General features: G+C 65.1%; 48 protein-coding genes, 2 tRNA genes and 1 riboswitch (1 of these 51 running past the window's edge). Of the genes, 17 read left to right on the top strand and 33 right to left on the bottom strand.

The features are described from left to right. Positions 1-131: 131 nt before the first annotated feature. From CLI93_RS14885 to CLI93_RS09005, 5 genes are all read right to left on the bottom strand, one after another. On the bottom strand, positions 132-917 hold the full coding sequence (locus CLI93_RS14885) for a hypothetical protein (protein WP_143326997.1): 786 nt from the start codon (positions 915-917) through the stop codon (positions 132-134). Positions 918-1,062: 145 nt separating this feature from the next. After that, positions 1,063-1,995: an electron transfer flavoprotein subunit alpha/FixB family protein gene (locus CLI93_RS09020; protein WP_095995866.1), complete on the bottom strand. Its 933-nt coding sequence runs from the start codon at positions 1,993-1,995 to the stop codon at positions 1,063-1,065. Between the two features lie 20 nt (positions 1,996-2,015). Then, positions 2,016-2,768, bottom strand: a complete 753-nt coding sequence (locus tag CLI93_RS09015; protein ID WP_095995865.1) for an electron transfer flavoprotein subunit beta/FixA family protein — start codon at positions 2,766-2,768, stop codon at positions 2,016-2,018. Between the two features lie 151 nt (positions 2,769-2,919). After that, positions 2,920-3,705: an enoyl-CoA hydratase gene (locus CLI93_RS09010; RefSeq protein WP_172425539.1), complete on the bottom strand. Its 786-nt coding sequence runs from the start codon at positions 3,703-3,705 to the stop codon at positions 2,920-2,922. A gap of 34 nt (positions 3,706-3,739) precedes the next feature. Beyond that, positions 3,740-4,690 carry a histone deacetylase family protein gene (locus tag CLI93_RS09005; RefSeq protein WP_095995863.1) on the bottom strand — a complete coding sequence of 317 codons (951 nt, stop codon included), beginning with the start codon at positions 4,688-4,690 and terminating at the stop codon, positions 3,740-3,742. 135 nt (positions 4,691-4,825) lie between these two features. On the opposite strand from CLI93_RS09005, the gene CLI93_RS09000 reads away from it, so the two are divergent. The 6 genes from CLI93_RS09000 to gyrB all read left to right on the top strand — a co-directional run bounded on the left by CLI93_RS09000 (position 4,826) and on the right by gyrB (position 14,307). Beyond that, positions 4,826-5,746, top strand: coding sequence for an AAA family ATPase (locus CLI93_RS09000; RefSeq protein ID WP_095542230.1), 921 nt, complete (start codon positions 4,826-4,828; stop codon positions 5,744-5,746). Between the two features lie 8 nt (positions 5,747-5,754). Continuing rightward, the gene (locus tag CLI93_RS08995; RefSeq protein ID WP_095542231.1) at positions 5,755-6,741 is read left to right on the top strand and encodes a DUF58 domain-containing protein; all 987 of its coding nucleotides are present in this window, start codon (positions 5,755-5,757) and stop codon (positions 6,739-6,741) included. Between the two features lie 49 nt (positions 6,742-6,790). Next, a complete protein-coding gene (locus CLI93_RS08990) occupies positions 6,791-8,860 on the top strand; it encodes a transglutaminase TgpA family protein (protein WP_095542232.1) in 2,070 nt (689 codons plus the stop codon). Between the two features lie 14 nt (positions 8,861-8,874). Further along, entirely contained in the window at positions 8,875-10,020 is a 1,146-nt protein-coding gene (gene mltB / locus CLI93_RS08985) for a lytic murein transglycosylase B (RefSeq protein WP_238945793.1), read from the top strand. A gap of 445 nt (positions 10,021-10,465) precedes the next feature. Continuing rightward, a complete protein-coding gene (gene dnaN / locus CLI93_RS08980) occupies positions 10,466-11,617 on the top strand; it encodes a DNA polymerase III subunit beta (protein WP_095542234.1) in 1,152 nt (383 codons plus the stop codon). Positions 11,618-11,721: 104 nt separating this feature from the next. Then, positions 11,722-14,307, top strand: a complete 2,586-nt coding sequence (gene gyrB / locus CLI93_RS08975) for a DNA topoisomerase (ATP-hydrolyzing) subunit B (RefSeq protein ID WP_095542235.1) — start codon at positions 11,722-11,724, stop codon at positions 14,305-14,307. Positions 14,308-14,312: 5 nt separating this feature from the next. On the opposite strand, the gene CLI93_RS08970 is transcribed toward gyrB, so the two are convergent. The 6 genes from CLI93_RS08970 to CLI93_RS08945 form a co-directional block, all read right to left on the bottom strand. Beyond that, entirely contained in the window at positions 14,313-15,164 is an 852-nt protein-coding gene (locus tag CLI93_RS08970; protein ID WP_095542305.1) for a (2Fe-2S) ferredoxin domain-containing protein, read from the bottom strand. Beyond that, positions 15,151-15,972, bottom strand: coding sequence for an ABC transporter ATP-binding protein (locus CLI93_RS08965; protein ID WP_095542236.1), 822 nt, complete (start codon positions 15,970-15,972; stop codon positions 15,151-15,153). Before CLI93_RS08965 ends, CLI93_RS08970 begins: the two co-directional genes overlap by 14 nt. Beyond that, complete coding sequence (locus CLI93_RS08960; protein WP_238946627.1) at positions 15,963-17,039, bottom strand: FecCD family ABC transporter permease; 1,077 nt, start codon at positions 17,037-17,039, stop codon at positions 15,963-15,965. Before CLI93_RS08960 ends, CLI93_RS08965 begins: the two co-directional genes overlap by 10 nt. Before the next feature lie 5 nt (positions 17,040-17,044). Further along, complete coding sequence (locus tag CLI93_RS08955; RefSeq protein ID WP_095995861.1) at positions 17,045-18,142, bottom strand: ABC transporter substrate-binding protein; 1,098 nt, start codon at positions 18,140-18,142, stop codon at positions 17,045-17,047. Further along, positions 18,142-20,316 carry a TonB-dependent receptor gene (locus CLI93_RS08950; RefSeq protein ID WP_095995860.1) on the bottom strand — a complete coding sequence of 725 codons (2,175 nt, stop codon included), beginning with the start codon at positions 20,314-20,316 and terminating at the stop codon, positions 18,142-18,144. Before CLI93_RS08950 ends, CLI93_RS08955 begins: the two co-directional genes overlap by 1 nt. 437 nt (positions 20,317-20,753) lie before the next feature. Then, positions 20,754-20,959, bottom strand: a riboswitch (cobalamin riboswitch). Positions 20,960-21,082: 123 nt separating this feature from the next. Continuing rightward, the gene (locus CLI93_RS08945) at positions 21,083-22,051 is read right to left on the bottom strand and encodes a M23 family metallopeptidase (protein ID WP_095995859.1); all 969 of its coding nucleotides are present in this window, start codon (positions 22,049-22,051) and stop codon (positions 21,083-21,085) included. Between the two features lie 98 nt (positions 22,052-22,149). On the opposite strand from CLI93_RS08945, the gene CLI93_RS08940 reads away from it, so the two are divergent. Further along, positions 22,150-22,557, top strand: a complete 408-nt coding sequence (locus tag CLI93_RS08940) for a DciA family protein (RefSeq protein WP_143326996.1) — start codon at positions 22,150-22,152, stop codon at positions 22,555-22,557. Between the two features lie 211 nt (positions 22,558-22,768). Here CLI93_RS08940 and CLI93_RS08935 read toward each other — a convergent pair whose 3' ends face one another. From CLI93_RS08935 to recC, 16 genes are all read right to left on the bottom strand, one after another. Beyond that, positions 22,769-23,752: a PDR/VanB family oxidoreductase gene (locus CLI93_RS08935; protein WP_095995857.1), complete on the bottom strand. Its 984-nt coding sequence runs from the start codon at positions 23,750-23,752 to the stop codon at positions 22,769-22,771. Positions 23,753-23,776: 24 nt separating this feature from the next. Next, on the bottom strand, positions 23,777-24,826 hold the full coding sequence (locus CLI93_RS08930) for an aromatic ring-hydroxylating oxygenase subunit alpha (protein ID WP_095549225.1): 1,050 nt from the start codon (positions 24,824-24,826) through the stop codon (positions 23,777-23,779). 38 nt (positions 24,827-24,864) lie between these two features. Next, entirely contained in the window at positions 24,865-25,089 is a 225-nt protein-coding gene (locus CLI93_RS08925; RefSeq protein ID WP_095995856.1) for a recombinase-like helix-turn-helix domain-containing protein, read from the bottom strand. A gap of 69 nt (positions 25,090-25,158) precedes the next feature. Continuing rightward, a complete protein-coding gene (locus CLI93_RS08920) occupies positions 25,159-26,130 on the bottom strand; it encodes a VOC family protein (RefSeq protein ID WP_095995855.1) in 972 nt (323 codons plus the stop codon). After that, positions 26,127-27,614, bottom strand: a complete 1,488-nt coding sequence (locus tag CLI93_RS08915; protein WP_095549222.1) for an aldehyde dehydrogenase — start codon at positions 27,612-27,614, stop codon at positions 26,127-26,129. Before CLI93_RS08915 ends, CLI93_RS08920 begins: the two co-directional genes overlap by 4 nt. A 20-nt stretch (positions 27,615-27,634) precedes the next feature. Then, positions 27,635-28,447 carry an aspartate dehydrogenase gene (locus tag CLI93_RS08910; protein ID WP_095995854.1) on the bottom strand — a complete coding sequence of 271 codons (813 nt, stop codon included), beginning with the start codon at positions 28,445-28,447 and terminating at the stop codon, positions 27,635-27,637. Positions 28,448-28,460: 13 nt separating this feature from the next. Then, positions 28,461-30,173, bottom strand: coding sequence for a thiamine pyrophosphate-binding protein (locus CLI93_RS08905; RefSeq protein WP_095995853.1), 1,713 nt, complete (start codon positions 30,171-30,173; stop codon positions 28,461-28,463). Beyond that, complete coding sequence (locus CLI93_RS08900; RefSeq protein WP_095995852.1) at positions 30,166-30,990, bottom strand: SDR family oxidoreductase; 825 nt, start codon at positions 30,988-30,990, stop codon at positions 30,166-30,168. The genes CLI93_RS08905 and CLI93_RS08900 overlap by 8 nt, the downstream gene beginning before the upstream one ends. Next, positions 30,987-31,838 (bottom strand): IclR family transcriptional regulator, encoded by an 852-nt coding sequence (locus CLI93_RS08895; RefSeq protein WP_095995851.1) that lies wholly within the window; start codon positions 31,836-31,838, stop codon positions 30,987-30,989. Before CLI93_RS08895 ends, CLI93_RS08900 begins: the two co-directional genes overlap by 4 nt. A gap of 2 nt (positions 31,839-31,840) precedes the next feature. Continuing rightward, positions 31,841-32,788: an alpha/beta fold hydrolase gene (locus tag CLI93_RS08890; RefSeq protein WP_095995850.1), complete on the bottom strand. Its 948-nt coding sequence runs from the start codon at positions 32,786-32,788 to the stop codon at positions 31,841-31,843. A gap of 41 nt (positions 32,789-32,829) precedes the next feature. Next, entirely contained in the window at positions 32,830-33,381 is a 552-nt protein-coding gene (locus CLI93_RS08885; protein ID WP_095549216.1) for a cupin domain-containing protein, read from the bottom strand. A gap of 55 nt (positions 33,382-33,436) precedes the next feature. Beyond that, on the bottom strand, positions 33,437-34,270 hold the full coding sequence (locus tag CLI93_RS08880) for an SDR family oxidoreductase (RefSeq protein ID WP_095549572.1): 834 nt from the start codon (positions 34,268-34,270) through the stop codon (positions 33,437-33,439). Between the two features lie 14 nt (positions 34,271-34,284). Further along, positions 34,285-35,061 carry an ABC transporter permease gene (locus CLI93_RS08875; RefSeq protein WP_095549215.1) on the bottom strand — a complete coding sequence of 259 codons (777 nt, stop codon included), beginning with the start codon at positions 35,059-35,061 and terminating at the stop codon, positions 34,285-34,287. Positions 35,062-35,088: 27 nt separating this feature from the next. Then, positions 35,089-36,093 (bottom strand): ABC transporter substrate-binding protein, encoded by a 1,005-nt coding sequence (locus CLI93_RS08870; protein WP_238946004.1) that lies wholly within the window; start codon positions 36,091-36,093, stop codon positions 35,089-35,091. A gap of 44 nt (positions 36,094-36,137) precedes the next feature. Next, entirely contained in the window at positions 36,138-36,941 is an 804-nt protein-coding gene (locus tag CLI93_RS08865) for an ABC transporter ATP-binding protein (RefSeq protein ID WP_095549213.1), read from the bottom strand. 534 nt (positions 36,942-37,475) lie between these two features. Next, complete coding sequence (gene recC / locus CLI93_RS08860; RefSeq protein WP_172425538.1) at positions 37,476-41,342, bottom strand: exodeoxyribonuclease V subunit gamma; 3,867 nt, start codon at positions 41,340-41,342, stop codon at positions 37,476-37,478. Between the two features lie 188 nt (positions 41,343-41,530). On the opposite strand from recC, the gene CLI93_RS08855 reads away from it, so the two are divergent. From CLI93_RS08855 to CLI93_RS08835, 5 genes are all read left to right on the top strand, one after another. Beyond that, on the top strand, positions 41,531-43,573 hold the full coding sequence (locus tag CLI93_RS08855) for an ATP-dependent helicase (protein ID WP_095995848.1): 2,043 nt from the start codon (positions 41,531-41,533) through the stop codon (positions 43,571-43,573). Between the two features lie 67 nt (positions 43,574-43,640). Then, a complete protein-coding gene (gene ispD, locus CLI93_RS08850) occupies positions 43,641-44,498 on the top strand; it encodes a 2-C-methyl-D-erythritol 4-phosphate cytidylyltransferase (RefSeq protein WP_095995847.1) in 858 nt (285 codons plus the stop codon). Between the two features lie 37 nt (positions 44,499-44,535). After that, positions 44,536-45,099, top strand: a complete 564-nt coding sequence (gene ispF / locus CLI93_RS08845; protein WP_095995846.1) for a 2-C-methyl-D-erythritol 2,4-cyclodiphosphate synthase — start codon at positions 44,536-44,538, stop codon at positions 45,097-45,099. A 28-nt stretch (positions 45,100-45,127) separates the two neighbouring features. Continuing rightward, positions 45,128-46,042, top strand: coding sequence for an AEC family transporter (locus CLI93_RS08840; protein WP_095995845.1), 915 nt, complete (start codon positions 45,128-45,130; stop codon positions 46,040-46,042). Positions 46,043-46,146: 104 nt separating this feature from the next. Beyond that, on the top strand, positions 46,147-46,473 hold the full coding sequence (locus CLI93_RS08835) for a DUF1840 family protein (protein WP_172425537.1): 327 nt from the start codon (positions 46,147-46,149) through the stop codon (positions 46,471-46,473). A gap of 46 nt (positions 46,474-46,519) precedes the next feature. Here CLI93_RS08835 and CLI93_RS08830 read toward each other — a convergent pair whose 3' ends face one another. The 4 genes from CLI93_RS08830 to CLI93_RS08815 form a co-directional block, all read right to left on the bottom strand. Then, positions 46,520-47,842: a 3'-5' exonuclease gene (locus CLI93_RS08830; protein WP_095995843.1), complete on the bottom strand. Its 1,323-nt coding sequence runs from the start codon at positions 47,840-47,842 to the stop codon at positions 46,520-46,522. A gap of 259 nt (positions 47,843-48,101) precedes the next feature. Then, positions 48,102-48,177 (bottom strand) — tRNA-Thr (locus CLI93_RS08825). A gap of 58 nt (positions 48,178-48,235) precedes the next feature. After that, a complete protein-coding gene (gene ylqF, locus CLI93_RS08820; RefSeq protein ID WP_095552395.1) occupies positions 48,236-49,183 on the bottom strand; it encodes a ribosome biogenesis GTPase YlqF in 948 nt (315 codons plus the stop codon). A 58-nt stretch (positions 49,184-49,241) separates the two neighbouring features. Continuing rightward, positions 49,242-50,159 carry an SDR family NAD(P)-dependent oxidoreductase gene (locus tag CLI93_RS08815; RefSeq protein ID WP_095995842.1) on the bottom strand — a complete coding sequence of 306 codons (918 nt, stop codon included), beginning with the start codon at positions 50,157-50,159 and terminating at the stop codon, positions 49,242-49,244. Between the two features lie 99 nt (positions 50,160-50,258). On the opposite strand from CLI93_RS08815, the gene CLI93_RS08810 reads away from it, so the two are divergent. Continuing rightward, positions 50,259-51,155 (top strand): NUDIX hydrolase, encoded by an 897-nt coding sequence (locus tag CLI93_RS08810; RefSeq protein WP_095542251.1) that lies wholly within the window; start codon positions 50,259-50,261, stop codon positions 51,153-51,155. Between the two features lie 63 nt (positions 51,156-51,218). Here CLI93_RS08810 and CLI93_RS08805 read toward each other — a convergent pair whose 3' ends face one another. Together CLI93_RS08805 and CLI93_RS08800 are read right to left on the bottom strand one after the other, a co-directional pair. Next, positions 51,219-51,674, bottom strand: a complete 456-nt coding sequence (locus CLI93_RS08805; RefSeq protein WP_143326380.1) for a DUF4298 domain-containing protein — start codon at positions 51,672-51,674, stop codon at positions 51,219-51,221. Positions 51,675-51,843: 169 nt separating this feature from the next. After that, positions 51,844-51,919, bottom strand: a tRNA-Arg gene (locus CLI93_RS08800). A gap of 284 nt (positions 51,920-52,203) precedes the next feature. Here CLI93_RS08800 and CLI93_RS08795 point away from each other — a divergent pair. The 4 genes from CLI93_RS08795 to argS form a co-directional block, all read left to right on the top strand. Next, on the top strand, positions 52,204-53,193 hold the full coding sequence (locus tag CLI93_RS08795; RefSeq protein WP_095995874.1) for a ZIP family metal transporter: 990 nt from the start codon (positions 52,204-52,206) through the stop codon (positions 53,191-53,193). Positions 53,194-53,340: 147 nt separating this feature from the next. After that, entirely contained in the window at positions 53,341-54,330 is a 990-nt protein-coding gene (gene nrdF / locus CLI93_RS08790) for a class 1b ribonucleoside-diphosphate reductase subunit beta (RefSeq protein WP_238945016.1), read from the top strand. A gap of 36 nt (positions 54,331-54,366) precedes the next feature. Then, complete coding sequence (locus tag CLI93_RS08785; protein ID WP_095995841.1) at positions 54,367-55,650, top strand: glutamate-5-semialdehyde dehydrogenase; 1,284 nt, start codon at positions 54,367-54,369, stop codon at positions 55,648-55,650. An 84-nt stretch (positions 55,651-55,734) separates the two neighbouring features. Beyond that, positions 55,735-57,122, top strand: partial view of an arginine--tRNA ligase gene (argS, locus tag CLI93_RS08780; protein ID WP_095542254.1) — the 5' portion only. 295 nt of this gene lie beyond the right edge of the window; only the first 1,388 of its 1,683 coding nucleotides appear in the window; its start codon is at positions 55,735-55,737; the stop codon falls past the right edge of the window.

Here is a 57,122-nt window from a genome sequence, read left to right as displayed (position 1 = left end):
TTCTCTGCTACTCAGTACAGCACAACACATTACCTTCCGCTCAAAAAAACCAGCAGGAGGGAGATAAAGTCAAATATTTCTATTCAGAAAAACCTAACCCCACTCCACACCGTTACAGTTTCAAAAGACAACTACTTAGCAGACCAAGTAGGCTTCTTCAGAAACTCTTTCAAAACGCCATTCTTATAAACAAAGTCAAGACGTCCACGCCCCCCTTTAAAACCCGAACCATTTTCAAACTGAATTGCATGCAACACTACCGCACCATCTTTACGCTGATAATATCTAACGTAATCCGAACAACTACCGAACTCCTCAGTAACCCTTCGAACCCCTTTAGCATTAATTTCAATCAGCCTAAACAATGCAGGGCAGGCCGTACCCCCGACAACCTCAACCAGCGCTAAATCCAAATCACCGTCTTCAAAAACATGCCTGAGCTCCAAGCTATAGTTTCCCTCAACTTCTGGATGAACGAGCACTCCGTTGAACGTCAAACGATTCTCATCGTCCACACCGAGAACACCGTAGCGAGTTTCAAGCTTATCAGAGACATTATCGTAATCAATAGCAGATATTTCTACATTGACAACTTGTTGCACAACAAAGGCTGCAGAAAAATCAAATTCATCACTAATTTCACTAGGGACTTCCTCAGCGTCTTTAGCTTTCAATCTTACAGCACAATAGAGCTCAGGAACACATTTCGACAAAATACTTCGCCCCACCTTAGATTTATTCTTAAAGAAATAGATTATGAGATCACCGGATTCATCAGAGAATTTAGAGATGCTTGAATAAACCGAATTATTAACAAGCAGGCCAGAAACCTCCTCAACATCCGACTGCGCACGAGCCGACGCCCCCAACATCAAAAAACCAAAGAAAACCCAAGCAAAAAAACGGAAAGTCCTCATAGCTCACCTTGCTTCAAAATTGCTCAAGCAAGAACAGATTTATAGAAATCAGCTCATGCAACAAAGAGCACAAACAAACTCATAAAAAAGGCGCCTAAAGGACGCCTTTTTCCTCAACACCCTCTAAATGGACTTATCCATAAATTCACAGGGCTTTGATCAGGGCAGGCACAATCTCAAACAAATCGCCCACCAGACCATAATCGGCCACGGAGAAGATCGGCGCTTCCTCGTCCTTGTTCACAGCGACGATGACCTTGGAGTCCTTCATGCCGGCCAAGTGCTGGATGGCGCCGCTGATGCCCAGCGCGATGTACACCTCGGGCGCGACGATCTTGCCAGTCTGGCCGACCTGCAAATCGTTGGGCGCATAGCCCGCATCGACTGCGGCACGGCTGGCGCCGATGGCTGCGCCCAGCTTGTCGGCCAGCGGGGTGATGACTTCCTTGAACTTTTCCTCGCTGCCCAGCGCGCGACCACCGGAGACGATGATCTTGGCTGCCGTCAGGTCGGGGCGGTCGCTCTTGCTCACTTCGCGGCTGACGAAGCTGCTCTTGCCCGAGTCGGCCACGGCGGCCACGCTGTCCACTGCGGCAGAGCCGCCGCTGGCGGCAGCGGCGTCAAAGCCGGTGGCGCGCACGGTGATGACCTTCTTGGCATCGCCGCTTTGCACGGTGGCAATGGCGTTGCCGGCGTAGATCGGGCGCTCGAAGGTATCGGCGCTGACGACCTTGGTGATGTCGGAGATCTGCGCCACGTCCAGCTTGGCGGCCACGCGCGGCGCGGTGTTCTTGCCGCTGGAGGTGGCGGGGAACAGGATGTGGCTGTAAGCGTCGGCCACGGCCAGCACCTGCGCGGCCAGGTTCTCGGCCAGACCATTTTCCAGCGCTGCGCCATCGGCGTGCAGCACCTTGCTCACGCCAGCGATCTGCGCTGCGGCCTTGGCGGCCTCGCCCGCGTTGTGGCCAGCGACCAGCACATGCACCTCGCCACCGATGGCGGCCGCAGCGGTCACGGCGTTGAGCGTTGCTGCCTTCAGGCTGGCGTTGTCGTGTTCGGCAATTACGAGTGTCGTCATGGTGTTTTGTCTCCCGTCGATCAGATGACCTTGGCTTCGTTCTTGAGCTTGTCGACCAGCGTGGCCACGTCCGGCACCTTGATGCCGGCGCTGCGCTTGGGCGGCTCACTGACCTTGAGGGTCTTCAGGCGCGGCGCCACGTCCACGCCCAGGTCGGCGGGCTTGACGGTCTCCAGCGGCTTTTTCTTGGCCTTCATGATGTTGGGCAGCGTCACATAGCGCGGCTCGTTCAGGCGCAGGTCGGTGGTGACGACGGCCGGCAGGTTCACGGCAACAGTCTCCAGACCGCTGTCGACCTCGCGGGTGACGGTGGCCTTGCCATCGGCCAGCTCAACCTTGGAGGCAAAGGTGGCCTGCGGCAAATCGGCCAGCGCGGCCAGCATCTGGCCAGTCTGGTTGGAGTCGTCGTCGATGGCCTGCTTGCCCATGATGACCAGGCCGGGCTGCTCCTTGTCCACCAACGCCTTGAGCAGCTTGGCCACGGCCAGCGGCTGCACCTCGTCGGCGGTCTCGACCAGAATGGCGCGATCAGCGCCAATGGCCAGGGCAGTGCGCAGGGTTTCCTGGGCCTGGGTCACACCGATGGAGACGGCGATGACTTCGCTGACGGCGCCTTTTTCCTTCAGGCGCACGGCCTCTTCCACGGCGATTTCATCGAAGGGATTCATGCTGTGCTTGACATTGGCAATGTCCACACCGCTGTTGTCGGACTTCACGCGCACCTTGATGTCTTTATCGACCACGCGCTTGACGGGTACCAGGACCTTGGTCATTTCGTTGTCTCTCCTAATGGGGAAGCCCTGCCTTGGCGAGAGGATTTCGGCTTCAGGTTTTGAAAAATCGCAACGCGGGGCATTCTAGGGCCTGTTCACGGCTGCGCCGGCCAAACACGCCGTAGGCCGTGCAGAGCCTTTGAACAGGCTCTTATAAGTCCTGCCAACGCGGCGGGCGCTTTTGCGCGAAGGCCTGCGCGCCCTCCTGCGCGGCAGCGTCCATCATGTTGATGGCCATGGTCTGGGCGGCAAGCTGGTAGGCCGCCTCCAGTCCCATTTCTTGCTGAGCGTAGAGCAATTGCTTGCCACGCGCGATGGAAATGCGCGGCTTGGCGACGATGGCAGCCACCAAATCCTGCACCGCCGCATCAAGCTGCTCGGCCGGCACGACGCGGTTGAGCAGCCCGGCTTGCAGGGCCTGCTGCGCCGAGAGGAATTCGCCCGTGAGCAGCATTTCCATGGCCTTTTTCAGCGGCACGTTGCGCACCAGCGGTACGCTGGGCGTGGAGCAAAACAGGCCGTACTGGATGCCGCTGACGGCAAAGCGCGCACTGTCGCTGGCCACGGCCAGATCGCACTGCGCCACCAGTTGGCAGCCAGCCGCCGTGGCGATGCCATCGACCTTGGCGATGACCGGCACCGGCAGGCGGTGGATGGCCAGCATGAAGCGGCTGCACTGCGCAAACAGCGCCTGGTACCAGGCCAGCTCCGGGTGGGCGGCCATGTCCTTGAGGTTGTGGCCGGCGCAAAAGGCCTTGCCGTTGCCGGCGATGACCACGGCGCGCAGCTGCGCATCATCGGCCAGCGCCTGAAACTGGTTGATCAGCGCCTCCAACATCTGGCCGCCCAGCGCATTGAAGCGCCTCGGATCGTTGAGCGTGAGCTGCACCACGCCATGGGGCTGGCGCTCGACCAGCAGCAAATCCTGTGAGGCCATGCGATCCTCTCCTTCCATATGCGCGCCGTCCTGACTACAGACCGGCCAGCACGCGCACGTGCGCCTCGACGCAGCGCGCCAGTGCATCGGGCACATAGCCGCCTTCCAGGCTGGAGACGATGCGCCCCTTGGCATGGCGCTGGGCCACTTCGACGAGCTTTTGCGTGATCCAGCTGTAATCGCTCTCGTTGAGCATCAGCTGGCCCATGTCGTCCTCGTGGTGGGCGTCAAAGCCGGCGCTGATGAACAGCATCTCGGGCTGGAAGGCCTCCAGCCGCGGCAGCCACAGCATGTCGATGATCTCGCGCACGTCCATGCCCTTGGTGTAGGCCGGCACGGGCACGTTGAGCATGTTCTCGCCCTTGGGCGTTTCGCCGCTGTGCGGGTAAAACGGGTGCTGGAAAAAGCCCACCATCAGGGCCTTGGGCTCCTTGGCCAGGATGTCCTCGGTGCCGTTGCCGTGGTGCACGTCAAAATCCACCACCGCCACGCGCTTGAGTTGGCAGCGATGCAGCGCATACATGGCGCCCACGGCCACATTGTTGAAAAAGCAAAAACCCATGGCCTTGTCGTGCTCGGCATGGTGGCCGGGCGGGCGCACGGCGCAGAAGGCATTGTCCAGCTTGCCTTCAACCACCAACTCGGTGGCGGCCACCACCGCGCCGGCGGCACGCAGCGCCGCGTTCCAGGTGTGGGGGCTGAGCATGGTGTCCGTGTCGATCTGCGAGTAGCCGTCCCCGCCGGCCTGCAGCTCTTCCTGCATCAGCAAGTCCAGCCCGCGCATGGCCGCCACGTGCATGCGGCTGTGCGCCAGCTCCAGGTCGTAGATGGAGGCCTTGGGCGCATCGTGGCGCTGCAGCGCATCGAGCACGCCGCTCATCAGCAGCCGGTCCTCGATGGCGTCCAGCCGGGCCGCGCATTCCGGGTGCACCGGCCCCATATCGTGCAGCCAGCAATCGCGGTGGGTGAAATATCCTGTGGCCATTGCATTGTCTCCGCTGTTTCTTTTGTTTACCATCGTGCGCTTTGATGACAAATCGCTGCCGCACCGGGATGCGGCGTCGGCACTGTCACAAGCCCCCTGCCCCAATCCCATGGCACAGTTACTTTAACGTCAAAAATGCCCTACCAAGACCAAGTCGCCGCCGTGCTGGAGCAGCTCAACACGCTCATCGTCGGCAAGCCTGCCCAGGTGCTCGATGGCGTGACCTGCCTGCTGGCCGGCGGTCACCTGCTGATCGAGGACGTGCCCGGCGTGGGCAAGACCACACTGGCACACGGCCTGGCCGGCAGCTTCGGCCTGCAATTTGCACGCGTGCAGTTCACCGCCGATCTGATGCCCAGCGACCTGACCGGCGTCTCGGTCTACGACCGTGCGCAGGAAGGCTTCGTCTTTCACCCAGGGCCGATCTTTTCGCAAATCCTGCTGGCCGATGAAATCAACCGCGCCAGCCCCAAGTCGCAAAGCGCATTGCTCGAAGCCATGGAGGAGCAGCAGGTCTCGGCCGAAGGCGCCACCCGGCCCCTGCCCCAGCCCTTCTTCGTCATCGCCACGCAAAACCCGCGCGAGCAGCTGGGCACCTATCCGCTGCCCGAGTCGCAGCTGGATCGCTTTCTGATGCGTATCTCGCTGGGCTACCCCGACCGCGAGGCCGAGCGCCAGCTGCTGCAGGCCAATGGACACCGCCAGCAGGTGCGCCAGCTGCGCCCGCTGGTGGATGCGCAAGACCTGCTGGCCATGCAACAGGCCGTGCTGCAGGTGCATGCTGCCCCGGCGCTGCTGGACTATGTGCTGGATCTGGTCGAGGCCAGCCGCTCGGGGCAATGGTTCGTGCAGGGCTTGAGCCCGCGCGCGGCCATTGCGCTGCTGCGCGTGGCCAAGGCCCGCGCCTGGATCCTGGGGCATGCGCACGTCTCGCCCGATGACGTGCAGGCCACGCTGGTGCAAACCATTGCGCACCGCCTGGTGCCTGTGTCGCAGGCTGGCCGCAGCGCCGCCGAGCAAGTGCAGGCCATGCTGCAGGCCGTGCCGCTGCGTTAAGGCCTGCGATGCCCGCGCCTCGCCTGCTGCCTGGCTCGCTGCGCCAGCGCCTTAACGCCTGGATCGAGCGCCGCCTGCCGCGCACGATGCACTGGCAGCTGTCGCAGCGCAACCTGTACGTGCTGCCCAGCGGCGCCGGCTGGATGCTGGGCCTGACGGCCGCATTGCTGCTGATTGCCGCCATCAACTACCAGATCAACCTGGGCTTTCTGTTCACCTTCATGCTCGCGGGCGTGGGTTTTGTCAGCGTGCTGGTGGCGCATGGCAATCTGCGCGGCCTGCAACTGCACTGCCAGGAGCCGCCGCCCTGGTTTGCACACCAGCCAGCGCGCCTGCCGCTGGTGCTGCAACACCCTGGCAAGGGCACGCGCTTTGCAATCGCGCTGCGCGCGCAAGGCCAGCCCGAAGACCACGCCAGCATGGTGGACGTGCCCGCCGGGCAGCCGCTGGCCGTGGCGCTGGGCCTGCCGCCGCTGCCGCGCGGCCAGCACCCCTGCCCGGCGCTGAACATCGAAACGCGCTACCCCATCGGTGCCTTTCGGGTCTGGTCGATCTGGCGCCCCGCCGCCAGCTTGCTGGTCTATCCCGCGCCCGAGCCCAACGCCCCGGCGCTGCCAGCGCAGCACAGCGCCGGGCAGGCAGGCCTGGCCTCGGCGCGCACGCCCTCGTTCGAGATGGAGGGCTTTCGCAGCTACCAACGCGGCGACCCGATCAAATCCATTCTTTGGAAGAAAACCGCCACGGCTCTGGCCACCGGCAGCGGCGACTGGGTGCGCCGCGACCAAACCGAGCAGCAGGCCAGCGAGCTGTGGCTGGACCACGCCGCCACCGGCCTGCAGCACCCCGAGGCCATCCTCAGCCGCCTATGCGCCTGGGTGCTGGCCGCCCATGCGCAAGAGCTCGTCTACGGGCTGCGCCTGCCGCAACTCCAAATCCCGCCGGGCCAAGGCCCGGAGCACATGCACCAGTGCCTCAAGGCGCTGGCGCTGAGTTGAACGCCGCCCGCGGGCCTGGCGATGCCATGCCCGCACTCGGAGCGACACGATGAAGCACCGCCTCTCCCGCTGGCTCGACGCCCAGCCCCGCCAGACGCGCGACACCCTGTTCCTGCTGGCCGTGCTCAGCCTGCTGGCCCTGCAAATGGCGCGCGCGCTGCCCACCTGGGCCGGCGTGTTCGCGCTGGGCCTGCTGGGCTGGCGCTTTGCCCTGGCGCTGCGCCAGCGCCCCCTGCCCAAACGCTGGCAGCTGGCGCTGCTGCTGGCCCTGGCGCTGCTGGGCGCGGGCTGGGAAGTGCTCACGCAGCAGTCGATCTCGGGCGCGGCGCTGACGCTGCTGCTCATGCTGCTGGCCCTGAAGACGCTGGAGATGCACACCCGGCGCGATGCCCTGGTGCTGTTCTTCCTGGGTTTTTTCTGCATCGTCACCACGTTCTTGTTCAACCAGACCCTGCCCGTGGCCCTGTTGATGGTGCTGGTGTTCTGGGGCCTGCTGACGGCGCTGGTCAACGCCCACAAGCCCGTGGGCCGGCCGCCGCTGCGCGAGGCGGCACGCAGCGCGGCGCTGCTGGTGCTCATCGGCCTGCCGCTGATTGGCACGCTGTATGTGCTGTTTCCGCGCTTTGCGCCGCTGTGGGGCATCCCCAATGCACCCGGCCAGGGCCGCACCGGGCTGTCCGAATCCATGCAGGTGGGCACCATCAGCCAGCTGGCGCAAAGCCGCGAAATCGCACTGCGGCTGCGCTTTGCGCCCGGCTCGCCCGTCCCCAGCCAGGGGCAGATGTACTTTCGCGGCCCGGTGCTCTCGCACTTGCAGGGCCGCCACTGGACGGCGCGCGGCGACCTGCCCGTGCAACCCCAGGCCGAGCCGGGCACGGCCTACAACCCCTTCGAGCCCGCCGGCCAGGCCGTGCGCTACGAGACCGTGCTCGAACCGCACGGCCAGCGCTGGCTACTGCCGCTGGAATGGCTGCCCCAAGTCCAGCCACAGGCTGGCGGGCTGCGCAGCGCCCTCAGCCACGAGCTGGTCTGGAACAGCCATCGCCCGCTCAACAGTGCCACGCGCTACCAGGCCAGCAGCCATCTGGGCGGACAGTTCGCGCGGCTGGCCAAGCCCACCCAACTGCGCCAGTACCTGCAACTGCCGCAGGATGGCAACGCACGCACGCGCGCCTGGGCCGCGCAACTGCGCGAGCAACACCCGCGCCATGCAGGCCCAGCGCAAACACTGGCGGCCGATCAGGCCCTCATCGCGCAGGTGCTGCAGCAGCTGCGACAAGAGGAGTTTCACTACACCCTGCAGCCGCCGCTGTACGGCGAGGATACGGCCGACGAGTTCTGGTTCGTGCACCGCCGCGGCTTTTGCGAACACATCGCCTCAGCCTTCGCCATCCTGATGCGCGCAGCCGACATCCCGGCGCGCATCGTCACCGGCTACCAGGGCGGCGAGCCCAACCCCATCGACGGCGTCTGGACCGTGCGCCAGTCCGACGCCCACGCCTGGGTCGAGGTCTGGCTGCCCGAGCAAGGCTGGACGCGCATCGACCCCACCGGCGCCATCGCGCCCGAGCGCATTGAGCTGTCGCAGTCGCAGGCCCTGGACAGCGCCGGCGCCGACGCGCGCGCGCGCGGCTTTGGCGCCGGCGCGCGCTGGCTGCTGCGCCTACAGGCCCTGGGCGATGCCATCGACTACCGCTGGACGCAATGGGTGCTCAACTACGACCAAGGCCGCCAGCAATCGCTGCTGCAAACCCTGGGCCTGCAACGGCTGAATTGGTCGCAACTGGCCTTGCTCATCGTCGCCCTGGTGCTGATCATCGGCCTGGGCTATCTGGGCCTGCCGCAGCTGCTGCGCAGGCGGCAAGACCCCTGGCAGCGCCTGCTGGCGCAAACCCGCCAACGCCTGGCCCAGGCCGGCCTGCAGCTGCCCGAGCACCTGCCGCCGCGCCGCATGGCCCAGGAGATGCAAGCATTTTTTGGCGTCCAGGCCGCAGCCGATGCCGCACAATGGCTGCTGCTGATGGATGCGCAGCGCTATGCTGCCCAACCCCCGGCGTCCCTGGCCGAACTGGAACGCCGCTGGCGCCAGCTGCGCTGGCCCGCCCCGCCCCCACCGTGATTGCCCCCATCCCCGTGTCTGCTCCCTTGCCTGCCCGACTTCGCGCCCCCGCATTGCCTGCCCGCGCCCGCTGGCGCCATGCGCTGGCCTGCGCCGCCCTGGCCTGCCTCACATGGCTGGGCGCAGCAGGCGCGCCAGCCCAAGCCCAGGGCGCAGCGCAAGACAGCGCCTGGGCCACGCAGCTGCACGACCTGGCCGGCAGCTTTGCCGCCGATCAGGACATCTCCGCCGAATGGGCCTGGAAGGTGCTCTCGCAGGCGCGGCACAACGGCCGCGTCAAGCGGCTCATGACGCCCTCCACCCCCAAAGCCCCCACAGTGCGCGATTGGCAGGCCTACCGCGAGCGCCTGATCACCGCTGCGCGCATCGAGGCTGGCGTGGCCTTCTGGCGCCGCCACCAACAGCAGCTGCAAGACATTGAGGCGTTCAGCGGCGTGCCCGCCAGCGTCATCGTCGGCATCATTGGCATCGAGACCACCTATGGCCAGAACATGGGCAGCATCCGCGTGCTCGACGCCCTGGCCACACTGGCCTTCGACTACCCCAGCAACCACCCCCGCGCATTCGAGCGCAGCCAGTTCTTCCGCAAGGAGCTTGAGCAGTTTCTGCGCCTGTGCCACAGCAACGATCTGGACCCTTTGACCCTACAGGGCAGCTTCGCCGGCGCCATGGGCGTGCCGCAGTTCATGCCTTCGAGCTGGCGGCTCTACGGCCGTGACGGCAACGAAGACGGCGTGGTCGATCTGATCAGCAGCCCGCAGGACGCCATCGCCTCCGTGGCCAACTACCTGCTGGCGCACGGCTGGCGCGCCCATCAACCGGCCTATCTGGGCGTGGCCTTGCAGGCCCAGCCCGAGCAGCTGCGCGCTCTGCTAGCACCCGACATCCTGCCCACCTTCGACCAGGCCGCGCTGCAGCAACTGGGCGCGCTGCCGCAGCCGGCGGGCACGCAGTACGACGGCCTGATGGCGCTGGTCGAGCTGAAGAACGGCGCGCGCCCGCCCGAATACATCCTGGGCACGGAAAACTTCTACGCCGTCACGCGCTACAACCAGTCCAGCTACTACGCCCTGGCCGTGCTGCAGCTGGGCGAGGCCGTGCAGCAGCGCATGCAACAGCTGCAACCCCAGCGCCCGCCCGCGCCCAAGGTGGAGCCCTGAGAGCCTGTTCAAAATCTTTGCACGGCGGTCAAGAGAGCGGATTTGGGCGCTCTGCTGCGCCCGCAAAGCCTCGCCATAGCCCCAGCCATGGCTGCGTTTTGCGCCTTGCAGCCCACCCCAAACCGCTTCTTGCCCACTCACGCCGAGATTTTGAACAGACTCTGAGAACGAACTTGCTCGCGCCGCACTCATCCCAGAATCGGCCACTTGCTGCGCACACAGAACTTGCAGCCCATCCCAGCCTGGAGCGCACGGCAGCACAGCGAATGTGCATACAGGCATGACGCTTTGCGGCCGCCCGCATGGCTGCGGCACACACACAGCGCCCGCCTTTACCAGATCAGGGGCGGTTTTCGGCCAAAATAGCGCATTTGCCCGTTTTTCGGGCGATTCTGGCTGTGCCCGGCCCGGGCCATGCCCGCTGCGCCCTTCATGGAGAGACCAGGTGATTGTTTTCAAAGCCCCTCAGGACAAGGTACTGTCGGTCCTGCAATCCATTGCCGGCATCGTCGAGCGCAGGCACACCCTGCCGATCCTGGCCAATGTGCTGCTGCGCAAGAATGGCAACACCCTGCAGCTGACCACCAGCGACCTGGAGGTGCAGATCCGCACCACGGCCGACCTGGGCGGTGATGCCGCCGCCGATTTCGCCACCACCATCGGCGCGCGCAAGCTCATCGAGATCCTGCGCACCTTCCAGCCCGATCAGGTCGTGACGCTGGAGGCCTCGCAGGAGCGCTTCATCCTCAAGGGCGGCAAGAGCCGCTTCACCCTGCAATCGCTGCCGGCCAGCGACTTCCCGCTGGTGCAGGAGTCGCCCAACTTCGGCCCGGCGTTTTCCATCCCACAGGCGGTGCTCAAGAACCTGCTGGGCCAGGTGTCCTTTGCCATGGCGGTGCAGGACATCCGCTACTACCTCAACGGCATCTTGTTCGTGGCCGAGGGCCGCACGCTCAGTCTGGTGGCTACTGACGGCCACCGCTTGGCTTTTGCCAGCGCCACGCTGGACACCGACGTGCCCAAGCAAGAAGTCATCCTGCCGCGCAAGACCGTGTTGGAGCTGCAGCGCCTGCTGCGCGACGTCAAGGCCCCTGCCGCCCCGGCGGGCGAGGGCAAGGACGATGCCGGCCCGATGATCCAATTCCAGTTCGCCAACAACCAGGCCAAGCTCAGCTTCAACGGGCTGGAGTTCGTCACCAAGCTGGTCGAGGGCAAGTTCCCGGATTACAACCGCGTCATCCCCGTGGGCTACGGCAATGTCGTCACGCTGGGACGTCAGGCCCTGCAGGCCAGCCTGCAGCGCATGACCATCATGACCAGCGACAAATTCAAGGGCGTGCGCCTGAACTTCGAGCCCGGCATGCTGCGCATCAGCTCGGCCAACGCCGAGCAGGAGGAGGCTCAGGACGAGCTGGAAATCGATTACGGCGGAGGCAAGGTCGAGTCCGGCTTCAACGTCAGCTACCTGCTGGACGTGCTCTCCAACATGCAGCAGGACATGGTCAGCATCGCCTTCGAGGACGGCAACAGCTCGGCGCTCATCAGTATCCCGGGCGATGCCAACTTCAAGTACGTGGTGATGCCGATGCGCATTTGAGGGCTTGTGCAAGCCACCGCCACATTGCTGCTGCACCACACCCATGGTGCAGCAGGCGTTTTGGGCCCACCGCCGCGTGCCTGCCGCCAGAGAAAGGAATTTTCATGACCGACGCCAAGCGCCCCGATCCCGCCGACACACTCGAAGGCGTGCTGCCCCCGGCCCCGCCCTCGGACTACGACGCCGGCGCGATCCAGATCCTCGAAGGGCTGGAGGCCGTGCGCAAGCGCCCGGGCATGTACATCGGCGACACCTCCGATGGCACGGGCCTGCACCACCTGGTGTTCGAGGTGGTGGACAACTCCATCGACGAGGCCCTGGCAGGCCACTGCGACGACATCCTCATCACCATCCACGGCGATGGCTCGCTGAGCGTGCAGGACAACGGCCGCGGCATCCCCACGGCCATCAAGATGGACGACAAGCACGAGCCCAAGCGCTCGGCCACCGAGATCGCGCTGACCGAGCTGCACGCCGGCGGCAAGTTCAACCAGAACAGCTACAAAGTCTCCGGCGGCCTGCACGGCGTGGGCGTGAGCTGCGTGAACGCGCTGTCCTCCTCGCTGACCGTCACCGTCTCGCGCGAGGGCTTGCAGCACGAGCTGAGCTTCTCGCGCGGCAAGCTGCTCGATCGGCAGATCGAGGTCGTGGACGGCGTGCAGGTCTCACCCATGCGCATCATCGGCCCGGCCGAGCAGCGCGGCACGCGCGTGCATTTCCTGCCCGACACGGACATCTTTCAGCAGAACAACGAATTCCAGTACGAGGTGCTGGCCAAGCGCCTGCGCGAGCTGAGCTTTCTGAACAACGGCGTGCGCATCCGCCTGCTGGACGAGCGCACCGGCCAGGAGGACGACTTCGCCGGCAGCGGCGGCGTGCAGGGCTTTGTGGAGTTCATCAGCAAAGGCAAGCAGGTGCTGCACCCCACCACTTTCTATGCCAGCGGCAGCCGCCCGGCCGACAGCTACGGCGGCATCCCCGGCACGGAAATCGGCGTGGAAGTGGCCATGCAGTGGAACAGCAGCTACAACGAAACCGTGCTGTGCTTCACCAACAACATCCCGCAGCGCGATGGCGGCACGCACCTGACGGGCCTGCGCGCGGCCATGACCCGCGTCATCAACAAATACATCGAGGAAAACGGCCTGGCCAAGAAGGACAAGGTTGAAGTCAGCGGCGAGGACATGCGCGAGGGCCTGTCTTGCGTGCTCTCGGTCAAAGTGCCCGAGCCCAAGTTCAGCAGCCAGACCAAGGACAAGCTCGTCTCCAGCGAAGTGCGCGCCCCGGTGGAAGACATCGTGGCCCGCGCGCTGACCGACTTCCTGCTGGAAAAGCCCAACGACGCCAAGCTCATCTGCGGCAAGATCGTCGAGGCCGCCAAGGCCCGCGAAGCCGCGCGCAAGGCCCGCGAGATGACGCGCCGCAAGGGCGTGCTCGACGGCATGGGCCTGCCGGGCAAGCTGGCCGACTGCCAGGAGAAAGACCCCGCCCTGTGCGAGATCTACATCGTCGAGGGCGACAGCGCCGGCGGCAGCGCCAAGCAAGGGCGCGACCGCAAGTTCCAGGCCATCCTGCCACTGCGCGGCAAGATCCTCAACGTCGAGAAAGCGCGCTACGAGAAGCTGCTCTCCAGCAATGAAATCCTCACCCTCATCACCGCCCTGGGCACCGGCATTGGCCGCACCGTGGGCGAGGACGGCAAGGGCGGCGCAGACGACTTCGACGCTGCCAAACTGCGCTACCACCGCATCATCATCATGACCGATGCCGACGTGGACGGCGCCCACATCCGCACCCTGCTGCTGACCTTCTTCTACCGCCAGATGCCCGAGTTGGTCGAGCGCGGCCACATCTACATCGCCCAGCCGCCGCTGTACAAAGTCAAGGCAGGCAAAGAGGAGCTGTACCTCAAGGACGCCCAGGCGCTGGACCAGTTCCTCACCCGCATCGCGCTGCGCGACGCGCGCATCCTGCCGCGCGAAGGCGCCCAGCCCATCGAGGGCGAGGCGCTGGAAAAGCTGGCCGCCACCTACCAGAAAGCCCAGGGCGCCATCCTGCGCCTGTCCACCTACATGGACGGCCAGGCCTTGCAGGCCTTGGCCGACGGCGTGCCGCTGCGCGCCGACACCCTTCAGGACATGCAGCACACCGCCGCCGCGCTGCAGCAGCATTTGAGCGACCGCACCCGCGTCACCGAGCAGGCGCAAGTCGAAGCCCTGATCGACCCGCGCACCGAAAAACCCGTGCTGCGCATCAGCCGCCGCCATCACGGCAACATCAAAAGCAGCCTCATCCCGCAGGACTTCGCCAAAAGCGCCGACTACCACACCCTGGCCCAGGCCGCCCAGGCCCTCAGCGGCATGCTGGGCGAAGGCGCCAAAGTGCAGCGCGGCGAGGGCGAGCGCATGAAAGAGCAGGAGGTGGCCAGCTTCCACCAGGCCATGCAATGGCTGCTGGCCGAGGCCGAGCGCACCACCAGCCGCCAGCGCTACAAGGGCCTGGGCGAAATGAACGCCGAGCAGCTCTGGGAAACCACCATGGACCCGGCCGTGCGCCGCCTGCTGCGCGTGCAAATCCAGGACGCCATCGAGGCCGACCGCATCTTCACCATGCTCATGGGCGACGAGGTGGAGCCGCGCCGCGACTTCATCGAAGCCAACGCCCTGCGCGCGGCCAATATCGACGTGTAACTGGCTCAAGCGCCGCCGGCCGGCTCCTCGCCGTTGCGGTGGATGCGGTATTGCGCCAGTGGTCTGCCGTGTTGCAGGTGCTCGTCGACGATGTGAGCGATGGCGTCCTCGTCCAGGCGGCCGTACCAGATGCCATCCGGGTAGACGATCATCAGCGGGCCGTGGTTGCAGGGGTATTGGCAGCTGGTTTGCAGCGCCATGACACCGCGCTGCAGCTTGCCGCAGGCGCGCAGTCGCTCGGTCAGCTGCGGCCACAGCGCCGCCGCGCCCAGCGCGGTGCAGCGCGGGCCCAGGCACAGCAGCGCGTGGCGCTGGTGCGGCGGGATGGTGGACCAGGCCGCCGGGTCGTGCTGCCAGCGCTCGGGCGTAGTCTGGGTGACGTCGGGCAGGGCCTGGGCCTGGTCGATCTGGCGCGCCAACAGCTCAGGCAGGGCCGCTTGCTGCCAGATGCCGGGCGCAAAGACGATGGGCGGCAACGCCGCCAGGGCCTCTGCCCCGCTGCCCTGCTGGTGGCGCCAGCGCTGGGCGACTTTTTCCAGCCAGCGCAGCAAGGCGTTCTCGCCCGGCAGAAAGAGCGGCTGCACGATGATCTGGCGACAGGGCAGGCATTGCGTCAGGGCCTCGGGCAGTGAGGGGCTGGCGCGGTCGGCAAAGGCGATGGCGATGCGGGCCTCGGGCAGCAGCGCGCGCAGTGGTTCGGCCAGGGCCTGAAGTTGCTCGCGCGCGGCCGCGCCGCTGCTGCCACGGCCGAGCACGACGACGCCCAGCGGGCGCGGATCATGACTGGCAGCGCAGGCAACGCTGGCATGGCTGGCGGCCTGGGCCTCGGCCTGCGGCTCAGCATCAATCGGGGGCATGGGCTGGCGGTTCTGTGGGCTCATCGGATGGGGCGCCTGGCAAGTCATCAGGCAGGAATTCGATCAGCGGCTTGCCGGTGCGCGGGTTGGGCCGCACCTGGGCGGGCACGCCATAGACGCGGGCGATGGTGGCGGCATCCAGCACCTCGACCGGCCGGCCCTGGGCGGCAATGGCGCCACCCTGCAGCAGGTAGATGCGGTCGCAGTAGTGCGCGGCCAGTTGCAGATCGTGCAGCGCGGCCAGGGTGCTCAGCCGCAGGCTGCGCAGCAGGTTCATGAGCTCGAACTGGTGGCGCACGTCCAGGTGGTTGGTGGGTTCGTCCAGCACCAGCAGGCGCGGCTGCTGGGCCAGCGCGCGCGCCAGCAGCACGCGCTGCTGCTCGCCGCCGGAGAGGGTGTCGAAGCGCCGCTGCGCCAGCGCCTGGGCACCCACGCGCGCCAGGGCCTGGGCCACGATTTGCAGGTCCTGGGCGCTGTCGCGCGCCAGCGGGCGCTGGTGTGGGATGCGCCCCATGAGCACCACTTCGTGCACGCTCAGCGCAAAGGGCGGGCTGCCCTGCTGTGCCAGCACGGCCATGGTCTGGGCGGCGCGGCGCGGCGTTTGCTGCCACAGGTCGCAGCCGCCCAGCAGCACCTGGCCGCTGCTGGGCGGCAAGGTGCGGTAGATCATGCGCAGCAGCGTGGATTTGCCGCTGCCGTTGGGGCCGAGCAGGCCGACCATCTCGCCGCTGTGCACCTGCAGGCTGACCTCGCGCACGATGTGGCGCGCAGCGGCCTGCCAGCTCAGGCGCTGGGCGCTCAGCTCCATGGCGCCCCCTGTGCGCGGCGGCCATCGCGCTGCAGCATCCAGACGAAGAAGGGCCCGCCCAGCAACGCGGTGATGACGCCAGCGGGCACTTCGGTGGGCGCAAAGGCCAGGCGCGCAAAGGCATCGACCCAGATGAGAAACAGCGCGCCCAGCAGCGCCGCCACGGGCAACACGCGGCGGTGCTCGGCGCCCACGAGCATGCGCGTGATGTGCGGCACGACCAGGCCGACGAAGCCGATCGGGCCGCTGACGGCCACCATCACGCCTGTCAGCAGCGAGACGGCCACGAACAGCCGGCGCCGCAGCGCCGTGGTGTCGATGCCCAGCGTGGCTGCGGTTTCGTCGCCGGTGAGCAAGGCGTTCAAGGCCTTGGCCTGCAGCGCCAGCCACAGCGTGCCCAGCAGCAGCACCAGGCTGGGCAGGCCCAGCTCGTGCCATTGCGTGCCCGCCAGGCTGCCCAGCGTCCAGGCCATGACGGCGCCGGCCAGGTCGCGCTGGTCGGAAGTCAGCACGATCAGGCTGCTCAGGCCAGCCAGGCAGTAGCCGATGGCCACGCCGCCGAGCACCAGCCGCGTGGCCGAGAGCCGCCCTTGGGCATGGGCCAGCGCGTACACGGCCACGCAGGCGGCCAGCGCGCCGCCAAAGGCGCCCAGCGGCAGTGCCAGGCCGCCGGCCGCGCCCAGCAGGCCCAGCGCCAGCACGCCGACTGCGCCCAGCGAAGCACCCGAGGACACGCCCAGCAGATAAGGGTCGGCCAGCGGGTTGCGCACCATGGCCTGCATGCTCACGCCGACCACGGCCAGACCGGCGCCGACCACGCCGGCCAGCAGCACGCGCGGCATGCGCAGCTGCCAGACGATTTGGCGCTGCGCCTCGCTCCAGGCGCCGCGCGGCAGCTGAAGGCCCAGCGCGCGGCCGATTTCGTGCGCGGCGATGGCCCAGGCATCGGGCGCGGCAATGGGCACCGGGCCGAGCGTGACGGCCAGCGTCAGCGAGACGGGCAGCAGCGCGGCCAGCAACAGCAGCCAGCGGCTCCAGGCGCGGGGGCGCAGGCGGTGCAGAGCCATGGCCATCAAGGCCCAAACCGCTGCGGGTGCAGCGCCTGGGCCAGGGTGCGCACGCGCGCGACGTTGCGCGGCCCGGGCGTGGCCTCGGCGTAGTCGAGCACGATGAAGCGTTTGTGGCGGATGGCCGTGACGTGCTGCAGCTCGGGCTTGGCCAGCAGAAAGTCGATCTTGCCCTGGGCGTCGGGCTGGTCGTAGTCGATGACGACGATCCAGTCCGGGTTGCGCTGCACCACGTCCTCCCAGTTGGCCTTGGGCCAGTTGGCCGGGATGTCGGCAAACAGGTTGCGCCCGCCGGCGGCCTCGATCATGGCGTGGGGCATGCCGTAGCGGCCGGCGGTCTGCGGCACGTCCTGGCCGCTGTCGTAGACGAACACCAGCGGGCGCTGCGCCACGCCCTGCACGGCGGCGACGGTGGCGGCCAGCTCCTCGCGCTGGGCCTGCACCAGCGCCTGGGCCTGGGCCTCGATGCGGAAGATGCGCCCTAGGTTGAGCATGTCGGCAAAGGTGTCCTCCAGCGAGACGCGCTCGCGCGCGACCTTGCGGATGCACGATTCGGTGAGCACGTAGCTGGCAATGCCCAGCTCGGCCAGCAACTGCGGCGTGACGCCGCCATCGCGAAAGCCGTAGCTCCAGCCACCGAAGACGAAGTCGGCCTCGGCGGCAACGATGCGCTCCAGGTTCATGCCGCGCGGCGAGAGGTTGGGCGCCTGCGCCAGCGCAGCCTGGAACTGGGGCGCCACGCGCTTGCTGTCGCGCAGGCCGCTGTAGCCCACCAGGCGGTCGCCCAGGCCGAGGAACAGGAACATCTCGGTGAGGTTGACGTCGTGCGTCACCGCGCGCTGCGGCACCTTGTCGTAGGTCACGCTCTGGCCGCAGACCTGCACGGTCACTGGCGCCACGGCCGTGAGCGGCGCGGCGCTGGCTTGCGCGCCAGCCGGCGCGCTGGCCTGCACCTTGCTCTGCGCTTTTCCCTGTACTGGCCCCTGCGCCGCGCCGTCTGGCTGCTGGCCGCATGCGGCCAGCGCCAGCGCGCCCAGCAGCGCCAGGGTGCGCACGGCGCGCCGGGCGCACCCTGGCCTGGTTTTTTCAGCCGAAGGCGACATCAAAACATCCATTCGGCCGTCAGGTCAAAGCGGCGCGCGCCGCCGAGGAGGGCCTGCGAGCCGGAGATGGCGCGGTTGGTGTACTGCTTGTCGGCCAGGTTGCGCGCCTGCAGGCGCACGGTCGCGCCGGGCCGCAGTTGCCAGGCCAGCGCGGCATCCCAGACGGTGTGGCCGGGCGTGCGCACGGTGTTGGTGTTGTTGGCAAAGCGCGCGCCCACGTACCGCGTCCCCAGCGAGAGTTGCCACTGCCCATGCCATTGGCCCAGCCGCAGGTGGCTCCACAGGTTGGCGTTCTGGCGCGGCACGTTGGCCGGCTGCTTGCCGCTCAGATCCTCGCCGTTGGAGGCCCGCAGCTCGTCAAAGCGCGCGTCCACCCAGGCCCAGTTGCCCTCCAGCTGCCAACGCGGGTGCGGCCGCAGCACGGCCTGCAGCTCCAGGCCCTTGGCGCTTTGCCGCCCGCCCTGCACCGACAGGCGCGGGTTGTCGGCATCGCGCGTGATGATGTCCTTCTTCTCGATGCGGTAGGCTGCCGCCGTCCACTCGCCCAGGCCCTGGCCGAATTGCTGCTTCAGGCCCACTTCCAGCTGGCGCGCCGTGCTGAGCTTGAAGTCGCGGTTGGCCAGGTTCAGCGTCAGCATGCTGGTGATGGGGTCGTGCCCTTGTGAGAACTGGCCGTACAGGCTGGTGCCGGCGCCAAGCTGGTGCGTCAGGCCCAGGCGCCAGGCCGTGCCGCCCAGGGTCTTGTCAAACGGCGTGCCGCGCACGCGCTCATGGCGCGAATAGCGCGAGACGTCGCGGCGCAGCCCGGCCAGCACCAGCCAGCGCGGCTGCACCTGCCAGGCGTCCTCCAGGTAGAAGGCGTGAGCCGTGGTGCGGGTATCGAACTTGGGCAGCGTGGGATCGGGGCTGTGCCAGAAGCCGTGCTGCGGCCAGCGCGCCGGCACCGTGGAGCTGCCGCCATAGGGCGCGTTGTTGGTGTGCGTGAAGTCGGTGCGCGAGACCTCCCAGCCGGCCACGGCGCGGTGCGCGCCCAGTTCCAGAACGGCCTCCAGGCGGTTGCCCAGCTGGCCCATGTCGTGGCCGATTTCCAGGTAACTGCTGCGCGCCACCGTGTCCGTCTGCGGCTCGTAGCGGTAGCTCTCGATGTTCTTCCAGTGGCGGTGCGCGCTGAAGCGGTACAGCTCGTTGCGCAACGTCAGCCAGTCCTGGGCCTGCCACTGCGCACGGGCGCGCAGGCGGCGGTCCTCGTAGCGCACGATGCTGTCCTCGCTGTTGTAGTTGCGCTGCTCCAGGCCAGGAACAATGCGCCCATCGTGCACCGGGCTGCCGAAGTAGCGCTCGGGTTTGTCCATACTCAGATCGGCCAGCAAATCGACCTGCCAGCGCGCATCGGGCTGCCAGCGCAGCGTGCTCATTAACTTGCCGCCGCTGCTGCGGCCCAGCTCGCGCTGGCCGGTGGCGCGGTGGCCGTACACATCCAGGCGGTAGCTGAACTGCTCGCCCAGCGCGCCGGTAGCGCCCAGGCCGGCGCGCACCGCGCCATGCTGGCCAGCGCCCAGCAACAGCTCGTGGCCGCGCGTGCGGCTGGGCTGCTTGCGCACCGCGTTGATGGTGCCGCCCACGGTGCCGCCGCCATAGACGGTGGCGGCCGGGCCGCGCAGCACCTCAATGCGCTCATAGCCCCAGCTGTCGCTGGGATAAGTCACCGTGCCCGAGGCCACGCCCAGGCGCAGTCCATCCTCGGCCACGCCCACGCTGTTGACGCCGCTGAAGCCGCGCGTGGTGAAGGCCATGCCGCCATTGCCGGGCGCGCCCTGCGGCGTCATGCCCGGCGTGCGCGCCACGATGTCGGCCAGCGCATGATCGCCGCGCTGGCGCCAGGTTTGCTCATCCTGCGAAGCCAGGCTGGCAGGCAGCTGCTGGGCGTTCAGGCCCGTGCGGCTGCCCGACTCCGACGGTTGGGCCAGGCCCAGGGCGCTGGCAGGCAGCTGGGCCTGCACCTCGACGGTGGGCAAGGTCTGCTGCGCCCAGGCCGCGCAGCAAGCGCTGCCCAGCACAGCGGCTGCAGTCAGACGCAGACGCAGACGCGCGCGGGCGGGCGCGGGCGCGCAGCGCCCTCCTAGGGTCGGCCAGAGCGAGAGAAGAGAAAACGGTGTGTGAGTGCGATCAATCATGACAAAGCCAGAGCAAACCGCCTGCCTCGCATGCCGCACACGCCTGCAGGCGCCGCCGCGATCGCCACGGGGCCGCAGAACGCATGCACGCGCACCACGGGTCGCCGCCTCTGGCTGATCGCCCTTGCAGGGCCTGTCTGAGCGCCTCGGCTGCATCCCCGCAGACGGTGGTTGGGCGCAATGCCCCACGCCATCCCATGGGCGGCGCGGGGCGCTTGGAGCCTGCTCAAAACCTCTGCCCTACGGGCAAGACTTTGCGCAGGCTCTGACAGGCCGGTATCCGGGCTTGCAAGCGCGCCGCTGCATGACAGGCACACAGGGGCGCATTGTCTGGGCCTGGCCTTCCCAACGCCTTCGCACACCGCAGGATGCGGCCACGCAGGGCGCCAGTGGCTGGCCCGCCCCCCCCTTGTGACGAGGGCGGCGGGCCACGGCAACCGTGGCGGGCCTTGCAGGCCGGCCACGGATTTTTCAGAGAAACCAGACAATGGCAGGCAAGCCAGAAGCGCGCTTGGCGCAACCAAGGCAGAAGGCTTGCCCACGGTCACTTGCTGACCGTTGCGGGGGCAGCCAGGGCTTTGCACCCTGTTCCCGTTTAACCGGCGCGCTTACGCGCGTCGGCACCTGTTGGGTTCGCCCTGCCATGCAGGGCGGGCGCGAGTATAGCCGCAGCGCCTGCCCGGCCCAGCCGCCCAGCCCCTGTGAAACGCGCTCGGAGCCTGTTCAAAGTCTTGCTGCCGGCCGTGCAAGGACTTTGAACAGGCCCTCAGAACTGCGCCAGCAGATCGGACCAATCGGCCCGGCGGCCGGCATTGAGAAAGCGCTGTGGGTCTTGCTGCTGGCCGTTGTGCAGCACCTCGAAATGCAGGTGCGCGCCGGTGGAGCGCCCGGTGCTGCCGACCTCTGCGATGGTCTCGCCACGGCGCACCACGTCGCCGCGCTGCGCCAGCAATTTGGAGGCATGGGCATAGCGGGTCACCAAGCCATTGCCGTGGTCAATTTCCAGCAGATTGCCATAAGCGTGGTGGTATTCGTGCGTGATGACAATGCCGCCTGCGGCAGCCAGGATGGGCGTGCCGGTCGGGGCCTGGAAATCCAGCCCCATATGCTGGGCCTTGCGCCCGTTGAAGGGGTCAAGGCGCAGGCCAAAGCCCGAGCCCACCACGCGTCCGGGCACCGGCGCCTGGGTGGGGATCATGCGCTGGGCCAGATAGCGGGAAAACAGCTGCGCCTCCACGGCCGCGAGGAAGTCGGCCTGCGCCGTCAATCGCGTATCCAGCAGCTGCAGCAGCTGACGCAGCTCTTGAGCCTGCAGCGGCACTTCGCCCACCAGCGGGCCGCCCGCGCCGCCATCAAAAGCGCCCAGCAGCGCCGCCGGTGCAACCGGCTCGGGCGCGGGCAGACCCGCCAAATCGGCCACGCGCCCGGACAGCCCCTGCAGCTGCAGCAACCGGGCCTGCATCTGGCCCAACTGGCGTGCCATGTCGTCGATGCTCTGGCGCATCAGCGCCCGCTCAGCGGCAAAGGCCTCGCTGGCCTGGCTGGCCACGCCAAGAAAGCGATCGATGCTGCCGGCCTGCTCGCGCCAGCTGCTCTTGTGCAGCTGGTGCTGCAGCAGCAACAAACCGGCAGCCCCGGCCAGCAACAGCGCTGCCAAACCCAGCGCCAGCGCAGTCAGTGAGAAATTCAGGCAGTAGCTGCGCCGCAAACGGGCGTCGGTAATAATCAATTGCATGGGTGCGAACCGCCAAAAACCAAGTCAAGCCAGGCCGCAGCGCCTGGCTGTGGCGCGCCTGCCGGGCGAGCGAGGAAATTACGAAAACGGGGGCAGTCATGCCTGAGCAGAACGCCCGCCCGAAGCCGCGCGCCCAGCCTCCCCGGCATGAAGCCCAGACCGCAGGCCAGCGCGCGGCTGGCACGCACATCGGCGCGCTGGTGCAGCGCTCACCGCTGCTGGCGCAATTGACGCAGCAGGCCGAGCTGTCACACCGCCTGCTGCAATGCATTGCGCCCCATCTGCCCGCAGCGCTGCGCGCCGCCGTGCAGGCGGGGCCGGTGCTGGGCCAGGAATGGTGCCTGATTGTGCCAAACCCGGCCGCCGCCGCCAAATTGCGCCACCTCAGCCCGCTGCTGATCGATGCGCTGGCCCAGCCAGGGCCTGCCTTGCAGGAAGGCATGCCCCGCATCGAAAGCATCCGCGTGCGCGTCAGCAAATTGCCTGCGCCGGACGCTTGCAGATAACCGAGGCACCTACGTCCCCGAGACAATCAATTGCTAGGAGTTGTTGAGATTTAATGTTGCGGTGGTGTTTTCGGCCAAAACTCCACAGCTGCCATGTTGAAAACGTTTGCAAGGTATACAACCTTACGCTCGTTTTCGCCTTGCTTCTGCGGCCGTTACCTCGAAAAACCGCTTCGCAAACCCAATCTCAACAACCCCTAGCCCAAAAAAGTCAAAGATCCAAGATCAGCTTGGGAGACTTGGCCCTTGAGACGCAAATCATCATGACCTGATTCGACTCCTTTTCCTGCTTGGTCAGAATGCCATCAAAATGCTCAACTTCACCGTCGAGCACCCGGACCTCACAGGATCCGCATACACCTTCCTTGCAGGAATGCTCGCACTCGATACCCTCATCCAATAGCGTGTCGAGCAAGCTTTTACCTGCGGGTACCTGCACGGTTTTGCCAGAGCGCTCCAGGTACACCTCGAATGCACCATCCTGCGCATTGGGCGATAGTTCAGCGGCAACGAAGCGCTCTATATGAGTATGAGGATACCCCAGTTGCTCACACGTCCGCTCGAAAGCATCGAGCATAGGCGCCGGGCCGCAGCAATAGTAGTGGGTGTCGCCACCCTTGCCCTCCAGCAATTCGGCTAACTCGGGCGGGTGGCCAACTTCCTGATCAAAGTGCCAATGCACGTGCACTCCATGTGCTGAAGCCAAGCCTTCAATCTCCTCGACAAAGGCCGCCTCGTTGCGATTGCGCGCGCAATAGATCATTTCGACACTGCATCCCATGGCGCAAAGGTGGCGCAGCATGCACAGCAAAGGCGTCACGCCAATACCACCTGCAACCAGCACACTGTGCTGGGCACCATCGGCCAATGCAAAATGGTTGCGCGGTGCAGAAATTGTCAGGATCTGGCCGACCCGCAGGCTCTCGTGTACCCAGCGAGAACCGCCTCGGCTACCGCGATCTCGCAATATGCCAACGCGATAGAACGGATGACGGACATCAGCCGCGCTGACAGGCTGACACAACGAGTAGCTGCGCACCAGCCCATTGCCCAAGTGCAGGTCGATGTGCGCACCTGGTGTAAAGGAAGGGAAGACCACATCCGGGGCGGCCGGCCGCAACTCAACGCTAATGATGCCTTCCGCCTCGTACCGAATGGCAAACACCAGAGCCTGCAGAGTAATGGCTGTATTCATGCATTTACTCTTTCAGTCGAGGACTCAGAGGGCTTGGGCAGCCGGCTGCTCACGCGCCTGCAGCTGCTGCTTGGCCATCGAACGCAGATGACGCCGCAACCGCACCAAACCCATGTCATGCTGGTAGAGCGATTCGCGCAGATTGGCACCGGCTTCCATGTGCTCAACCAACACACGATCTTGTTCGAGCACGGCCCAGTGACGCGCCTCCAGGCGATTGCGGTAGAGAAAGCGCCAAGTGTCACGCTCCCAGCCTGGTGCCAATTTGCGCACGCGCCAAAAGAACACGGCCGACAACGCCTGACTAATGGGTGAGATGCCATAAATGATGGCGAAATTACCGCCCGGCCCGCCAGTCTTTGGGTATGGGATTTCCAGACGCATCCAGTGCGTGCCCGTATCACCAAACTCGGTCCAGTCGAAGTTGACGTTGCGCTGACCTTCTTTCTCGAATATGAAGCCGGTATCGGTGTCTCGGATGGCGAACTTGGCTTGCGTATCGCCGCTGTGCATGGTGTGCGACTGCTTGTGCAGGAAGGTACCGTGCATCGGATCCATGACGTTATCGTTGATGTAGCGCCAATCTCCCTTCCATTCAACGTAGCAGAGAAAGCGCGCATACTCATCGTCGTTAGCCAACTCCTCGGGCAACACCAGTTCGGGAGGGTTATCACAGTGTGCATCCCAAGCGTTATAGAGCCAGACCGCGCCAGCACGCTCGCGCACCGGATAGCTGCGTGTAGCACGCGACCCTTCTAGCTTGCAGCCAGGACTGCCGGGGACTTTAGTGACCGTTCCGTCACAGCGCACCTCGACACCATGGTAAGGACAGGCGATGGTGTCACCCAGCGCCACGCCCAGCGACAGCGGCGCGCCGCGATGCGGGCAATGATCTTCCAGTGCATGCAGCCGGCCATTGGTGGCATCGCGCCACAACACCAACTTAAGGCCCAGGCGGTACAGTGACACTGGCGCCTCTTTGATGAATTCGGATGGACAAATCGGGTACCAAAGGTCCTTGAGGCCGACTTCGAGCAACTGCTCAACAGGATCGATGGGGGGAATGGTTTGCATGGTCGTCACTCCTTGTCATGGGGCACCAGATGCGCCGATCACCGGCCAAGCACCTTGATCTCAACACGATAACTCTCTTCAGTCCAGGGTTTGCCGCTGGGGCTGACCGGACCTGCTTTGTTAAGGTAGTCGATCAGACTGGGTAAATCGTAGAGCCCCATGCCAAAGGCGCGCTCCAACGCATCGCCCAGCAAGTCTTCGTAGCTGGTTTGTGCACGGGTTCTGGCCTGATGGGGTTCTAAGTAACGATCGTGGACTTGCATGATGGGCTCCAGTTCTCAGTACTACGTGGGGAAAAAGCGTGCAACCAAATGAAGAGGTTTTTGATGCAGTCAGCGCTTCTCGGTCAGAAACTTACCCTGCGGATCTGTAGCGTCTTTCTGGCGACGCGTCTGGCCGTCAATGCCTCCTTCAATGGCCCATTCGGCGAACACCGTCGGGCCAGGCTTGAATTCCCGTGGCTGCCATGCAGCGGTCAGTTGATCCTCATCGGCGTAATACTCGATCAGCGCGCCGGCCGGGTTCTTGAAATACCAGAAATAGGCCGAAGAAACTGGGTGGCGGCCCGGGCCAAGCTGGGTTTCCCAGCCACAGCGCGAGACATGCATGCCGCCACCAAACACCTCATGGATGTCACGTACTGTGAAGGCAACGTGGTTCAAGCCACGCTTACCGTTGGGCAATTGCAGCAGGAATAAATCGTGGTGGCCACCTTCGGCGGCGCAGCGCATGAAGGCTCCGCGGTCGGGGTAGCGGTCGGACGAAACGAAACCGAATTTCTCGGCATAAAATTTTTCGACGGCCTGAACGTCCGCGACGAAAAATACTACGTGACCAACCTCAATGGGGTGAGCACGTTCGTAAATCGGCGCCGGCGAATCGACGCGCGGGCGCTCCTTCCAAGTATTCATAGCGGCACATTCCACGTCCACGTCACGCTTACGCGTGACTTGCAGACGCACAGCCATGCCGTTCGGGTCCACACAGCCGATACGGCGTACACCTTCAACCGGTGCGTCAAAAAACCCCGACTCGGTGGCAATGCGCTCGGCTATGGCGTCCAAATCACTTGCACTCTCAACACCCCATATGACTTCGCGCAATGTCGCCCCGTCCTCGATAGCAGGGGGCAGGTCTGACCTATTAGCGTCGGCAAGCACGACACGGCAGCCATTGAGACATTCAAACACCCTCTCGTCCGGATGGCTGTCAACCAGCGTCAGACCCCAATCGCTCATGAAGCGCTCGCAGGTGGCAATGTCTTCCACGCCGTACGTGATTTGGTCGATACCGAGCACGCTCATTGCTTTCCTCCTTGAATGCAGGCCCAGGCCAACGGCTGTTCATTCGTACCCCAGTACATGCTTTTTTGCTCCATGTACTGAAAGATGCCCTGGCGCCCTTTCTCGCGGCCCAGGCCAGAATCACGCCAGCCGCCAAACGGGGTGGCAATCGAAAACTGCTTGTAGGTGTTGATCCAGACGGTGCCCGCTTGTACCTCACGGCCTATGCGCCAAGCGCGTTTGAAGTCGCGGCTCCAGACGCCAGCAGCCAACGCATAGACACTATCATTGGCTTGCTCGATCAGTGACTCCTCGTCATCAAAGGGCATTGCCACCAGCACCGGGCCGAAGATTTCCTCCTGCGCTATGCGGGCTTGGTTACTCAACCCTTCAATGATGGTGGGCGTATAGAACCAACCGCGCTCAAATACGCCACCACTGGGACGCACACCCCCGGTGCGGATACTCCCTCCCTCCTCCACACCCATGGCCACATAGCGCTCAATACGATCACGATGGCTGGCCGTAATCAGTGGTCCCATCTGTGTGCTCTCCGCTGCTGGATCCCCAACGCGCAGCGCCTGTGCGCCAGCGACCAAGCGCTGAATGAACTCGTCATAGATACGCCGCGCGACGAACAAACGTGAGCCAGCAATGCAGGACTCACCCGAGCTGCTGAAAATGCCAAACAGCACACCAGCGACAGCATGATCGAGATCAGCATCTTCCAATACCATCGTCGCAGACTTGCCACCCAACTCCATCGACACAGGCATCATCTTGCTAGCGGCAATAGCAGCAATGTGCTTGCCAGTGCTTGTGCCACCGGTGAATGAGACTCTCTTGACCAGTGGATGGCGCGTGACCACATCGCCGATGACCGACCCCTTGCCAGGCAGCACGCTGACTAGCCCCTTGGGCAGGCCGGCCTGCTCACAGATACGGGCCAATTCCAGCGACAATAACGGAGTGACCTCGGCTGGCTTGAGAATTACTGCATTACCCGCCGCCAGCGCCGGTGCCAGCTTCTGCGCATCGCTAGCAATAGGCGAGTTCCACGGCGTAATGGCTGCAACCACCCCCATCGGCTCGTGCACACTCATGCTCACGTATTCACCCCGCGACGGAGTAATGATGTCCTCCAAGGTCTCACAAGCTGCACCGAAAAACTGGAAAGTGCCAGCCGCGCTGGCCACCAAAGCGCGGGTTTCGCTAATCGGCTTGCCGTTGTCCTGGCGCTGCAGCTGCGCCAACTCTTCCGCACGCTCGCGGATCAGATGAGCAACGCGGTAGAGCACGTCGGCGCGCTGATGTGGCAAACGCCGCGCCCAGTCGCTCTGCAAAAAAGCGTGGTGAGCGTGCTCAATGGCTTCCTGGACGTCCTCGACGCTGGCTGCACGCAGCCGCGCAACTTCTTCACCAGTGGCTGGGTAGGTAGTGGCGTATTCCTCGCCACGGCCATCGCGCCATTCACCAGCAATGTTGATTGGCAAACAGTTATTCATCGTGCTTGTCTTTGAGAAGTTCAAATAATCACTGGCTGCACCCGGTTCTGGATAGCCCGTATCAAGCTGTAGACGGTCTGTGCCGAGGTCTTGGGATTGCTCGCCAACGCCAAATTGCGCATGCTCAACTCGAAGTGGCCGAAAGAGCCCTCTGCCTCAATAGTGTGGACGTTATCCCGAACTGTTGGATCGACAATCAGTCGCACCTGCGTTGCATCCAGCCCCAGCCCGGCCAGCGACACAGTCGCTGCAACGTTGGCATTTTTCGGGAACTGCGCGGCCGCCTGTCGGGCCGTGCCCTCGAAAACCACTTGCGGTTCACACAACGCAGCCAGATCGACCCTCTGCTCTACCGGCGTTCCCATCCAAGCCTTCGGTGGTTTACGGCCGGTATAGCGAACCTGAGAGAGACCGCCTACCTTGGCAGCAGCCAGCGCATCAATGGCACCGATGGCACCGGCGATCAACTCCAGCTGTGTGCCGCCTTGGCAAGCCGCTTCTTCAAGTTGTTCGATCAAACCCGGCTCAGACAGCGCCCCTACTGAAGCCACAATGCATGGCAGGCCACGCCGCAACGCGGGCAGCACATGCTCAGCGATGGCGCCATGCCCTGCGGCCTCAACCAACAAGTCAATACCTTCCAAAGGCACAGCATCCGTCAGCACTGCCTCGGGAACCAAAGCAACAAGCCGCTTCTGTACCTCGGCCATTCGTGCTGTAGATGCCGCACCAGAAACGACCACAGTCCGAAGCTGTACCCCCGGCATATCTCGCAGCAGAACTGCAGCAGCACTACCAATGGCTCCCAGCCCTATCAAAGCTACGCGCAGCATAGCTACATGCTCCTCACACTACAGCTGGCTGCAAAGCCGGAATCTGCACGAGTTTGTTCACTGGCGGCCCAGCGAATTGCATTTTGAAATTGCCGATCGCCTGCATGTCCACCTCCAGAATGAACGGCCCTTGCTGCGAACATGCTCTCCGCAACAGTGTCGGCAAATCATCCAAACTAGACAAACGCGCATGAGGCAATTGCAGCGAAGCACACAGCTGCGCGTAATCGGGCGTGTGTAGATCGACGTAGCAGAGGCGGCCACCGTACTGCGCCACTTGAATATTCTTGATGACACCGTAGCCTCTGTCATTCATCAACACCACCACCACGTCGCAGCGCTCCTGCACCAGCGTGGCCAGCTCACCAAGATTCAAGATAAAGCCGCCATCGCCAGCCAGACAAAAAGTCTTGCGGCCCGATTGCGTTACCGCCGCCCCCACCGCTGCACCAATCGCCATCGGCATGCCCTGGCCAATTCCGCCGCCAGTGGCATGCACGCCCTGGTTAGGCTCAAAGACACGCAGCTCACGGTTACCCCAGGTGCTGTTGGAGATGGTCACGTCGCGTACCCAGTTGAACTCACGCCCTGCCATGGCCTGGATTTGCTTGACCAGTTCCTCATATGGGCCCAAACCATCGCGCAACGAAGCAACGGCATCACCATGTGCCCGGTGCAGATCGGATAACAACGCTGCATCAGCCTGCCACCGACGTGCCTCAAGGCGATCGGCCAGCCCTTGCAGCGCCAGCTTCGCATCACCCCAAACAAACAACTCATTGGGATAACAACGTCCATCGGCTGCCGCGTCCGCATCAATGCGCAGCAGCGGTTTGGGCAGCTTGAGTTCGTACTTCAGTGTCTCATTGCTGCGCAAACGCGAGCCAACTACCAGCATGGCATCACAGGTCTGGTAGAACGCCTCGACGGGCTTCTGGATGTTGTAGGCCCCCAGCGAACCTGGGGCATCCTCAGGCACAATGCCCCGCCCCTGCACACTGGTGACAATGCCAAACCCAAGCTTCTGCAGGCGGCGCACAGCCTCACCGGCATGGCGCGCACCACCACCCAACCACAACATTGGGCGCTTTGTCGAGGCCAGCCGATCAGCTAAAGCATCCAGCGCATCAGCGTCGGGTACGGCTTGTGCCACAGGCAGCGGCGTCAGATCAGCCGGCATCGGCACTAATGTCTGCTGCACATCGATGGGAATTTCAATACTGACCGGGCCCATCGGGGCCGTCATCGCAACCTGAACCGCCTTTTTGAACACGCCCAACGCATTCTCAGCGCTGTAGACACGAAACGCTGCCTTGGAGACGGCTTCCAGCATCTTGAGCTGTTCAGGCGCCTCATGGATGTAAGCCATCTTGCGATCCAAATACGGTAATTCGATCTGGCCCGTGATGTGCAACAGTGGCACGCCGGCCGTGCAGGCTTCGACCAAGCTTCCGGCAATATTGCCTGCAGCTGGCCCGGTGCTAGTGATGCACACGCCCAAACTGGAGGTAGAGCGCGCATACGCGTCGGCCATATTGCCCGCTCCAGCCTCGCCGCGCGCTGGCACGAAGCGCAGCTTGCCTCGCTGCGCAAGGGCATCAAGAATGGGCATGTTGTGGATCGAAATGACCCCGAATACGGCCCGTACGCCACATTGCTCCAAAAATGCGGCAACGACTGCACCAACGGTCACCATGGGAGAGTTTTGTGCTTGGCTGTCAGGCATGGCGGGAATGGCCTCCAGATATGTCGATATGGCTACCTGTCGTGTAACTGGACAGGGGTGATGCAAGAAAAACAATGGCTTGCGCGGCTTCTTCTGGCCGGCCTAGCCGCCGCATAGGGATATGTTTCTGAGCAGCCAACCGGGCAGTCCAAGCAGGCCAGTCGAGCAAGCGCTCCTCACGTGCCTCGAAGCGACGACGCCACTGCCCGGACTCGATCAGTCCAATCAGGATGCCGTTGACACGCACGCCTTGCGGCGCAAATTCAGTGGCCATGGAGCGCACTAGGTTGACCAGGCCCGCGCGTGCGGCGGAAGTAGCCACCATGTGTGGTTCGGGCTGGCGTGCCAGCAATGAGTTGGAGCAGACGATGGACGCATCGCCCAGCATGGCCGCTTGCGCCGCCAATTGCGGCAAAAAGGCACGTGTGGAGTAGATGACCGAGAAAAACTTCAGATTCAACTCCTCGCGCCATGCTTCGTCCTCAGTATCGGCAAAAGTTGAAATGCGCCCTTGACCGGCATTGTTGATTAGCATCGCCGCATCACCCAGGACGTTTTGCACACTGGCGGCGAAGGCCCGCACGCTGACGGCATCCAGCACGTCACAGGCCTGCACATACAGGGAGGCATCCGGGTAATCACGTAGCAGCTCAGCGCGCGCAGCATCCAGCCGCCCGACACTGCGGCCACAAATTGCTACTTTCGCACCACAAGCCAGCAATAGTCGTGCCGTCGCCAAGCCAATTCCTGAGCTGCCACCCGTGACCACTGCCGTGCGCCCTTGCAACGCCTTGGAATTCCAGAAGGCCACCGTCATGCCACACTCCTGCCCACTGCACGCAACGGCACATCCCAGTGACGCTGCATGGCCGGCGCATAGTCAAGCAGCGCCGACAACTCGCTGGCCACTTCGCACACGCTGTCGATCAGCATCTGTTTATGCTTCTGCTCAATCTGTGGCGCACCCAGCGTCACTCCCAGCGCCGCGACAACATGACCGCTGTGGTTGAACACCGGTGCGGCCACCGTAGAAATGTGCGATTCGTAAAAGCCTTCACCCGCTACGTAGCCCTGCTTGCTGATTTGCGTGGCCGACTGGTAGAGCTCACTGACATCAACCGGTGTCTGGCTGGAAAATCGTTCAAGCTCCACCTCAGGATACAGTTCCTTGAGCTGCGCCAGCGTCATCCCACCAAGCAGTACGTGACCAAGCACAGTACCGTGCGCAGGCAAGCGCGTGCCCACCGACACCGAGCCGATGAACGGCGCGGAGGAAGAAGTGGCCTTGGCAACATAGACAATGTGCCGCCCATCACGCACTACCAAGTTGGCCGGGTACCCCAATTGCTGGCACAACCGGTTGATCAGTGGAGTGCCCAGCTCTGTCAGATCCAACGACGCCAAATACTCGAAACCTAAACGGAGTACACCCAAACCCAGCTTGTATTCACGCCCGTTTTCAGTGCGCTCGACAAAGCCCATGCTTTCCAAGGTATTGAGCAAGCGAAATACGGTCGAGCGTGGCAGCTGCAAACGTTGCGAAAGCTCTGGGGCACCAATCTGGCGTCGCTCACGCGTGAACTGGCTAAGAATCAACAGCCCGCGCTCAAGCGCCGGAACAATGTAGCGACTGTCGTCAAGTTCGCTTTTGCTCGAATCAGCCATCGTCAAGTTCCTTTCGATGAAGACAGAGGCCCCTGTAACGTTTGCAGCACCTGCTCCAGACGTTGAGCCACAGCAACAGGCTGTTCCACATAACAAGCGTGAGCAGAGTCACCGATCAACTCCAAAGACACACCGAACACATCGGCAACTTGCTGGCAATCGGCTGGTGGCGTGATGTTGTCTTCACTGCCGCACCAAACATGCACTGACAATCCATGCAACAGCGACCCAGCGCGCTCACGCTCGGCCTGGATAGCGCGGCAGTACGCCAGCAAATCGTCACCACACAACAACTCAATGGCTTGCCGATAGCCCAGTGGTTTTAACCGCGCCATATTCCAGTGCACCCAAGCACGCACCACTTCACTAGCCTCGGAGCTAAGCAGCTTGTCGTGTCGCAATGCTGCGGTGGTCGCAATACCTGGATCTTCAATGCCTGCCAAACGCTGTGCACGCACCTGCTGGCCACGTGTCTGGCGTCCAACACCGCCATAACCCAGTGCAGGGCTGACCAAAACCAGCGCACGAGGCACAAAGCCTGGCACCTGCCAAGCTGTCAGAGCAGCTGCAACCAGCGCACCCAGCGAATGGCCGACGAGCACGAAATCATCAACAGCTAGGGACTGCAGCAGTCGCAACAGCGGCACGGCATAGTCGCTGGCAACAGGGGCTTGCTGCTTCAAAGGTGTGGAGTCGCCATAGCCTGGTGCATCCCAGGCCAACAGGCGGTGCTTCAGGTTGAAGATGCGCGCCACCTCCAGCCAAGAGGCAGCGCCAGACCCAATGCCATGCAAAGCTACCAGCACTGGCCTCTGCACCGGTCCAGCCACGGTGTCGCGTATCGAAATGCAATTGCCATCCACCAAACGAATATTGAACAGACCGAAGGTAGCTTCCAGATCGCTCAGTTGGGCTGGCGTAGGCAAAGGAACTCGAGCGCTGCTGGTCATGGGCTAACTCAACGAGATGGGCAGACTATCGCGCAGCGGCATTACTTCTGTAGATCGCGCTTGATCTTGGCCAAAGGGTGATCCTCTGGATAGGTCGGCGTAACTGGCTTTTTGGACCCCAGCATCACACACATCAGTGCATCCTCATCGCCGATGTTGATTTCCTCGCGGTACACGCCGGGCGGTACCGAAACCAAGTCCCGATCGGTCAGGATAGTTTCGTAGCGCTCATCACCCTGAGTAATGATGAGTTTGAGCTTGCCACGGATGACGAAGAAGACTTCCTCGACATCCACGTGGATGTGTGGCGGGCCTTCATGGCCAGCCGGGATGACCATGGTCGAAAACGTGAAGTGTTCGGCCGGTACGGTATTGGCGTCCTTGGCAACACCGGTGCCGCCTGTGCCCACATAGCGCATCTGCGCGCGGCGGTACTTAGGGTCGTAGTCGGCCTGGAACTTCAGCGCATCCCAGTCGTACTTTCTGGTGGCAAAACGCGCAATGCGACTATTGATCCACTCCTCAAAGCTGGCGCCCGCAGGGCGATCCCAGCTATGCGGCTCGGTGGCAGATTTTTCAGCTACTGCAGACATGCGTATCTCCTACTTCATGGATTGCGGGACAAAAATTGCACTGGGAGCAAGGCAATCAGTGCATGACGAAACCACCGTTGACAGGCAGCGTCTGGCCCGTCACGAAACGCGACAGATCTGACAGCGCAAACAGCACCGTGCCACAAACGTCGGCCACCTGCTGTTCACGCGGGATGGCCCGACCCTCAAGGTATTTTTGGTGCCGCGCCTGCGGCACGTACTCGGTTGCCTCGACCAGCGTCAGACCTGGCGCAATGGCATTAACTGTGATGCCATCGACACCCCATTCGCGCGCCAATGAATGCGTCATGGCCAGCACTGCACCCTTGCTAGCCACATAAGCCAACAAGTTCGGAGCCCCCCACAGTGCCGTGTCCGACGCCAAATTGACAATGGCTCCCCGACCACTGGCCGCCAATGCAGCATGACAGGCCCGGGCCATCAGCCAAGTGCCACGCACGTTGACATCTTGCACACGATCCCAGGTGTCTAGCGTTAGTTCGTGGGCGCTCTTGCCCCCGGAGTTTGTGATGGCCGCGTTGTTGACCAGGCCATCCAGCCCACCCAGCAAGTGCTGAGACTCTTGCGCCACCCGCCCAATAGCCTCGGGATCGGCCAAGTCCAACCACAGGCCATGTGCCCTTGCGCCGGCATCCTGCAAGCCCTGCACGGCAGCCTGCAATTCGGCTTCCAGGATATCGGCCAGGACTACGGCTGCGCCCGCCCGGGCAATGCAGCGAGCAAATGCCAGCCCAAGGCCACGCGCAGCTCCCGTTACCAGTACGCGGCGACCTGCCAACAAAGTCGTTGGAATATGTGTCAGCAACTGATCCAGCGATCCGTCCTGCCGCTGGCCTAACGCCTGTCGAGATGAGAATTCTCTCGCCATGGGTATCGCCTCCATCACACCGTTGCAACACTAGCGCGAGGGATGTAGTGCAGCACGCGTCGCTCCAACCACACTACTGCCCAGTAAGCTAGAAGTCCTACTAGGGTGAGCGCCGCAATTGACACGAACACAGCAGCGGTATTGCCCTGCCCCTCGCCATCTATGAGCAAAAAGCCCAACCCCTTGTTACCACCAACCAACTCGCCCACCGTCACACCAATCACTGCCAGAGTGGCCGCGATGCGCAAACCCGAAAACAGTGACGGCAGCGCCGATGGGAACTCCACCAAGCGAAAGATCTGCATGCGACTTGCATTGAACGCACGCACCAAGTTGACCATGTCGGGGTCGACCGTGCGCACAGCCGAGAGTACGTTGACCATCACCGGGAAAAACACGATCAAGATCGCTACCAAAACCTTGGGATAAATGGTGTAGCCCAACCACATCACAAACAGCGGGGCGAATGCCACCTTGGGCGCAATCTGCAAAGCCAGGATGTAGGGCGAAAGCACCGCTTCAGCCCTGGGGGAGAGCCCTAGCACAACGCCAAATAGGATGCCGAGCAACGAGCCTAAGATGAAGCCAACCACAACCTCCAAAGCGGTAATCCAAAAATGACCGAACAAATCACTGTTGCGCCACATGTGGACTGCCTCTTGCAGCACACGGGTCAATTTTGGAAATACGTATTCAGGCATGCCCAAGAGCCCCGGTGCCCATTGCCACAGAGCCAGAAACACCAGCAGCACCACACCACTGCTGACCCAGGCGGATACATTTGTTCTCATCGTGCTTCTCCTTGCGGGAGTGCAAACTCATTGACCGCCGACGAATTGGTTGGTATAGAGATCATCGAGCTTTTGAGCACGCGCGACGATTCCCTGAGCAACGTAAAAGTCCTGCACCATAGCCAAACGCTTGGGATCAATGAACCCGAGCACCTGCTGACCAGGATATACGTGCTCACGGTACAGTTCGAAGGTACGCTGAACCATAGCTTCCTGCCCCCTGTATGACGACACAGCCTCAACATAGGCGGTCGCTGCAGCCTGCGGATCCTGCACGATGTCATTCATGCCACGCAATGTGGCGCGCACCAGTTTGCCCACTAGCTCTGGGCTTTCTGCAATGGTTTTCTCGGATGCCAGAATCGCCTGCGCCATGCTCTGGAAAGTCTCTTCCCGGGGCAGGATGCGCACCTTAGTGCCGGTCTGCTCGACATTGACAATCCAATCGGGCACTGCCGCCATAGCGTCAGCGCGGCCACTGTTAAAGAGCTGCCAGACACCGGATGGGCCTGCCGCCTGAGCATTGACATCACTTTTATTCAGTCCGGCCTTTTCCAGGGAACCCAGAAAAGCGTAATAGGTAGTGTCGCTATAGGCCATCACAGTGGCTGTCCTGCCTTTGAGATCACGGACACTGCGGATGTCACTCTCCTCCTTCGTGGCAATCAGAGTCAGAGAGCCGCCACCCAGCAGCGCCACAGCCTTGACCGGGATACCGTTGGCACGCACGATGATGGGCGTATCACCGATTGCGCCACCGATTGGTGCATTGCCAGCACCCACCTGCTTGGCCACATCGACTCCCCCGCGGGCAGCGACGAATCGAACATTCAAGCCCTCTTCCTTGTAATAACCCTTGTGCTGCGCCAGCATCCAGGGCGCGAATGCCGTCAGCGTGGCCGGTGCAGGCAATAAATAGGTCACATCTTGGAGCTTCTGAGCTATGGCCTGCGACTGGCAACTCCAGGCGGCAGCAAGCACCAATGGCATCAGCAGTCTGCGGAAAGCGATCGTGGAGGCAAAAGCAGTCATCTCTGGGCTTCCTTTAATGGAGAGGAGAACAAGGAGAGGGCAGGTCAGTGCAATGTTTCTTCGCCGACCCTCAAAAGCTTCATCAGCCGGCTTTGGATCGGTGCCACTTCTGGCATACGGCGACGCTGCATTGGGTTGTTGCGGTGCGGCAATTCAACGATGATTTCCTCAATGATTCGGCCAGGTCGCTCACTCATCACCAGAATTCGATCCGACAGCGCAATTGCTTCAATCAAATCGTGCGTAATGAACAGCGCAGTCTTTTGCTCTTCCCAAAGAGTCGCAGCCAAATCCTGCTGTAGAACCATCTTGGTCTGTGCGTCCAGTGCAGAAAAAGGCTCATCAAGCATGAGTACATCTGGCTGCACCGCCAACGTGCGGGCCAGTGCAGCGCGTTGGCGCATACCACCCGAAAGCTGGTAAGGGTAATGATTCTCAAATCCAGCCAAATGACATTTCTTGAGCAGCGCCTCTGCCACAGGCTGACGCTTGTCCCTAGAAGCACCATTGATCTCCATGCCCAGCTCAACGTTTTGCCGAATCGTGCGCCAAGGCATCAGCAAATCTTTTTGCAGCATGAAAGCCACTTGCCTCACCGGGCCAGTAACACGCCGCCCCTCCACCAACACTTCCCCCTCGCTGGGCAGATACAGGCCCGACCCCATGTTCAGCAATGTGCTCTTACCACAACCAGATGGCCCGATCACAGAGACCACTTCGCCTTGCGCAATCTGTAGATTCAAATGCTGCACGGCATACGACGGGCGGGGATTGGCGCGAGTGGGAAAGCACTTAGCGACACTCTTGAACTCAATCTTTGGCACCATCACAGCTACCGCCTGTTTCATATATAAAACATTGATTCACTAATGAATAGGCGTATTTGACCAGTGATTTCTTTACGTCAACATCCGTAGAAACCCTCGTTTGTGGATAAGCAGCTGCCCATGCCCTGTGCTCCTGCAAACGGAGACAACTCAGTTGCGAAGCAAAACTTCCACAGCACTATCGAATCGGGAAATGGAATATGAAACGGCAGGCCTGAATGCTGCTCACGAGCAATTTGGACAACAAACTCTGCTAGCCAAAACATCAAGACGGCTACACCACGGGCAATGCTGAACCCAGAAGCTTTTCCAAAGCTTGTCAAGCTCTCACTCAAGAACCATCGCAGATTTGAAGCACATGCGATTAGACCTATGGGGATCAATGCTCACTCGTCTCCCCAGCATGGCTGCTGAAATACTGCTTTGCACTGCTGGCTACCGAAACTTCAACCTATTTAAACGCTCTACAAGCGATTTTTTAGTCCGGGGTAGGGGTCGTCGGATACCCCTTGAGAGGGAGCGAGTGCATCCTTGCGGAGGTATTTCAGCAGCCTGCTAAAGGACCGTGCCCCGCTCCTCTGGCGCCCAGTGCACTTGCACGTATTGCTCCAGCCAGTCCTGCAGCGGTTGCAGCCATTGCCTGGCCCAGTGTTCGAAGGCGCCGCTGGCCTGCAGCGCAGCAAAGTCCGGCCAGGCGCGGGCCAAGGCCGGCTGGCGTTGGGCCGCGCCAGTGCGCTGATAGCCGCCGTCGTAGGCCTGGCGGGCGGCGCTGCGGGCGGCGCGCTCGGCCTCTGGCTCAGGCGCTGACTGGCTTTGGGCCTGGTGCAGCGCATTCCACCAGGCCACGGCAGTGTCGAAATCCAGCGGCAGGGGCTGTGGCCCTGCCAGGGCTTGCGTGGCCATGGCCAGCACGGCGTTCAGCCAGGTCTGGGCCTGGCGGGCGGGGATGGGGGCGATGTCCAGCATGCCGTCCAGCGCCAGCACCCGCATGGCTGGGCCGCGCCCGCCTGCCTTGGCATTGGTTGAATCGTCTGGGCCGCTTGCGCCAGATGTGTCGGGCGCATCGGACGCGCAGGCGGCCAGCAGGCACGATTGCAGCCAGGGCCGCAGCAGGCGGTGCAGGCGCAGGCCGCCCGAGGAGGTTTGCAGCTGGCCAGGCTGCAGGTGCAGCACCAGCGCATCGCCAGCGGCATTGCGGCGCCAGGGCGGCGCCCAGTCCTCGATCCAGGGCTGCTGCGGCTGTGCTGGCCCGGCCGGCTCGGGCGGCCAGCGCAGGCGTCGCGCCGGGATCTGGGCCAGGGGCCAGTCGCGCACGCTGGATTGCCAGGCCTGCAGCAGCCATTGCCATTGCGCCAGCCATTGCTGCTGCAGTTGCCCGGCCCAAGCGCCCAGTGGCATGTCGCCCTGGCGCTGGATGCGCTCCAGCTCGTGCTGCAGCGCCTGCTGCAGCGTCTCAGGCTGGGAGGGCGGGCTCTGCTCGACCAGGGGCCGCAGCCGCTGCAGCAGTTGCTCGAAAATCTGCCAGCGTTGCAGGCCATCAATGGCCAGCGGCTCGCAATCGTCGGCCTGTTCGTCCAGCGGCGCAAAGCGGGTTTGCAGCCGGATGGCAAACCACTGCGGCACGGGGTGGCGCCAGATGGCCGCCAGCTCAGCCAGCGACCAGGGACCCACTGATGAGCCCACGGGCGTGGCGGCCGTTGGCACGGCGGACGGGTCGCCCTGGGCTTGCAACAGGCGCAGGCCGGGGTCTCTGGCCTGTGGCTGCGCCCCGGGCTGGGGATGCCACTCCCAGGCCCAGCTGGGCAGCGGCGGCTCGGCCAAGGGAAGCTCTTGCGCCTGGCCCGATGGTGGCTGCAGGAAGTAGCGCGGGTTGAAGGGTTGCAGCGGGTGTTCGGTGGTGCGCTCGGCCACGGCCTGGGCGCTCCAGCGGGCGCTGAGGTAATCGCGCAGCTGCGCCACCAGCACCGAGGGCGGGCGCGGGGTGTTGTCGCGCACGCTTTTGCCGACCCAGCTGATGAGCAGTTGCTGACGCGCCGAGAGCAGCGCCTCCAGCATGAGCTGGCGGTCGTCCTGCGTGCGGCTGCGATCGCCCGGGCGCTGCTGGCCGGGCAGGCGCATCAAGTCCATGGCGTTGGGCGTGGCGCGGCGCGGGTACACGCCTTCGTCCATGCCCAGCAGGCAGACGATGCGAAACGGGATGGCGCGCATGGGCAGCAAGGTGCAGAAGGTCACGCCGCCGGCGTGAAAGCGCTGCTGCGGCTCGGGCCCCTGCAGCCGCGCCAGCCAGGCGTGGCGCGCCACGGGCAGGGCCAGAGGCTGCTCGCAGCCGGCTTGCAGGCAGGCGTCCAGCCATTGCTGCAGCGCCTGCTCCAGCAGTTGCAGCGCGGCCTGGTCTGCCTCGCTGGCGGGCTGAAAGAAGTCGGCCAGCAGCGCGCGCCAGCGCTGGCCCCATTGCAGCGGCGTGGCGCTGTGGCCCAGCTCATGCTGCCAGTGCTGCAAGCGCTGCACCAGATGGGCCAGCGCGCCCACGTGGCCAGCGGCCAGGCCGCCGATTTCCTCATAGGGCGCCAGCCCCCGCCAACCTTGGTGGCTGGCATAGCCCAGCAGCATGCGCTGCAGGCCGAACCAGGCGCTGTTTTGCGCGCCCATGTGCGCCAACCCGAGCCGCTGGCGGTGGTCCCCGTCCAGCCCCCAACGGATGCCGCTGCCCTGCATCCAGGCCTGCAGTGCGGTCACGCCTTCATCGTCCAGGCCCAGGCGCTGCGCCACGGCCGGCACGGCCAGCAGGTCGCTCAGCTGCGACAGGCTGGCGCGCTGCTGCGGCAGCTGCGACAGCCACTCTACGGCCTGCACCAGCGGGCTGACGGCCTGCGCGCCCAGGTCGGCAATGGCAAAGGGGATGTGGCGCGCATCCTGCGGGCCGTATTGCCCGAACACGGCGCGGATCAGGGGCGCGTACTGGGCGATGTCGGGCACCATGACGACGATCTCACGCGGCGCCACGGGCTGTTGGGCTGAGCCAGCGGCTTCCGACGCAGCGCCCGGTGCCGCACCGCCGGGCAGCATGAGTTCGAGCAAGTGGGTGTGCAGGGCCTCCAGCTCGCGCACCGGGCTGTGCGCGATCTGAAAGCAGATGCTGCGGTCCTGCGGCGCCAGCGCCGCAGTGCGCAGCGGCTCGCTCAATGGCAGCAGATCGCGGATGTGCTGCTGCACCTGGCGCAACATGCTGGGAGCGGCTTCTGCGTCGGCTTCGGTATCGGCATCGGTGTCGTAGAGGTCGATGCGCGGCAGGCCCTGGCCCTGCTGCTGCGCCAGGGCCTGCTGTTCGTAGTGTTCGAGCAGGCGCACGAAATCGCGCACCTGCCGGCCCCAGGTGGTCAGCAGCGGGTTGGCATGGGCGTGCATGGCGCTGAGCTCGATGGCCGCCAGCTGCTGCTCAGGCCTGCGCTGGTCTGCAGTCTGGCGCAACAGGCGGGCAAACAGCTCGCGCCCCGGCACGGCATCGCTCCAGTACATCTGGCAGGGGTTGGGCACGGCCAGCAGCACCTGCGCATGCCGGCCCAGGGCGGTGAGCAATTCCAGCACTGGCACATGCAGGTGCGATGCGCCAAAGAGCATGATGCGGCGCGGCAGCGGCTGGGCCGGGCCGCCCTGCGCCAATTGCGCCAGCGCGCGCTGGTGCAGGCGCGGGCGGATGGCCTGCTGTTGGGCCGCATCCAGGCTGTGCAGCAGCGCGCGCCACAGCGCAGCTTGCCAGCGCTGCGCGGGCGGCAGCGGCTGGGCCTGGCTGCTCAGGAAGGGGGCCAGCTGCTCGCGCCCCTGGGCCCAGTCCTGCAGCCAATCGGGCCGATAGACCTGGTACTGGTCGAACAAATCGGCAATGCGCGAGGCCAGCTGGTACAGCGCGTGCTGGGCCAGCTCCGGATCGGGCGGCGCGGCAGGGCCGTCACCCTTCTGCGCCTGGCCGGCCAGCGCCCGCTGCGCAGCCTGCAGGCTTTGGCGCAGTGGCTGCCAGATCGGTTCATCAGGGGGCTCAGCAGGCAGCGCAGCAAGCGGCGCGGACGCCTCGCCCAGCAACGCCGGCAGGATGCGCATCAGCCGCCAAAGCATGTCGGCCTTGTCCAGCGGCGTGTGCTGTGGCACCTGCTGCGGGCCCAGGATGCGCCGGTACATGCGCCAGGCAAAGCGGCTGGGCAGCTCCATTTGCACAGCGGCGCTGATGCCCAGCTGGCGCGCCAGCGCCATCTTCAGCCATTCGCCCATGCCCTGGCTTTGCACCAGCACCACCTCTTGCTCCAGCGCCTGCAGCGGGTGCTGGCGCATCCAGGCCGCCAGGGCCTGGGCCAGCGCCTCGGTGCGGTTGCTGTGCAGGCTGACGATGCCGGGGGCGATGGGCGGGGTGGAGTCGGGGCTTTGGGGCACGGGCAGGCGGGGGCGATCGGGGCCATTGGGGCAATGGGCGCGAATATATCGGGGAACGGCCTGGCCGCGCGGCATGGCATTCAGGCCAAACGCTGCAGCCCCCTGCGGGGTCGGCGCGGGCCGCTATCATGGCGGCCCTTTGCGTGTGCCGCACCTGCGGCCACGCCTTTGTTTTTTCAGAGCGCCCCATGTCTGCTGGACTCAATCTTGCCCAAACCCAGGCCGTGCACCACATCCACGGCCCTTCGCTGGTGCTGGCCGGCGCAGGCTCTGGCAAGACGCGCGTCATCACGCACAAGATCGCCCACCTGATTCAAAGCGGGCTGGCGCCCAGCCGCATTGCCGCCATCACCTTCACCAACAAGGCCGCCGCCGAGATGCGCGAGCGCGCCCGCGGCCTGATCGGCAAGGCCGCGCGCGAGGTGCTGATCTGCACCTTCCACGCGCTGGGCGTGCGCATGGTGCGCGAGGACGGCGCGCTGCTGGGGCTCAAGCCGCAGTTCAGCATCCTCGACAGCGACGACGTGCTGTCCATCCTCAAGGAATGCGGCGGCACCACAGACAGCGCGCTGGCGCGCCAGTGGCAATGGACCATCAGCCGCTGGAAGAACGAGGGCCTGAATGCCGAGCAGGCCCTGCAGGCCGCGCAGGACGAGACCGAGAAAGTGGCCGCAGCCGTCATGGCGCGCTACCAGGAGCGCCTGAGCGCCTACCAGAGCGTGGACTTCGACGACCTGGTGGGCCTGCCGCTGACGCTGCTGCGCCAGCACGAGGCGGTGCGCGAAAAATGGCAGGCGCGCCTGGGCCACGTGCTGGTGGACGAATACCAGGACACCAACGCCACGCAGTACGAGCTGCTCAAGCTGCTGGTGGGCCAGCGCGGGCATTTCACCGCCGTGGGCGACGACGACCAGTCCATCTACGGCTGGCGCGGCGCGACACTGGAGAATCTGAAGAAGCTGCCGGTGGACTTCCCCGCGCTGTGCGTCATCAAGCTGGAGCAGAACTACCGCTCCACCAGCGCCATCCTGCGCGCGGCCAACCACGTCATCGGCCCCAACCCCAAGCTGTTCCCCAAGACGCTGTACTCCGAGCTGGGCGAGGGCGAGCCCGTACGCGTGATCGACTGCGACTCCGAAGAGCACGAGGCCGAGCGCATCGTCGCGCGGCTGCAAAGCCTGCGCGCGGCCAACCCCCTGCCCGAGTGGCGCGACTTCGCCATCCTCTACCGCGCCAACCACCAGGCCAAGCCGCTGGAGAAGGCGCTGCGCAAGGCCAGCATCCCCTACAAAGTCTCGGGCGGCACCAGCTTTTTCGACCGCGCCGAAATCAAGGATCTGTGCGCCTGGTTCCGGCTCTGGAGCAACGAGGACGACGACCCGGCTTTTGTGCGCGCCATCACCGCGCCGCGCCGCGGCATCGGCCACCAAAGCCTGGCGCAGCTGGGCGACTTCGCCGGGCAGATCAAGGCCAGCCTGCACGAGGCGCTGTTCAACCCCATGCTGCCGGCGCGCATCAGCGCGCGCGCGCTGGGCGGCCTGCAGGAATTCGGCCGTCAGCTCGGCGAGCTGCAATACCGCGCGCGCCACGCCATCGGGCGCGAGGCCGCGCGCCAGTTCCTGCGCGACTGGCTGGAGGAAATCCGCTTCGAGAACTACCTGCTGGACCAATCCGACACCCCCGCCGCTGCCGCCAACCGCTGGGCCAATGTGCAGGAATTTTGCGACTGGATGGCCCAGCGCGCCGGCGGCGAGCTGGACGCGCCGGACATGGCCAGCGGCGCTGGCGGCCTGGCCAGCCCGGCCAAAAGCCTGCTTGAAGTGGCCCAGACCATCGCCCTGCTCTCGACCCTGACCGAGCAGGAAAAGGAACAAAACGTCGTCACCCTCTCGACGCTGCACGCCGCCAAGGGCCTGGAATGGCCGCACGTGGTCATGGCCGGCGTCAACGAAGGCGTGCTGCCCTTCCAGCAGGGCGAGGACAGCCCCGCCGATCCGCGCCGCCTGGAAGAAGAGCGCCGCCTGATGTACGTAGGCATCACCCGCGCGCAGCGCACCCTGGCCGTGAGCTGGGCGCGACGACGCAAGAAAGGGCGCGACTGGGTGCCCGCCCAGCCCAGCCGCTTCATCGCCGAAATGCAGCTGGACCCCGGCACCGCCCGCGAGGACCCGCGCGCCAAACTGCGCGCGCTGCGCGAAGAATTCGCCCGCAAGGCCGCCGCCCCCAAGTGAACGACCACCGATAAGCGGCCAGCCTGCCCTGGCGCAAAGACCGCAAACGCTTCCTACAATCGCGCCCATGCCGCCCGCCGCCCCGCCATCGCCCGCCACCACAGCTACGCAAAGCACCAGCATCAACCGCATCTGGGCCCTGGTGCCCAGCGCCGGCATCGGCCAGCGCGCCAGCGCCGGCGCCCCGGGCCAGACGCCACAGGCCGCGCCGCAGGCCAAGCAATACCGCCGCCTGCTGGGCCAGAGCCTGCTGGCGCACACGCTGCAGGCCCTGCTGCAGGTGCCCGCCATCGAGCGCATCGCCGTGGTCATCGCGCCGGGCGATACGCAGTTTGAGCAACTGCCCGAGCACGCCCTGCCGCGCGTGCAGGCCCATGCCGTGGGCGGCGCCAGCCGCGCCGAATCGGTGCGCAACGGCCTGGCCGTGCTGCAGCAGGCCTACGGCGCGCAGCCGCAGGACTGGGTGCTGGTGCACGATGCGGCGCGCTGCCTGCTCACGCCCGCGCTGGTGCAGCGCCTGTTCGATGCCTGCCTGGGCGATGCCGTCGGCGGCCTGCTGGCCCTGCCGCTGCCCGATACCCTCAAGCAACAGGCCCAGGCGCAGCCCCCTGCCGCCCAAAACGGCGCAGCGCGCAGCGCGCAAACCGTGCCGCGCAGCGGCAAATGGCTGGCGCAGACGCCGCAGCTGTTTCGCCTGCAACTGCTCAGCCAGGCGCTGGCGCGCCCCGATCTGGACGCCATCACCGACGAGGCCAGCGCCATCGAGGCCCTGGGCCAGCAGCCGCTGCTGGTGCCCTCCAGCGCGCACAACATCAAGATCACCTACCCCGAGGACTTTGCCCTGGCCGAGGCCCTGCTGCGCGCGCGCCAGCAGGGTCAGGTCGCCCCCGCCGCGACCACCACGCCCGCCGCCGTGCGGCCATAGCCGCCCGCCCTCCAGCCAGCCCCCCCGCACCCTGCCCATGAACGCCCCATCCACGCCCACTGCCAACCCCGACAACGCAGCCAACGCCACGACGCCTGCACCCTTGCCTGCCCTGCCTGCCTTGCGCATCGGCCAAGGCTGGGACACCCACGCCTTGGTGCCGGGCCGCGCACTGATCCTCGGCGGCGTGCCCATCGCCCACAGCAAGGGCCTGCTGGGCCACTCCGACGCGGACGTGCTGCTGCACGCGCTGACCGACGCGCTGCTGGGCGGCGCGGGCCTGGGCGACATCGGCCGGCACTTCCCGGACACCGACCCGGCCTTCCGCTGCGCCGATTCGACCGTGTTGCTGCAAGAGGCCTATCGCCGCGTGCAGCAGCAGGGCTGGCGCATCGTCAACATCGACAGCACCATCATCGCCCAGGCCCCCAAGCTGGCGCCGCACATCGACGCCATGCGCCAGCACATCGCCGCCGCGCTGGGCCTGCAGGCCGCGCAGGTCAACATCAAGGCCAAGACGGCCGAAAAGCTCGGCCCCGTGGGCCAGGGCCAGGCCATGCAGGCCCAGGCGGTGGTGCTGCTGGCTGCCGCATCGGCCTGAAGCAGGCAGCAGGCACCGAGGCGCTGCCATGCTCGGCCACATTGCCCCGGTCTTTCTCATCCTGGCGCTGGGTGTGCTGCTGCGGCGGCTGCCGCAAGCGCCGGCGGCGCTGTTTCCGGCGCTGGAGTGGTTCAGCTTTTACGTGGCCTTCCCGGCGCTGCTGCTATTGCGCACCGCACAGCTGGAGCTGCACTGGCAGGCCGTGCATCAGCTGGCGCTGCTGGTGCTGGGCCCCAGCGCACTGGTGCTGCTGCTGTGCCTGCTGGGCCTGCGCCTGGCGCAGCAGCTGCCCGATGCGGCGCGCTCCTCGGTGGTGCAGGGCGCCATCCGGCCCAGCACCTATTTCGGCCTGGCCGTGGCGGGCTTTGTCTTTCCGGCCGATGTGGCGGCGCTGGTGATGCTGGCGCTGGCCATCGCGCTGCCGGTCGTGAATGTGGTGGCCATCGTCGCGCTGACCTGGTGGAGCGGGCAGCGCGCCACGGCCCGGCGCATTGCCGCCGGCCTGCTGCGCAACCCCATCATCCTGGCCACGCTGGCTGGCCTGCTCTACAACGCCGGCGGCTGGCCGCTGCCACAGGCGGCGGCCCAGACCTTGCTGTTTTTAGGCAATGCCGCCATGGCGCTGGGGCTGGTGTGCGTGGGCGGCGGGCTGGACTTTCGCCTGCAGGGCGCGCAGCCCTGGGCCGTGGTGGGCACCAACATCGCCAAGCTGCTGGCGCTGCCGGCCATCACCTGGCTGGCCTGCCAGGCCCTGCAAGCCAGCGCCGCCAGCACACTGGCGGCGTGCTTTTACGCGGCGCTGCCCACGGCCCCCAACGCCTACATCATGGCCCGGCAAATGGGCGGCGATGCGCGCCTGATGGCCACGCTCATCACCACGCAAACCCTGCTGGCCCTGTTGAGCTTGCCCCTGTGGCTGGCCTGGCTGCAAGGCCCCGGTTAGAGCGTGTTATGCACCCTTCGACCAGTGATAAGCTGGCCCACCCACAACCATGGCGCAGTGCCATGGTCGCCACTTTGGCTTCAAATTCACGGAGAACCGCCCCCATGTACCGTTTCATTGCCCGCTCCAGCGCCCCGCTGCAGTATCTGGATGCCGATGCCAAGCGCCTATTGAAAATCATCGGCAAGGACGATGCCGCCACGGGCATCATCACGCTGGCGCAGATCCCCGCTGCCCAGCAGGCCATTGAGCGGGCCATCGCCCAGGAGGAAGCCGCCGGCAGCGAAGCGCCCCCGGCCGACCAGGCAGCGCCCGCGCCCGATGATGAGCAGCCGCAAGACCGCGTGGCGCTGCGCCACCGCGCCCTGCCGCTGCTGCAGCTGCTGGCCGCCGCCGCCAGCGCGCAAGAGGATGTGATCTGGGAGCATTGAGCGCCTGCGGACAATCCCTGCAGCTGTGCAGGGATCATCCACAAACTCATGCCGCTGCAGTCTGCAAGCTGACGACGTACAGCTTGCGCTTGGCCCTGGTGGCGGCAATGTAGAGGCGCCGTTGGCGGTCCTCCATGCCTTCTTGGTTGGCCGGAACCTCAGCCGAATCGACGATCACCACCAGCTCGAACTCCAGCCCGGCGCAGGCCTGCAGGCTCATGAGCTTGACCGTATCGGCCGCTGGATCGAACTCGCCCGTGCCGCGGCGCATCTGGTGGGGGATGTGCTGGTAGCGCAGCGCGCCGTGGCAGACATCGAGCTGGAAGCGGTTGTCACACAGTACCGCCATCTGGCCCCAAGCGATGCCCGCCTCACGGCGCGCCTGCAGCAGCAGCTCGGCCACTTTACGCCCCTGGGCGCGCAGGCTTGGGGCCGGGAACAGCAGCACCGAATCGCCCGAGCGACCGCTGCTGCGCGGCTTCAGGCGCGGAATGCCTTGCGGCCCAGCCTCAATAGGCGCGGCCAGCGTGCCCGCCATGTGCAGTGCCGCATTGAAGATGGGCTCGGGGTTGCGCTGGTTCAGCGTCAAATGCTGCACTTGGCGCGTATCAATGCCATGCTGGTGCAACTGCACAAGCCCGGTGCGCTTGCGCTTGAGGATGCTTTGCGTGTCATCAAAGTAAAGCACCAAGTGGTTGGTCGCCGGCGTGGGCAGCTGCGTGAGCACGCCCAGCCAGCTGGCTGGAAAATCGTGCGCCTCGTCAACCAGCACCGCCGCATACTGCCCTGCAGGAATGGACCCGTCGGAGAGCGCACGCAGCACGCGCTCGACGATGTTCTTGATCTGCGCCGAGGCCGGCATGCTGCGCGGCGGCAACTCCAGATGGTAGGCAATCAACTGCTCGCGGCACCAGCGGTGGAAGTGCCGCACCACCACCTGCTGCGGCGACAGGCCCTGGCGCATCAGCTCGTATTGCAGCCAAACCGCCAGCGGCTCGTTGTAGCACAGCACCAGAATCGGCTCATGGATGCCACGCGCCGCATACTGCTGCACCAGATAGGCCAGATGGGCGCGCAGCATACGGGTCTTGCCGGAGCCGGCCACGCCGTGCACGATATGGTGGCCCGCATCCGGGCCAGTGGCATCGGGCATGTCCTGCAGCAGCGACGGGCTTTGCGACTCGAGCGAATCCAGCGCCGTGCCGGCATGCTGCCTGCGCGGCATCTGCGCCCTGCGCAACCAGGTCGGCAGCAAGGCCAGCGGGCCTGGGCGCTGCAGCTTGGCCATCGCACGCTCCAGCAGGGAGGTCGGCCCTTTGGACACAGGCCCTTGGCCGTCCTCATCATCGGGCGGGGAAACCGGTGTCATGGCCAGAATCGAACGAAGTGCGTGGGGACAAATGCAAAGCGGCACACGCCGCAGTATGAGCGGGGCTTGCAAACGATGCGCCGCCCAGAACCTGCGTATTTTATGGAGCGCTGCCAGACCTGGCGTGCCTGCGCAAGGCTGGCCCTACCCATGCCAGGGGCTGGGCTGACCTTGGCCACACCGCACGGCAGCCGCATTCAGCGCGTTGGCATCGCGCAGACAAAAAAAGCCCACATGCTTGGCATGTGGGCTTGTGGTTTGGTGCCGGTTGTCGGATTCGAACTGACGACCTACCGCTTACAAGGCGGGTGCTCTACCAGCTGAGCTAAACCGGCCAAGCGCGCATTGTAGCGTGCTTTTTACCACTTCAGGCTGCTGCCATTGGCACCGGTTTCAGCGCCGGCGGCGTTTGCTTTGCTGGCGCTGCTGCTCGGCCTGCTCCTTGCGCAGCTGGCGCTCGGCATCCAGGCGCTCGCCCGTGGCCTGCCAGGCTTCGAATTCGGCGGGCGTCTCGATCGTCACGCGGCCGATGGCGCCGCTGCGAAAGTCCTGCAAGATGATTTCGGCCGTTTTCTGCGCGTTGATGCGCCCGCCTGGCAGCAAGGCGCCGCGCTGGCGGCCGATGGCCTCGAACAGCGCGTGGTCGGGCAGCTGGGCCAGCGCATCTGCGCTGGGCGCGACGGCGTAGCGCGCCAGCAGCAGCGCGGCGTAATGGCGCTGCAGGTAGGCCAGCAGCTCCAACGCCACCAGCTCGTCGTCAAAGGCGTTGCGCCCGATGGAGCCGGCCGCCGCCAGGTTGTAGCCGCTTTGCGCCACGATGATGCGCGGCCACAGCACGCCGGGGGTGTCGAACAGGTAAAAGCCATCCTGCAGAGCAAAGCGCTGCTCGCGCCGCGTCACGCCCGGCTCGTTGGCGGCCTTGGCCGCGCGCTTGCCCACCATGGTGTTGATGAGCGTGGATTTGCCCACGTTGGGGATGCCGCAGATCAGCACGCGCATGGGCTTGTCCATGCTGCCGCGCCCGGGCGCCAGCGCCTGGCAGGCCTCGATGAGTGCGCGCGCCGGGGCGCTGTGGTGGCTGTCCATGGCCACGGCGCGGGTCTGCTGTTGCTGGCCGTACCACTGAAGCCATTGCTGCGTGCGCTCAGGGTCGGCCAAGTCGGCCTTGTTGAGCACTTTCAGATTGGGCTTGTGCTGCAGCAGCTCGCGCAGCATGGGGTTGGCGCTGGAGGCCGGCAGCCGCGCATCGACCATCTCAATGACCACGTCGATGGTCTTGACCCGCTCGCCAATGGCCTTGCGGGTCAGGTGCATGTGGCCAGGAAACCATTGGATGCTCATGGGCGCTCGCTGCTGCAACAGAGGATGTGTGGGGAGGGATGGGGCGAAGCGCGCGGGCTCAATGCCGCGCAGCGCGCGCCGCCAGGGCCTTTTGCACTTCCACCTCGCCCTGCTCATGGCCGCCGCTGGGCACGCGCTCGCCAGCGCGCTCGAGCACCTGCTCCAGGCGCTGGGCCAACTGGCTATCCACGTCCTCGCCCAGGCCAAGGTGGATGCCCTGCGTGAGGGTGATGTGCGCCGCCTCGAAGCTGCCTGCGCCGGCGCACAAGATGGTGCGCGTGGGCGCGTCCTCGTGCGCCAGCACCAGCATGGCCGGCACCACGGCTTCGGGGCTGAGCTGGGCCAGCACGTCCTCGGGCAGCAGGCCAGCCGTCATGCGCGTGGCCGCCGTGGGCGCCAGCGCATTGACGCGGATGCCGTGCTTGGCCCCTTCCAGCGCCAGGGTTTGCATCAGCCCGACCTGCGCCAGCTTGGCCGCGCCGTAGTTGGACTGGCCGAAGTTGCCATACAACCCGGTGGAGGAGGTCGTCATCACGATGCGGCCATATTGCTGCGCCACCATGTGCGGCCAGACGGCCTTGGCGCAGTGCACCGCGCCCATCAAATGCACGTCCAGCACCAGCCGGAAGTCGGCCAGGTCCATCTTGGCAAAGGTCTTGTCGCGCAAAATGCCGGCGTTGTTGACCAGCACATCGACACGGCCCCAGGCCTGCATGGCCTGCTCCACCATGGCCTGCACGGCCTCGAAATCCGTCACGGAAGCGCCATTGGCCAGCGCCTGCCCGCCGGCGGCGACGATCTCATCGACCACCTGCTGCGCGGCCGAGCCGCTGCCGCCCACGCCGTGCACGTCACCGCCCAGGTCGTTGACCAGCACCTTGGCGCCACGCCGCGCCAGCGCCAGCGCATGCGCGCCCCCCAGGCCGCCGCCCGCGCCCGTCACAATCGCCACGCGCCCTGCAAAATCCAATGCCATTGCCATTCCTTCGTCCGTATCATTCAGCGCCTGAAAAACAGGTTCTGAGCGCCTGAATCAAAAACGGGCGCGATCATACCCACAACCACTGCCATTGCCATGTCCGACCACGCCGCTGCGCCCCCGCCCGAAAACGCTCCCGCCACCATCCTGCCTGCGGCCAGCATGATCGTGCTGCGCCCCGGGCCTGGCGGCGGTTTCGAGGTGCTGCTGACCGAACGCGCTGCCGGGGTGCGCAACTTCGCTGGCGCACTGGTGTTCCCCGGCGGCAAGGTGGAGCCGGGCGACGAGGCCATTGCCGAGCACAGCGGCTTTGCCGCGCACTGGCCCAATCTGGCGCCGCGCCTGCCTGACGACGACCGCGATGCCACGCACATCGCCCGGCTGTACGGCGCGGCACTGCGCGAGACGCTGGAGGAAGTCGGCCTGCTGCACACCCCTGCAGCCCAGCCTGCCAGCGCACAGGCTGTGGCCAGCGCCCGCCAGGCCCTGGCTCAAGGCATGGCCTGGCGCGAGGCGCTGGCGCAGCAGGGCCTGCAGGCCTGCGTGCGGGATCTGCAACCGCTCTCGCGCTGGATCACCCCCACCACGCCCAACATGAGCCTCAAGCGCTTTGACACCTGGTTTTTCATTGCCGAGCTGATGCCCGGCCAAAGCCCCGAAGCCGATGGCCATGAGGCCCAGAGCCTGCACTGGGCCACGCCAGGCGATTTTCTGCAGCGCCACCAGCAGCGTGAAATCCTGCTGGCCCCGCCGCAGATCATGACCCTGGCTCACCTGGGCCGCTTTGCCAGCGCGGCCGAGCTGCTGGCCTATGCGCGGGCGCAAACGCCTTATTGCATTGCCCCCGTCAGCGTGGACGACGCCGGCCAGCGCATGATCTGCCTGCCGGGCGATCCGCTGCACCCCCAGCAGCAACGCCAAATGCCCGGCACCACCCGCCTGGTGCTGCGGGGCCGGCATTTTGAGCCGCTGAGCGAATTCGACGCGGCCTGAGCCGCACAGCCCTTGCGGCCGGCGCGAGGTTGTTTTGACTTGGCCTGCGGCACTCGGCCTGACTCAACCAATCCCTGGCGAACCCTGCGGCCCTGAATCGGGCAGGTCAGGGGCATCGGCTGGCGCAGCCGCCGCGCCGCCATCCTGCCGGTCCAGCACATCGATGGCCGCGCGCAGGCGCTGCCAGGCCAGGGCTTGCTGCTCATGGAAGGCGTTCCACAGCGTGTCCTCAGCCATCACGCTGTGCTCGCCCGGCGTTTCCAGCCGGAAGCTGGCGCCGCCCTCCATGGCGTTGACGCCGCGCATGTAATCGCCGTTGAAATAAAAATCCGCCAGCGCCCGCATGATCTGCTCGCCGCGCTGCCAATCGGCCTGCGCCTCTTGCAGACGCGGCAGCAGCTGGGTCCATTCACGAAACAGCGCTTGCGCCTGGTCGATGCGCGCCTGTAGCGCGCTGAGCTCGGCAGCGTCAAGGCCGCCGGGCCAATGAGGCAAATGGGGCGAGGAGGTGTCGGTCATGGCAGTTTCGGCAAGGGCAGTGGCCCGGGCATTGCCCGAGTGAGTGCCAGGCGGCAGCGATTGGGCCGCGCCTGGGCGCTGAATGTACACGGTGCGCGCGCCGCGCCCACCGCGCAGCAACCCACAAAAAAAAGCCCACCGCAACGAATGCGGTGGGCTGCACCATGGCTGGCGCGGCTGGCGGGGATCGAACCCACGACCCTTGGCTTCGGAGGCCAATACTCTATCCACTGAGCTACAGCCGCACGGGCATTTTTGACAATGCCACGCTTGTGCTTCTCCTCCTGCGAGGGGTTGAGATGCTCTTTTGACAAAAGCATCCCGGGAGGTCGAAAGCGCTTCTCTGCAAAGCGGGCGATTATGGCACGACTGGCGCGCGGCACTGCCTGTGCCAGCATCTGCGCGGGGCAGGCCGAATATAATGATCGGTTGTTATTGATAACCTTCTGTTGCTGGCCAGAATGCAGGCTGAATGTCGCCTGCTCATGCCATGGCCGCGCGCAGCGACACACTCTCAGCCTGGCCTGCTATGACATTGGGACAGATTTTGCTGGCCACGCTGTTGGCTGGCGTGGGCAGCGTATGGCTTGCGGCCCTGTTGATCCGGCTGGGCGTCATGGCCCAGGGCGCGCGCGTACAAGGCCACCATTTGCTGAGTTTTGCCGCCGGCTCTCTGCTGGCCACGGCTTTCGTGCACCTGCTGCCCGAGGCCATGGAAAGCCCATCGGCCGATCTGCACACCTTGTTCACGGTGCTGTTGGCCGGGCTGGTGGCTTTCTTCCTGCTGGACAAGGCCGAGCTCTGGCATCACGGGCACGAACATCACGCCCACGCTGGGCATGGGGCCCCATCCCATCATTCACATTCGCATCCACACCTGCCTGGGGCCGCACGCCAGCGCCAGCCCGGCGGCTGGTCGATCCTGGCCGGCGACAGCGTGCATTGCTTTGGCGATGGGGTGCTGATCGCTTCGGCCTTTCTGGTCGATTGGCGCGTGGGCCTGCTGGCGGCCTTTTCGGTGCTGGCGCACGAGGTGCCGCACCACATTGGCGATCTGATCGTGCTGGCCGAGCACAGCGAAGGCCCGGCGGCGCAGCGCCATCGGGCCGCGCGCATCAAGGTGTCCGTCGCTGGCTCCATGACGGCACTGGGCGGCCTGATGGGCTACGGGCTGCTGGGGCTGCTCGATGCGCAATGGCTGCCCTATTTGCTCGTGGTAGCAGCCAGCAGCTTTATTTACGTGGCCCTGGCCGATCTGGTGCCGCAATTGCAGCTGCAACTGACGGCGCGACAGACGGCGCTGCAGGTCAGTTGGCTGCTGGCAGGCATGCTGCTGGTGGCCGTGGTCAGCCACGTGCTGCATGCCGGGCACGAGCACGAGCACGAGCATGGCGCACATGGCGGGCACGATCACGCCGGCCACCGCCACGCGCATGAAGAGCCGCCCGCCGAGCTGGGGAGCTTTCGCCAGCACCCGCTGCACCTCGATCGCCTGCGCCCGCCGCCGGGTTCGAAGTAGGCTTTGATCCCGCCACCGCCAGCGCCGTGCGCCAGGCCAAGCGGGTAGACTTCGCACTTTTGTTTTGCGCCCCAGGCGCACGTGGCTGCGCTGCGCCATGCGCTGTGGGCGCGCTGCGTCAGTCCCGTATTGCACTCAGGTCTTGCCATGTCCATCCCCTCGCTGAACGAACCCACCTTGCTGCCCAACCTCGTGCAGGCCATCAACTGGAACCGCGTGCAGGACGAGAAGGATCTGGAGGTCTGGAACCGCCTGACCTCCAACTTCTGGCTGCCCGAGAAGGTACCGTTGTCCAACGACATTCCATCCTGGGCCACGCTGTCGCCGCAAGAGCAGCAGCTGACCATCCGCGTGTTCACCGGGTTGACGCTGCTCGATACGGTGCAGAACACGGTCGGGGCGCTGAGCCTGATCCCCGACGCCGTCACGCCGCACGAGGAGGCGGTTTACACCAACATCAGCTTCATGGAGGCCGTGCACGCCAAGTCCTACAGCTCGATCTTCTCGACGCTGTGCTCGATGAGCGACGTGGACGAGGCCTTCCGCTGGAGCCTGGAGAACGAATACCTGCAAAAAAAGGCCAAGATCGTCATCGGCCACTACCGCGGCGACGACCCGCTGATGCGCAAAGTCGCCAGCGTGTTTCTGGAGTCCTTTTTGTTCTACAGCGGCTTTTACCTGCCGATGTACTGGAGCAGCCGCGCCAAGCTCACCAACACGGCCGACCTGATCCGCCTGATCATCCGCGACGAGGCCGTGCACGGCTACTACATCGGCTACAAATTCCAGCAAGGCTATGCCCAGGCCGGCGCTGCGCGCCAGCAGGAGGTCAAAGACTATGCCTATGAGCTGCTGCACGACCTGTACGACAACGAGGTCAAGTACACCGAGGACCTGTACGACGGCGTGGGCTGGACCGAGGACGTGAAGAAATTCCTGCACTACAACGCCAACAAGGCGCTGATGAACCTGGGCTTCGAGGCGCTGTTTCCCAGCAGCATGACCGACGTGAACCCGGCCATCATGGCCAGCCTGAACCCCGGCTCGGACGAAAACCACGACTTCTTCAGCGGCAGCGGCTCCAGCTACGTGATGGGCAAGGCCGAGGCCACCGAGGACGACGACTGGGCCTTTTGAACCATTGCGCTTCTCCATCCACCCCGCGCCCCCGCCATGAACGACCACAGCACGCACGAACTCATGCAGGCCATCGGCGCCCAAGCGCGCCGCGCCAGCGCCCGCATGGCCACCGCCAGCGCCCGCGACAAGGCCCTGGCCCTGCATACCCTGGCCGACCTGCTGCGCCAGCAGGCGCCGGCCCTGCTGGAGGCCAACGAGAAGGATGTGCAACGCGCGCGCGGCAATGGCCTGGCCGGGCCGCTGCTCGATCGCCTGACGCTGAACGAGCAAATCACGGCCACGGCCGCGCAAGGCTGCGAGCAACTGGCGGCCATGCCCGATCCGATCGGCGAGATCACCGGCCTGCGCCAGCAGCCCAGCGGCATCCGCGTGGGGCAGATGCGCGTGCCCCTGGGCGTGTTCGGCATGATTTATGAAAGCCGCCCCAACGTCACCATCGAGGCGGCCAGCCTGGCCATCAAAAGCGGCAACGCCTGCATTCTGCGCGGCGGCTCCGAGGCCATCGAATCCAACAAGGCCCTGGCCGCCCTGGTGCGCCAGGCCCTGGCCGCCGCCGGCCTGCCCGAGGACGGCGTGCAGCTCGTGCCCACTACGGACCGCGCCGCCGTGGGCGTGCTCATCACCATGCCGCAGTTCGTCGACGTCATCATCCCGCGCGGCGGCCGGGGCCTGATCGAGCGCATCAGCGCCGAGGCGCGCGTGCCGGTCATCAAGCACCTGGACGGCATCTGCCACACCTACGTCGATGACCCCTGCGACATCGAGCAGGCCGTGCACGTGGCCGACAACGCCAAGACGCAGAAATACAGCCCCTGCAACGCCACCGAAACCCTGCTGGTGGCGCGCGGCGTGGCGCAAGAATTTCTGCCGCGCATCGCCGCCGTCTATGCCGCCAAGGGCGTGCAAATGCGCGTCACGCCCGAGGCCGAGCCGCTGGTGCGGCAGGCCGCGCCAGCGGCCCAGGTGGCACCGGCCAGCGAGGCCGACTGGCGCACCGAGCACCTGGCGCCCATCATCGGCATCAAGATCGTCGCCGGGCTGGACGAGGCCATCGCCCACATCAACGAATACGGCAGCCACCACACCGACGCCATCCTCACGCGCGACTATGTGCACGCGCAGCGCTTTCTGCGCGAGGTCGATTCGGCCAGCGTCGTCGTCAACGCCAGCACGCGCTTTGCCGATGGCTTCGAGTTCGGCCTGGGCGCCGAGATCGGCATCAGCACCGACAAATTCCACGCCCGCGGCCCGGTCGGCGTCGAGGGCCTGACCTCGCTCAAATACGTGGTGCTGGGCGATGGTGAAATCCGCCAGTAGCCGCCGCCAACCGGCCTGCGCCCGGGGTGCCACGCCAGCCGCGGCGGCCCCAGTGGGGCACCTCACAGGCTCTAAAATTCGCCCATGCTGAAAATCAAACAAGAACTGCTGGCCGGCCTGGCCCAGGCGCTGGCTGAGCTGGCGCCAGACGCAGCCGTCAAGCCCAGCTTCGAGCAACCCCGCCAGCCCGAGCACGGCGACCTGGCCATCACCGCGGCCATGCAACTGGCCAAACCCCTGAAGCAAAACCCCCGCGCCCTGGGCGAGCAGCTCAAGGCCGCGCTGCAGGCCCTGCCGGCCTATCAGCAATGGGTCGAGAGCCTGGAACTGGCCGGGCCGGGCTTTCTGAACCTGCGCCTGAAGCCTGCGGCCAAGCAAGGCATCGTGCGCGAAGTGCTGCAGGCCGGCGATGCCTTTGGCCTGCAGCCCGCAGCAGCCGGTCAGGCCGAGAAAGTCGTGGTCGAATTCGTCAGCGCCAACCCCACCGGCCCGCTGCACGTCGGCCATGGCCGCCAGGCGGCGCTGGGCGATGCCATCTGCAACCTGCTGGCCAGCCAGGGATGGGACGTCACGCGCGAGTTTTATTACAACGACGCCGGCGTGCAGATCGACACCCTGACCCAAAGCGTGCAACTGCGCGCCCAGGGCATCAAGCCCGGCGACGCTGCCTGGCCCGAGGCCGCCTACAACGGCGACTACATCCAGGACATCGCCGACGACTTTCTGGCCCGAAAAACCGTCCGCGCCGACGACCGCGAATTCACCGCCAACGGCAACCCGCAGGACGCGGGCAACGTGCGCCAGTTCGCCGTGGCCTATCTGCGCAACGAGCAGGACAAAGACTTGCAGGCCTTCCGCCTGAAGTTCGACAACTACTACCTGGAAAGCAGCCTGTACGCCGACGGTCGCGTGGCACGCACCGTGCAACGCCTGATCGACCAAGGCCACACCTACGAGGAAGGCGGCGCGCTGTGGCTGCGCACCACCGATTTCGGCGACGACAAAGACCGCGTCATGCGCAAGCAAGACGGCGGCTACACCTACTTCGTGCCCGACGTGGCCTACCACCAGGCCAAGTGGGAACGCGGTTTTGCCAAGGCCATCAACATCCAGGGCACCGACCACCACGGCACCATCGCCCGCGTGCGCGCCGGCCTGCAAGGGCTGGAGGCCGGCATCCCCAAAGGCTACCCCGACTACGTGCTGCACACCATGGTGCGCGTGGTGCGCGGCGGCGAAGAAGTCAAGATCAGCAAGCGCGCCGGCAGCTACGTCACGCTGCGCGACCTGATCGAGTGGACCAGCGCCGATGCCGTGCGCTTCTTCCTGCTCAGCCGCAAGCCCGACACCGAATACACCTTCGACGTCGATCTGGCCGTGCAGCAAAACAACGACAACCCGGTGTACTACGTGCAGTACGCGCACGCGCGCATCTGCTCCGTGCTGCAGGCCTGGGGCGGCGACGCGGCCAC

Origin of the sequence: Vandammella animalimorsus, assembly GCF_002288875.1 — a bacterium.
Lineage (GTDB): Bacteria > Pseudomonadota > Gammaproteobacteria > Burkholderiales > Burkholderiaceae_C > Lampropedia > Lampropedia animalimorsus.
This window is presented reverse-complemented; position numbering and strand designations above follow the sequence as displayed.

Coding starts and splice junctions, on each gene's coding strand:
- CLI93_RS09000 (WP_095542230.1), top strand. CDS start 4,826: ATGCCCTACCAAGACCAAGTCGCCGCCGTGCTGGAGCAGCTCAACACG.
- CLI93_RS09015 (WP_095995865.1), bottom strand. CDS start 2,768: ATGACCAAGGTCCTGGTACCCGTCAAGCGCGTGGTCGATAAAGACATC.
- CLI93_RS08920 (WP_095995855.1), bottom strand. CDS start 26,130: ATGAGCGTGCTCGGTATCGACCAAATCACGTACGGCGTGGAAGACATT.
- CLI93_RS08815 (WP_095995842.1), bottom strand. CDS start 50,159: ATGGCATTGGATTTTGCAGGGCGCGTGGCGATTGTGACGGGCGCGGGC.
- CLI93_RS08880 (WP_095549572.1), bottom strand. CDS start 34,270: ATGGCGAGAGAATTCTCATCTCGACAGGCGTTAGGCCAGCGGCAGGAC.
- CLI93_RS08805 (WP_143326380.1), bottom strand. CDS start 51,674: ATGACCGACACCTCCTCGCCCCATTTGCCTCATTGGCCCGGCGGCCTT.
- ylqF (WP_095552395.1), bottom strand. CDS start 49,183: ATGAGCATCCAATGGTTTCCTGGCCACATGCACCTGACCCGCAAGGCC.
- CLI93_RS08840 (WP_095995845.1), top strand. CDS start 45,128: ATGCTCGGCCACATTGCCCCGGTCTTTCTCATCCTGGCGCTGGGTGTG.
- CLI93_RS08795 (WP_095995874.1), top strand. CDS start 52,204: ATGACATTGGGACAGATTTTGCTGGCCACGCTGTTGGCTGGCGTGGGC.
- gyrB (WP_095542235.1), top strand. CDS start 11,722: ATGACCGACGCCAAGCGCCCCGATCCCGCCGACACACTCGAAGGCGTG.
- CLI93_RS08940 (WP_143326996.1), top strand. CDS start 22,150: ATGCCTGAGCAGAACGCCCGCCCGAAGCCGCGCGCCCAGCCTCCCCGG.
- CLI93_RS08885 (WP_095549216.1), bottom strand. CDS start 33,381: ATGTCTGCAGTAGCTGAAAAATCTGCCACCGAGCCGCATAGCTGGGAT.
- CLI93_RS08935 (WP_095995857.1), bottom strand. CDS start 23,752: ATGAATACAGCCATTACTCTGCAGGCTCTGGTGTTTGCCATTCGGTAC.
- CLI93_RS08900 (WP_095995852.1), bottom strand. CDS start 30,990: ATGACGGTGGCCTTCTGGAATTCCAAGGCGTTGCAAGGGCGCACGGCA.
- ispD (WP_095995847.1), top strand. CDS start 43,641: ATGCCGCCCGCCGCCCCGCCATCGCCCGCCACCACAGCTACGCAAAGC.
- CLI93_RS09010 (WP_172425539.1), bottom strand. CDS start 3,705: ATGGCCTCACAGGATTTGCTGCTGGTCGAGCGCCAGCCCCATGGCGTG.
- CLI93_RS08990 (WP_095542232.1), top strand. CDS start 6,791: ATGAAGCACCGCCTCTCCCGCTGGCTCGACGCCCAGCCCCGCCAGACG.
- CLI93_RS08785 (WP_095995841.1), top strand. CDS start 54,367: ATGAACGACCACAGCACGCACGAACTCATGCAGGCCATCGGCGCCCAA.
- CLI93_RS08960 (WP_238946627.1), bottom strand. CDS start 17,039: ATGGCTCTGCACCGCCTGCGCCCCCGCGCCTGGAGCCGCTGGCTGCTG.
- nrdF (WP_238945016.1), top strand. CDS start 53,341: ATGTCCATCCCCTCGCTGAACGAACCCACCTTGCTGCCCAACCTCGTG.
- CLI93_RS08810 (WP_095542251.1), top strand. CDS start 50,259: ATGTCCGACCACGCCGCTGCGCCCCCGCCCGAAAACGCTCCCGCCACC.
- CLI93_RS08945 (WP_095995859.1), bottom strand. CDS start 22,051: ATGCAATTGATTATTACCGACGCCCGTTTGCGGCGCAGCTACTGCCTG.
- CLI93_RS08875 (WP_095549215.1), bottom strand. CDS start 35,061: ATGAGAACAAATGTATCCGCCTGGGTCAGCAGTGGTGTGGTGCTGCTG.
- CLI93_RS08925 (WP_095995856.1), bottom strand. CDS start 25,089: ATGCAAGTCCACGATCGTTACTTAGAACCCCATCAGGCCAGAACCCGT.
- CLI93_RS08905 (WP_095995853.1), bottom strand. CDS start 30,173: ATGCCTGACAGCCAAGCACAAAACTCTCCCATGGTGACCGTTGGTGCA.
- ispF (WP_095995846.1), top strand. CDS start 44,536: ATGAACGCCCCATCCACGCCCACTGCCAACCCCGACAACGCAGCCAAC.
- CLI93_RS08870 (WP_238946004.1), bottom strand. CDS start 36,093: ATGACTGCTTTTGCCTCCACGATCGCTTTCCGCAGACTGCTGATGCCA.
- CLI93_RS08950 (WP_095995860.1), bottom strand. CDS start 20,316: ATGATTGATCGCACTCACACACCGTTTTCTCTTCTCTCGCTCTGGCCG.
- CLI93_RS08865 (WP_095549213.1), bottom strand. CDS start 36,941: ATGAAACAGGCGGTAGCTGTGATGGTGCCAAAGATTGAGTTCAAGAGT.
- CLI93_RS08855 (WP_095995848.1), top strand. CDS start 41,531: ATGTCTGCTGGACTCAATCTTGCCCAAACCCAGGCCGTGCACCACATC.
- CLI93_RS08830 (WP_095995843.1), bottom strand. CDS start 47,842: ATGACACCGGTTTCCCCGCCCGATGATGAGGACGGCCAAGGGCCTGTG.
- CLI93_RS08965 (WP_095542236.1), bottom strand. CDS start 15,972: ATGGAGCTGAGCGCCCAGCGCCTGAGCTGGCAGGCCGCTGCGCGCCAC.
- CLI93_RS08890 (WP_095995850.1), bottom strand. CDS start 32,788: ATGACCAGCAGCGCTCGAGTTCCTTTGCCTACGCCAGCCCAACTGAGC.
- CLI93_RS09020 (WP_095995866.1), bottom strand. CDS start 1,995: ATGACGACACTCGTAATTGCCGAACACGACAACGCCAGCCTGAAGGCA.
- CLI93_RS08915 (WP_095549222.1), bottom strand. CDS start 27,614: ATGAATAACTGTTTGCCAATCAACATTGCTGGTGAATGGCGCGATGGC.
- CLI93_RS08930 (WP_095549225.1), bottom strand. CDS start 24,826: ATGCAAACCATTCCCCCCATCGATCCTGTTGAGCAGTTGCTCGAAGTC.
- CLI93_RS08995 (WP_095542231.1), top strand. CDS start 5,755: ATGCCCGCGCCTCGCCTGCTGCCTGGCTCGCTGCGCCAGCGCCTTAAC.
- CLI93_RS08835 (WP_172425537.1), top strand. CDS start 46,147: ATGTACCGTTTCATTGCCCGCTCCAGCGCCCCGCTGCAGTATCTGGAT.
- CLI93_RS08895 (WP_095995851.1), bottom strand. CDS start 31,838: ATGGCTGATTCGAGCAAAAGCGAACTTGACGACAGTCGCTACATTGTT.
- CLI93_RS08910 (WP_095995854.1), bottom strand. CDS start 28,447: ATGCTGCGCGTAGCTTTGATAGGGCTGGGAGCCATTGGTAGTGCTGCT.
- CLI93_RS14885 (WP_143326997.1), bottom strand. CDS start 917: ATGAGGACTTTCCGTTTTTTTGCTTGGGTTTTCTTTGGTTTTTTGATG.
- CLI93_RS08955 (WP_095995861.1), bottom strand. CDS start 18,142: ATGTCGCCTTCGGCTGAAAAAACCAGGCCAGGGTGCGCCCGGCGCGCC.
- CLI93_RS08970 (WP_095542305.1), bottom strand. CDS start 15,164: ATGCCCCCGATTGATGCTGAGCCGCAGGCCGAGGCCCAGGCCGCCAGC.
- CLI93_RS09005 (WP_095995863.1), bottom strand. CDS start 4,690: ATGGCCACAGGATATTTCACCCACCGCGATTGCTGGCTGCACGATATG.